Annotated in this window: 53 protein-coding genes and 1 tRNA gene (1 of these 54 only partly in view); 26 read left to right on the forward strand and 28 right to left on the reverse strand. The window is 56.5% G+C overall.

What is annotated here, in order from left to right; all coding sequences use genetic code 11:
* Positions 1 to 534, forward strand: partial view of a sulfate adenylyltransferase gene (gene sat, locus HUV30_RS13515; RefSeq protein WP_174405949.1) — the 3' portion only. Its footprint begins 744 nt before the window's first position; the window shows 534 of its 1,278 coding nt (coding positions 745-1,278); its start codon lies off the left edge, out of view; it ends in the stop codon at positions 532 to 534.
* Between the two features lie 119 nt (positions 535 to 653).
* Here sat and HUV30_RS13520 read toward each other — a convergent pair whose 3' ends face one another.
* Together HUV30_RS13520 and HUV30_RS13525 are read right to left on the reverse strand one after the other, a co-directional pair.
* Positions 654 to 2,267, reverse strand: coding sequence for a response regulator (locus HUV30_RS13520; protein WP_174405950.1), 1,614 nt, complete (start codon positions 2,265 to 2,267; stop codon positions 654 to 656).
* A 140-nt stretch (positions 2,268 to 2,407) separates the two neighbouring features.
* A complete protein-coding gene (locus HUV30_RS13525; protein WP_174405951.1) occupies positions 2,408 to 3,151 on the reverse strand; it encodes a M48 family metallopeptidase in 744 nt (247 codons plus the stop codon).
* Between the two features lie 138 nt (positions 3,152 to 3,289).
* Here HUV30_RS13525 and HUV30_RS13530 point away from each other — a divergent pair, with 138 nt between their 5' ends.
* The 7 genes from HUV30_RS13530 (at position 3,290) to dsrP (ending at position 10,115) form a co-directional block, all read left to right on the forward strand.
* Positions 3,290 to 4,267, forward strand: coding sequence for a hypothetical protein (locus HUV30_RS13530; protein ID WP_174405952.1), 978 nt, complete (start codon positions 3,290 to 3,292; stop codon positions 4,265 to 4,267).
* 323 nt (positions 4,268 to 4,590) lie between these two features.
* Complete coding sequence (locus HUV30_RS13535) at positions 4,591 to 5,130, forward strand: RsbRD N-terminal domain-containing protein (protein ID WP_174405953.1); 540 nt, start codon at positions 4,591 to 4,593, stop codon at positions 5,128 to 5,130.
* Positions 5,131 to 5,149: 19 nt separating this feature from the next.
* The gene (dsrM, locus tag HUV30_RS13540) at positions 5,150 to 6,154 is read left to right on the forward strand and encodes a sulfate reduction electron transfer complex DsrMKJOP subunit DsrM (protein ID WP_174405954.1); all 1,005 of its coding nucleotides are present in this window, start codon (positions 5,150 to 5,152) and stop codon (positions 6,152 to 6,154) included.
* A 12-nt stretch (positions 6,155 to 6,166) separates the two neighbouring features.
* On the forward strand, positions 6,167 to 7,774 hold the full coding sequence (gene dsrK / locus HUV30_RS13545; protein ID WP_174405955.1) for a sulfate reduction electron transfer complex DsrMKJOP subunit DsrK: 1,608 nt from the start codon (positions 6,167 to 6,169) through the stop codon (positions 7,772 to 7,774).
* Between the two features lie 2 nt (positions 7,775 to 7,776).
* Entirely contained in the window at positions 7,777 to 8,163 is a 387-nt protein-coding gene (gene dsrJ / locus HUV30_RS13550) for a sulfate reduction electron transfer complex DsrMKJOP subunit DsrJ (RefSeq protein WP_174405956.1), read from the forward strand.
* Positions 8,163 to 8,942: a sulfate reduction electron transfer complex DsrMKJOP subunit DsrO gene (gene dsrO, locus HUV30_RS13555; protein WP_174405957.1), complete on the forward strand. Its 780-nt coding sequence runs from the start codon at positions 8,163 to 8,165 to the stop codon at positions 8,940 to 8,942. Before dsrJ ends, dsrO begins: the two co-directional genes overlap by 1 nt.
* Before the next feature lie 9 nt (positions 8,943 to 8,951).
* Positions 8,952 to 10,115, forward strand: coding sequence for a sulfate reduction electron transfer complex DsrMKJOP subunit DsrP (gene dsrP / locus HUV30_RS13560; protein WP_174405958.1), 1,164 nt, complete (start codon positions 8,952 to 8,954; stop codon positions 10,113 to 10,115).
* 145 nt (positions 10,116 to 10,260) lie between these two features.
* Here dsrP and HUV30_RS13565 read toward each other — a convergent pair whose 3' ends face one another.
* Positions 10,261 to 10,653: a hypothetical protein gene (locus tag HUV30_RS13565; protein ID WP_205245221.1), complete on the reverse strand. Its 393-nt coding sequence runs from the start codon at positions 10,651 to 10,653 to the stop codon at positions 10,261 to 10,263.
* A gap of 321 nt (positions 10,654 to 10,974) precedes the next feature.
* Between HUV30_RS13565 and HUV30_RS13570 the strand changes: the two genes are divergently transcribed.
* The 10 genes from HUV30_RS13570 to htpX all read left to right on the forward strand — a co-directional run bounded on the left by HUV30_RS13570 (position 10,975) and on the right by htpX (position 21,461).
* Positions 10,975 to 11,784 carry a phosphate ABC transporter substrate-binding protein gene (locus tag HUV30_RS13570; protein WP_174405960.1) on the forward strand — a complete coding sequence of 270 codons (810 nt, stop codon included), beginning with the start codon at positions 10,975 to 10,977 and terminating at the stop codon, positions 11,782 to 11,784.
* A 121-nt stretch (positions 11,785 to 11,905) separates the two neighbouring features.
* Positions 11,906 to 12,799, forward strand: coding sequence for a phosphate ABC transporter permease subunit PstC (pstC, locus tag HUV30_RS13575; RefSeq protein ID WP_174405961.1), 894 nt, complete (start codon positions 11,906 to 11,908; stop codon positions 12,797 to 12,799).
* 93 nt (positions 12,800 to 12,892) lie between these two features.
* Positions 12,893 to 13,765: a phosphate ABC transporter permease PstA gene (pstA, locus tag HUV30_RS13580; protein WP_174406202.1), complete on the forward strand. Its 873-nt coding sequence runs from the start codon at positions 12,893 to 12,895 to the stop codon at positions 13,763 to 13,765.
* Between the two features lie 87 nt (positions 13,766 to 13,852).
* A complete protein-coding gene (locus HUV30_RS13585; RefSeq protein ID WP_174405962.1) occupies positions 13,853 to 15,043 on the forward strand; it encodes a PhoH family protein in 1,191 nt (396 codons plus the stop codon).
* 394 nt (positions 15,044 to 15,437) lie between these two features.
* Complete coding sequence (locus HUV30_RS13590; RefSeq protein ID WP_174405963.1) at positions 15,438 to 15,728, forward strand: late competence development ComFB family protein; 291 nt, start codon at positions 15,438 to 15,440, stop codon at positions 15,726 to 15,728.
* Positions 15,729 to 15,806: 78 nt separating this feature from the next.
* Positions 15,807 to 16,634, forward strand: coding sequence for a histidinol-phosphatase (locus HUV30_RS13595; protein WP_174405964.1), 828 nt, complete (start codon positions 15,807 to 15,809; stop codon positions 16,632 to 16,634).
* Positions 16,635 to 16,636: 2 nt separating this feature from the next.
* Positions 16,637 to 18,214 (forward strand): ABC transporter ATP-binding protein, encoded by a 1,578-nt coding sequence (locus HUV30_RS13600; RefSeq protein ID WP_174405965.1) that lies wholly within the window; start codon positions 16,637 to 16,639, stop codon positions 18,212 to 18,214.
* Positions 18,211 to 18,942 (forward strand): phosphoribosylanthranilate isomerase, encoded by a 732-nt coding sequence (locus HUV30_RS13605; RefSeq protein ID WP_243452177.1) that lies wholly within the window; start codon positions 18,211 to 18,213, stop codon positions 18,940 to 18,942. Before HUV30_RS13600 ends, HUV30_RS13605 begins: the two co-directional genes overlap by 4 nt.
* Positions 18,943 to 19,315: 373 nt before the next feature.
* The gene (locus HUV30_RS13610; protein WP_174405966.1) at positions 19,316 to 20,305 is read left to right on the forward strand and encodes a 4Fe-4S binding protein; all 990 of its coding nucleotides are present in this window, start codon (positions 19,316 to 19,318) and stop codon (positions 20,303 to 20,305) included.
* Between the two features lie 295 nt (positions 20,306 to 20,600).
* Positions 20,601 to 21,461 carry a zinc metalloprotease HtpX gene (gene htpX / locus HUV30_RS13615; RefSeq protein ID WP_174405967.1) on the forward strand — a complete coding sequence of 287 codons (861 nt, stop codon included), beginning with the start codon at positions 20,601 to 20,603 and terminating at the stop codon, positions 21,459 to 21,461.
* Between the two features lie 53 nt (positions 21,462 to 21,514).
* On the opposite strand, the gene HUV30_RS13620 is transcribed toward htpX, so the two are convergent.
* The 11 genes from HUV30_RS13620 to ispG form a co-directional block, all read right to left on the reverse strand.
* Positions 21,515 to 22,039, reverse strand: a complete 525-nt coding sequence (locus HUV30_RS13620) for a Spy/CpxP family protein refolding chaperone (protein ID WP_174405968.1) — start codon at positions 22,037 to 22,039, stop codon at positions 21,515 to 21,517.
* Positions 22,040 to 22,435: 396 nt separating this feature from the next.
* Positions 22,436 to 22,855, reverse strand: a complete 420-nt coding sequence (locus tag HUV30_RS18310) for a periplasmic heavy metal sensor (protein ID WP_205245222.1) — start codon at positions 22,853 to 22,855, stop codon at positions 22,436 to 22,438.
* A gap of 11 nt (positions 22,856 to 22,866) precedes the next feature.
* The gene (locus HUV30_RS13630; RefSeq protein WP_174405970.1) at positions 22,867 to 23,190 is read right to left on the reverse strand and encodes a hypothetical protein; all 324 of its coding nucleotides are present in this window, start codon (positions 23,188 to 23,190) and stop codon (positions 22,867 to 22,869) included.
* Position 23,191: 1 nt separating this feature from the next.
* Complete coding sequence (locus HUV30_RS13635; protein ID WP_243452178.1) at positions 23,192 to 23,770, reverse strand: RNA polymerase sigma factor; 579 nt, start codon at positions 23,768 to 23,770, stop codon at positions 23,192 to 23,194.
* Between the two features lie 317 nt (positions 23,771 to 24,087).
* Positions 24,088 to 25,992 carry a 1-deoxy-D-xylulose-5-phosphate synthase gene (gene dxs, locus HUV30_RS13640; protein ID WP_174405972.1) on the reverse strand — a complete coding sequence of 635 codons (1,905 nt, stop codon included), beginning with the start codon at positions 25,990 to 25,992 and terminating at the stop codon, positions 24,088 to 24,090.
* A gap of 97 nt (positions 25,993 to 26,089) precedes the next feature.
* A complete protein-coding gene (locus tag HUV30_RS13645; RefSeq protein WP_174405973.1) occupies positions 26,090 to 26,986 on the reverse strand; it encodes a polyprenyl synthetase family protein in 897 nt (298 codons plus the stop codon).
* Positions 26,967 to 27,212, reverse strand: a complete 246-nt coding sequence (locus HUV30_RS13650) for an exodeoxyribonuclease VII small subunit (RefSeq protein WP_174405974.1) — start codon at positions 27,210 to 27,212, stop codon at positions 26,967 to 26,969. Before HUV30_RS13650 ends, HUV30_RS13645 begins: the two co-directional genes overlap by 20 nt.
* A 121-nt stretch (positions 27,213 to 27,333) precedes the next feature.
* Positions 27,334 to 28,182 carry a M23 family metallopeptidase gene (locus HUV30_RS13655; RefSeq protein ID WP_243452179.1) on the reverse strand — a complete coding sequence of 283 codons (849 nt, stop codon included), beginning with the start codon at positions 28,180 to 28,182 and terminating at the stop codon, positions 27,334 to 27,336.
* A 74-nt stretch (positions 28,183 to 28,256) separates the two neighbouring features.
* The gene (gene xseA / locus HUV30_RS13660) at positions 28,257 to 29,660 is read right to left on the reverse strand and encodes an exodeoxyribonuclease VII large subunit (RefSeq protein WP_174405975.1); all 1,404 of its coding nucleotides are present in this window, start codon (positions 29,658 to 29,660) and stop codon (positions 28,257 to 28,259) included.
* A gap of 407 nt (positions 29,661 to 30,067) precedes the next feature.
* Complete coding sequence (locus HUV30_RS13665; protein WP_174405976.1) at positions 30,068 to 31,795, reverse strand: proline--tRNA ligase; 1,728 nt, start codon at positions 31,793 to 31,795, stop codon at positions 30,068 to 30,070.
* A 3-nt stretch (positions 31,796 to 31,798) separates the two neighbouring features.
* Positions 31,799 to 32,899 (reverse strand): flavodoxin-dependent (E)-4-hydroxy-3-methylbut-2-enyl-diphosphate synthase, encoded by a 1,101-nt coding sequence (gene ispG, locus HUV30_RS13670; protein WP_276512319.1) that lies wholly within the window; start codon positions 32,897 to 32,899, stop codon positions 31,799 to 31,801.
* A gap of 293 nt (positions 32,900 to 33,192) precedes the next feature.
* Between ispG and HUV30_RS13675 the strand changes: the two genes are divergently transcribed.
* From HUV30_RS13675 to HUV30_RS13690, 4 genes are all read left to right on the forward strand, one after another.
* Positions 33,193 to 34,167 (forward strand): metal ABC transporter solute-binding protein, Zn/Mn family, encoded by a 975-nt coding sequence (locus HUV30_RS13675; protein WP_174405978.1) that lies wholly within the window; start codon positions 33,193 to 33,195, stop codon positions 34,165 to 34,167.
* Positions 34,168 to 34,169: 2 nt separating this feature from the next.
* Entirely contained in the window at positions 34,170 to 35,069 is a 900-nt protein-coding gene (locus HUV30_RS13680; RefSeq protein ID WP_243452180.1) for a metal ABC transporter ATP-binding protein, read from the forward strand.
* The gene (locus HUV30_RS13685; protein ID WP_174405979.1) at positions 35,069 to 35,908 is read left to right on the forward strand and encodes a metal ABC transporter permease; all 840 of its coding nucleotides are present in this window, start codon (positions 35,069 to 35,071) and stop codon (positions 35,906 to 35,908) included. The genes HUV30_RS13680 and HUV30_RS13685 overlap by 1 nt, the downstream gene beginning before the upstream one ends.
* A gap of 222 nt (positions 35,909 to 36,130) precedes the next feature.
* Positions 36,131 to 36,478, forward strand: coding sequence for a hypothetical protein (locus tag HUV30_RS13690; RefSeq protein ID WP_174405980.1), 348 nt, complete (start codon positions 36,131 to 36,133; stop codon positions 36,476 to 36,478).
* An 86-nt stretch (positions 36,479 to 36,564) separates the two neighbouring features.
* On the opposite strand, the gene HUV30_RS13695 is transcribed toward HUV30_RS13690, so the two are convergent.
* Complete coding sequence (locus tag HUV30_RS13695; protein ID WP_174405981.1) at positions 36,565 to 37,563, reverse strand: YheT family hydrolase; 999 nt, start codon at positions 37,561 to 37,563, stop codon at positions 36,565 to 36,567.
* Between the two features lie 196 nt (positions 37,564 to 37,759).
* Here HUV30_RS13695 and HUV30_RS13700 point away from each other — a divergent pair, with 196 nt between their 5' ends.
* On the forward strand, positions 37,760 to 38,941 hold the full coding sequence (locus HUV30_RS13700; RefSeq protein ID WP_174405982.1) for a BaiN/RdsA family NAD(P)/FAD-dependent oxidoreductase: 1,182 nt from the start codon (positions 37,760 to 37,762) through the stop codon (positions 38,939 to 38,941).
* Positions 38,942 to 39,015: 74 nt separating this feature from the next.
* On the opposite strand, the gene HUV30_RS13705 is transcribed toward HUV30_RS13700, so the two are convergent.
* The 13 genes from HUV30_RS13705 to ftsH all read right to left on the reverse strand — a co-directional run bounded on the left by HUV30_RS13705 (position 39,016) and on the right by ftsH (position 54,103).
* The gene (locus tag HUV30_RS13705; RefSeq protein WP_174405983.1) at positions 39,016 to 39,999 is read right to left on the reverse strand and encodes a CobD/CbiB family cobalamin biosynthesis protein; all 984 of its coding nucleotides are present in this window, start codon (positions 39,997 to 39,999) and stop codon (positions 39,016 to 39,018) included.
* A 2-nt stretch (positions 40,000 to 40,001) separates the two neighbouring features.
* On the reverse strand, positions 40,002 to 40,460 hold the full coding sequence (locus HUV30_RS13710) for a tRNA (cytidine(34)-2'-O)-methyltransferase (protein ID WP_174405984.1): 459 nt from the start codon (positions 40,458 to 40,460) through the stop codon (positions 40,002 to 40,004).
* A 73-nt stretch (positions 40,461 to 40,533) separates the two neighbouring features.
* On the reverse strand, positions 40,534 to 41,784 hold the full coding sequence (locus HUV30_RS13715; RefSeq protein WP_174405985.1) for an OmpP1/FadL family transporter: 1,251 nt from the start codon (positions 41,782 to 41,784) through the stop codon (positions 40,534 to 40,536).
* Between the two features lie 318 nt (positions 41,785 to 42,102).
* On the reverse strand, positions 42,103 to 43,716 hold the full coding sequence (locus HUV30_RS13720; protein ID WP_174405986.1) for a response regulator: 1,614 nt from the start codon (positions 43,714 to 43,716) through the stop codon (positions 42,103 to 42,105).
* 4 nt (positions 43,717 to 43,720) lie between these two features.
* A complete protein-coding gene (locus tag HUV30_RS13725; protein ID WP_174405987.1) occupies positions 43,721 to 44,107 on the reverse strand; it encodes a response regulator in 387 nt (128 codons plus the stop codon).
* Between the two features lie 126 nt (positions 44,108 to 44,233).
* Entirely contained in the window at positions 44,234 to 44,620 is a 387-nt protein-coding gene (locus HUV30_RS13730; RefSeq protein WP_174405988.1) for a hypothetical protein, read from the reverse strand.
* A gap of 61 nt (positions 44,621 to 44,681) precedes the next feature.
* A complete protein-coding gene (gene priA, locus HUV30_RS13735; RefSeq protein WP_174405989.1) occupies positions 44,682 to 47,072 on the reverse strand; it encodes a replication restart helicase PriA in 2,391 nt (796 codons plus the stop codon).
* Between the two features lie 107 nt (positions 47,073 to 47,179).
* On the reverse strand, positions 47,180 to 48,052 hold the full coding sequence (gene galU, locus HUV30_RS13740; protein WP_174405990.1) for a UTP--glucose-1-phosphate uridylyltransferase GalU: 873 nt from the start codon (positions 48,050 to 48,052) through the stop codon (positions 47,180 to 47,182).
* Between the two features lie 40 nt (positions 48,053 to 48,092).
* Complete coding sequence (glmM, locus tag HUV30_RS13745; RefSeq protein ID WP_174405991.1) at positions 48,093 to 49,445, reverse strand: phosphoglucosamine mutase; 1,353 nt, start codon at positions 49,443 to 49,445, stop codon at positions 48,093 to 48,095.
* An 86-nt stretch (positions 49,446 to 49,531) separates the two neighbouring features.
* Complete coding sequence (locus tag HUV30_RS13750) at positions 49,532 to 50,434, reverse strand: CdaR family protein (RefSeq protein ID WP_174405992.1); 903 nt, start codon at positions 50,432 to 50,434, stop codon at positions 49,532 to 49,534.
* A gap of 2 nt (positions 50,435 to 50,436) precedes the next feature.
* Positions 50,437 to 51,186, reverse strand: coding sequence for a diadenylate cyclase CdaA (gene cdaA, locus HUV30_RS13755; protein ID WP_174405993.1), 750 nt, complete (start codon positions 51,184 to 51,186; stop codon positions 50,437 to 50,439).
* Positions 51,187 to 51,239: 53 nt separating this feature from the next.
* Positions 51,240 to 52,097: a dihydropteroate synthase gene (gene folP / locus HUV30_RS13760; RefSeq protein ID WP_174405994.1), complete on the reverse strand. Its 858-nt coding sequence runs from the start codon at positions 52,095 to 52,097 to the stop codon at positions 51,240 to 51,242.
* Entirely contained in the window at positions 52,097 to 54,103 is a 2,007-nt protein-coding gene (gene ftsH, locus HUV30_RS13765) for an ATP-dependent zinc metalloprotease FtsH (RefSeq protein WP_174405995.1), read from the reverse strand. Before ftsH ends, folP begins: the two co-directional genes overlap by 1 nt.
* 216 nt (positions 54,104 to 54,319) lie before the next feature.
* Here ftsH and HUV30_RS13770 point away from each other — a divergent pair.
* From HUV30_RS13770 to HUV30_RS13780, 3 genes are all read left to right on the forward strand, one after another.
* A tRNA-Sec gene (locus tag HUV30_RS13770) sits at positions 54,320 to 54,414 on the forward strand.
* Between the two features lie 518 nt (positions 54,415 to 54,932).
* Positions 54,933 to 56,276 (forward strand): sensor histidine kinase, encoded by a 1,344-nt coding sequence (locus tag HUV30_RS13775; RefSeq protein WP_174405996.1) that lies wholly within the window; start codon positions 54,933 to 54,935, stop codon positions 56,274 to 56,276.
* Positions 56,269 to 57,195 (forward strand): response regulator, encoded by a 927-nt coding sequence (locus HUV30_RS13780; RefSeq protein ID WP_174405997.1) that lies wholly within the window; start codon positions 56,269 to 56,271, stop codon positions 57,193 to 57,195. The genes HUV30_RS13775 and HUV30_RS13780 overlap by 8 nt, the downstream gene beginning before the upstream one ends.
* Positions 57,196 to 57,671 lie beyond the last annotated feature (476 nt).

Genomic DNA, 57,671 nt, shown 5'->3' on the forward strand with positions numbered 1-57,671 from the left:
ATTCCTGCCGACGTTCGCGTTAAGGCCATTGACTGCCTCGTAGAACACTACTTCGTGAAGGAAAACGTTATCCAGGCCGGTTACCCCCTCGACATGCGTTACGCTGGTCCCCGCGAAGGTCTGCTCCACGCTACCTTCCGCCAGAACTACGGCGTTAACAACATGCTGATCGGTCGTGACCACGCTGGTGTTGGCGACTTCTACGGCCTGTTCGAAGCTCAGACCATCTTCGACAAGATCCCCGCTCCTGCCGATTCCGGCAAGGCTCTGCTCTGCAAGCCCATGAAGATCGACTGGACCTTCTACTGCTACAAGTGCGACGGCATGGCTTCCCTGCGTACCTGCCCCCACTCCAAGGAAGATCGCGTAATCCTTTCCGGCACCAAGCTGCGTAAGGCCCTTTCCGAAGGTGCTGAAGTGGTTGACCACTTCGGTCGCGACGAAGTTCTCGTTATCCTTCGCGCTTACTACGAAGGTCTGACCGAAAAGGTTGCCGTTAAGATGCAGGGTGCCGCTTCCGGCGCCGCCATGTAATCTTTCGTCACCCAGATCGACCTATCTAATGATAAGGGGGAGATGCTTCGGCATCTCCCCCTTTCTTTTGCATAACTATATTGCAGTAAAACTCAGCTGCACTCAGGGCCGAATTTATATTACCGCCATCTACCGTGGTCTATACATTCGGCAAGTTCGTTTAGGGCCACCTGCAACCGGACGCAGGCTTCGGAAACCTCGGAGGAATCTTCAAACGCTGACCGTTCCAGCGCCTCGGCATAATGCTTCACCTTTATCGCTCCAATATTCCCGCCCTCTCCCTTTATCCTGTGCGCCAGTGTCTTCAGGCTCCCGCTATCTCCGCTGGCCTCAAGGGTACCAAGGTCACGCTGGTACGCGGAGATCAACTTCTTCATTTCTCCCAGTATGGCATCTAGTTGCTCCGCCCCTATCCCCATCTCCTGCAACGTGAACTGCACATCAAGAACCGGCAATGCAGACCCATCACTCTCTGCAAAAGCAGCCGTTTCTGCCTGAGGGGCTTCACCTGCTTTGGCCATTCCTATACCTTCTCCCGCGCCCGTTGAATCCGTATGGTCAAAAAACAAAACGGTCTCCGAACCTGCAATATCCACATTTTCAGTATTGCCCCGCATACGCTGCACCAGAGCTTCAACCAACGACAGACCAAGAGGCTTCTGCAACACCCCGGCCATACCTGCTGCATGGCATTTGTCAGCAACGGCAGACACATTGTCAGCGGTCAGTGCAAATAGCGGAACATGCCGGTATCGAGGAAATTTCTTCAGCCGCAGAGCAACCTCATATCCGTTCATACCGGGCATAGATATATCAATGAGCGCCATGCGGTACACCAAACGCTCGGCCATTTCCAGCGCAGTATATCCTGAATTTGCAACAGAAACTGACACGCCGGCACCCTGCAACAACTGCCGGCTCACTTCCGCACTCAAAGGACTGTCATCGACAAGCAGCACGGCTGCTTCCAGATCATTGCGCTGCCCCTCGTCTATATCATCAGAACGGGAAGCTGACGAATCCAACATGGAACTCTCTCCTTTGCTACCATTGTCCCTTCTCGACACCATCGTCCCTAGCAGCGATACTTCATAAAAAAACACGTCCGGCTGTCTCGCCAGACATCCTTCTTTAGTAATCACGCGCAAGGGACCAGCAACGTGTACGCGGAGGATGACAAACAGCATCACAAGTCCAGCCACGGCAAGTATGAGAACAGGAACCAGCACAGTATCACTACCTGCCAGCCTCTGAAACGTGCCTGTACCGGAATCCGGAGGCACCCGCAACGCTTCGGCCAGAAAGAGCATCCTTCCCCTGCACGAAACCCAGAGTCCATGCAGGTCGACATTTACGCCATCCTGCAGCGCCAACGTTTCCAGCAACCTTCCTGCTTCCTGAAGCAATGTATCCGCAGCCTGCAGATGGACACCATTGAACTCAGCGATATAGTGATTCACAAGGTGCAGATAAATCAATCGTTCCGTCCTGTCTGTCACAGCAACGAGATGATCCCCCGACAGCACGACAATATCGAGCAGGGCAGCGCATTTCATTCGGTCAATGCGGGACGTGTCTGCACCAGCGCCAAGTCTTCCGACTTGACGATCACCATTCCATGCCAGCAGCAACGCGCCGAAAAGCAAAAGAAAGACCAAACTAAATGCGATGTTCAGGAATGATCCGAGGGAAAACTGCGTAAAAGAAGTACGCCAGGGAATGAGTCTTTTCATATGGCCGCCTTGCAGAACAAGTTAGCATAACCATATGACATCTACCGTAAAAGAACCATGATTTGGTGAGATGACGGCTATTGAATTACGGATGACAGTGGAGAGCTTCGGACATATCAGGTATACGATCTGGCATGCGATCAGGCATACGCCCAGCCAGGGACGAACTGCCATGCTCCGGCCAGAGCTGCATCAACCCTGCGCGCATCCGGCATGAGTGAATCAAGGTGCAGCCAAAAATCCTTTGAGTGGTTGTGGTGCTTGCAGTGAGCCAGTTCATGAAGGCATACATACCGTGCCATGGGTTCAGGCAAAAGCATCAGCCTGGCATTAAGATTGATCGCATTCCCTACTGAACAACTCCCCCATCGACTTCGCTGCAAGCGTACCCGTACGGCGGAAAGGGTAACCCCCTGTTCTGCAGCCAGTTCGCGCATGAGAGGGACGAGGTAAGCCGAAGCTTGGCGTTTGAGCCATTCTCGCAGAAACTTTTGCACCTTTGCGGATTCATACCTGCCGGAAACAAGCAGAGAATCTCCGTTATCCCGAATGGAAAACGGACGCTGGGAAGGCGCATATTCGATAGATACCTTCCGTCCCGCGGCCCTGAGCATCACAACTTCCGGCAATTCCGGCTCGCAAGCATAGTGCTCGGCGCGATTACGAAACTGATCTGCAACCCGCGCGATCCATTCCCTTTTACGGCTGACTATATCCGGCACCCTCGATATATCGAAAGCTTGCGGAATAATGATAACAAGCCCCTCAAGAGCCGTATACCGCAGGGTAACGCGACGGGCGCGGCTGCTCCGCCTGACAGCATAGACGTAGTCCGGGGTCTGCTCCGCCGCATCCGAACCGGGCATTCCTTCATCTCTTGGCATGGCAACCCCTTTACCCTGAAACGGATACACAGTACAGTACCGCCGAACCCGCTTTTATCATGAGAAATTATGTCCTGAGACGCATCCACAGGCACTCGCCTGACGTGGATCCGCACAGATCAAACGGTGGAGTACTACATGTTCGAGCAGTCCCGGAAGAACAAGGCAGCTTGGGTCCCCGCCTTCATGGCCGTCGCCGGAGTTACGTTTTCCACTCTTCAGGCTTTGGGAAAGGCAGACGCTTTTTGCATCACCACAGGCTGCGAACTTTTCAAGACCATCTCGATACAGGGATACTCCCTGTGGTGGGCGGGAACGCTGTTCTTTTCCTTCATGCTGGTGCTCTGCCTGACCGGACGCCGCGCGCCCGCACTGGCCGTTGCCGGTCTCGCCCTATTCATAGATACTCTGCTCCTCATCTTCATGGCCTTCACGGCACCATGCTTTTCCTGCCTCGTTGTGGCCGTTCTCATAGCCCTTACGTTCATTGCACTCTACCGAGATAACGGCTCCCGCAACCGCAAGCCCAGCCTCCTTCTCATCATCTGGCTCTTCGCATTCTGCCCCAACCTTTTCGGAACAGTTAACGAAACCATGGGTACATGGGCCATAGCAGGCCCCGAACAACCGGACATGCAGGTATTCTTCTCGCCCAGCTGTCCGGTATGTCTGGCAACCATAGAACGGTTCGCCTCTAATCCGGACGCAAATATCGCCTTCTTCCCCGTTGCCGAGCAGGAGAGCGACGTCAACACCGTTGCCCGCATCAGCAATTACATGAACGAAGGCACCTCATTCTTCGTCGCATTCAAGCGTGCTGTGCGCGACACCTCTTCCGGCAATGCTTCCCCTTCCCTTTCCCTTCGCTGGGACCTCTTCCGCAACAAAGCGCGGCTCGGCACACTCGGAGTTACGAAAATTCCCGTACTCATTACGAACGGAGTTCCGCAATCCCTGCTTGCACCGGCGCAGCAGCCGGGCACAGCGTTTACTCCGGCACCCGACGCCCCCCGACAGTACCCCACAACACAGCCAACCATGCCGAATATTGATCAATTTTCAGGATGTGACGGAGAGGCAGCCGCCCCCTGCCCCGACCAGACGCCTGCCCATTAGTAGTTTTTCTTTTAAGATCAAGCAGATGGAATAGGTTGAGTGACCACTCAGAATAATCTGAATTTGTTGACCTTTTTCCTGATTCAGACTATGTGAAAAAAATCATTTTTGCGGACCCTGTCCTCGCGCTGTCAATGCGGTCTAAAAAGGTGTTCCCATTGGTGTTTTCATTTGGACAATGCACTGAAAACGCCGTATAGGGGGCCCGAGATTGAACGTTGCGGTGCCTTACGTTGCGCATTCAGTCACAATGGCAACGCCAACCGCAACGGAACTGATTCTCTGTTCTGAACCATTGAGCACCTCAACAATCGATTTCACTGATGAGCATATCGGCCAGTCTGCAGGAACATCGCGAAGCGATCATCAAGGAATGGATAGACGTCATATACGGCACCTATCCCTTTGACACTGTTGGTTTTCTGAGAAGTCAGTCCAACGCATTTTCCAACCCTGTCGGAGCAAAGACCAGAAAAGCTGCGGAGACCATTGTCACCGCACTGCTCTCGCCTGAGCTCGACTCCGCAGTTGTGGTTCCGGCTGTTGACGAACTCATTCGCGTCCGCGCCATTCAGAAGTTCGCACCCGACCAGGCGATGGCCGTCATATTTTTCCTCAAATCCATCATCCGTAAACACGTCAAGGCGGCACTGACTTCCACGGCAGCATACGAAGAGTTGCTGCGACTGGAAGCAGGAGTCGACTCAATCGCCTTGCAGGGATTTAACATCTACAGCGAATGCCGAGATAAAGTTCAGCAAATGCGCGTTGACGAATTCAAGCGTGTGCACTCACAGCTCCTACGCAGAGCTGAGCGTATATTGGAAAAACCGGTTGGGGAACCGGATAACGAAAACCGATAGCCTAGCAGCGAGGTACGGAATGATTATTTCACTTCTCGCGGTCACAGCATTGGGAGTCATGGCTTGGATGGGAGCCCAGATGGGTCTCCAGTACGTCTTTGCAGCATGCATTCCCTACACTGCTTTGATCGTCTTCCTGATCGGGTTTGCTTGGCGGATTATGGACTGGGCCCGTCGCCCTGTTCCGTTCCGCATCCCGACCACCGGAGGCCAGCAAAAGTCTCTGCCCTGGATCAAGCCCGCATCTCTGGACAACCCGTCTGACAAGACCGGCGTTGTCATCCGTATGATTCTTGAAGTGTTGCTGTTCAGATCCCTGTTCAGAAACACCAAAATGACCATTGAAAACGGTGACCGTGTTGTCTACTGGTCCAGCAAGTATCTGTGGTTGTTTGCACTTATTTTCCACTACTGTTTCCTGATCATTTTCATCCGCCACTTCCGTTTCTTCATGGAGCCTGTTCCGTTCCTGATCGGCGCCATAGAGACTCTGGACGGCATAATGCAGATTGGTGTTCCCCGCCTGTTCATGACGGACGCGCTTATCGTCCTGGCTCTCTGCTACCTGCTCGGTCGCAGACTTTTCGACCAGAAGGTGAAGTACATTTCGCTTATCAACGACTACTTCCCCCTCTGCCTCATCCTCGGCCTCGTGGGCAGCGGCATTTCCATGCGCTACTTCACCAAGGTTGACATCGCCTCCGTGAAGACCTTCACCATGAGCCTCGTCAGCCTCAGCCCCGATACCGCCGCACTGGCCAATATCGGAGCCCCCTTCCTGATTCATATGTTCTTCCTGTCGGTGCTTCTCATGTACTTCCCCTTCAGCAAACTCATGCACATGGGTGGCGTATTCCTGAGCCCGACCAGAAACCTTCCCAACGACTCCCGAGTAAAGCTCCACGTCAACCCGTGGAACCCTGCGAAGGAATACCGTACGTACGAAGAGTACGAAGACGAGTTCAGGGATGCTATGTATGAAGCGGGTCTCCCTGTTGTTAAACTGCCGGAAGACGCAGAGTAATAAGGAGCAGCCATGTCAATGCCTACCCCTGAAGAGTTGATTAAGATCAACTACAATACCCCGGCCGAGTCCTGGATGGACATCAAGCCGGAAATAGTTCCCGGTGCTGTTGCCTATCCTGCCAAGAAGGACACCATGGAAGGGCTGCATATGCCCAACCCCCATACATGGGACCCCTTCCAGGAAGACTGGAACCTGCCGGAAAACTGGGAAGAAATCATCTATAACGGCCTGAAGGAACGTCTTGAAAAGTACCGCTCCTTCAAGCTTTTCATGGACATCTGTGTCCGCTGTGGTGCCTGTGCCGACAAGTGTCACTACTACATCGGCTCCGGTGACCCCAAGAACATGCCCGTTCTGCGCGCTGAACTGCTGCGCTCCGTATACCGCAAGGACTTCACCACTGCAGGCAAGATTCTCGGCAAGCTCGCAGGTGCCCGCAAGCTGGACAAGGAAGTCATCAAGGAGTGGTTCTACTACTTCTACCAGTGTACTGAATGCCGCCGCTGTTCGCTGTTCTGCCCTTACGGCATCGACACCGCAGAAGTGACCATGATGGCGCGCGAGCTGCTGCACGAACTCGGCCTTGGTCTGCACTGGATCATGGACCCCGTCAGCAACTGTAACCGCACCGGTAACCACCTTGGCATCACCCCCCACGCCTTCAAGGAAATCGTGGAATTCCTGTGTGATGACATTGAAGACATAACCGGCGTACGCATCAACCCGCCCTTCAACGAGCCCGGCCACGAAGTGCTGTTCATCACCCCCTCCGGCGACGCTTTCGCCGATCCGGGTATCTACACCTTCATGGGCTACCTGATGCTCTTTGAAGAAATCGGGCTGGACTACACCCTGTCCACCTACGCATCAGAAGGCGGCAACTTCGGCCTCTTCACCTCCTCCAAGGTGATGAAGAAGCTGAACGCCAAGATGTATGCCGAAGCCGAACGCCTCGGTTCCAAGTGGATTCTGGGCGGCGAATGCGGCCACATGTGGCGCGTCATCAACCAGTACATGTCCACCATGAACGGTCCTGCTCCGTCCTGCATGGAAACCCCGGTCAGTCCCATCACGGGCACCGTGTTCCACAATGCAGCCGAAACCAAGATGGTGCACATCGCCGAGTTCACTGCTGACCTTATCAAGCATGACAAGCTGCGCCTTGATCCGTCCCGTAACGACCACCTGAACGTGACCTTCCACGACTCCTGCAACCCGGCCCGCGCCATGGGTCTGCTTGAAGAGCCGCGTGAAGTCCTCAAGGCGGTCTGTAACAACTTCTACGAAATGCCCGAGAACACCATTCGCGAGCAGACCTTCTGCTGCGGTGCCGGTTCCGGTCTTAACACCGACGAAATCATGGAAATCCGCATGCGCGGTGCTCTGCCCCGCGGCAACGCCCTGCGCTATGTGCAGGAAAAGCACGGTGTCAACACCATGGCCTGCATCTGCGCCATCGACCGCGCAACGCTGCCCCCGCTTGCCGACTACTGGGCACCCGGCGTCAGCATCTACGGTACCCATGAACTTGTCGCCAACGCCCTTGTCATGAAGGGTGAGAAGAAGCGTACCATGGACCTCAGGCAGAATGACCTGCCCGGGATGGAGGATGAATAACGATGTATAATACCAAGTACGTTCTCCCCGGTCTGCTGATCTTCCTGGCACTGTTCACCTCTCCCTTCTGGGCTGGCAAGGTTTTCGGCACCGCTTCTTATGAGCGTCCGAAACTGGCTCTGCCCGCTGGCGAAAAGGAGTGCATCGAGCCGGTGGAGTACATGCGCACCGAACATATGCAGATTCTGGACACATGGCGCGATCAGGCCCTGCGCGAAGGCAAGCGTACCTACGTTGCCTCCAACGGCAAGGTTTGGAACATCAGCCTGCAGAACACCTGTATGAAGTGCCATACCAACAAGGCTGAGTTCTGTGACAAGTGCCACACCTCCAATAGCGTGACCCCCTACTGTTGGGACTGTCATGTTGAGCCGAAGGGGAATCGATAATGAAACGTAGCAGAAGACAATTCCTCAAGGTTGCCAGCCTTTCTGTTCTGGGTCTGAGCACCCACCTTGCCACTGGCGGCATTGTCAATGCCGCGCAGCAGGGTGAGCAGTACCTGCCCAATGAGCACGGCCTGAAGGCCGGTCGCTGGGCAATGGTCATCGATACCCGTGCCTTTGAAACACCTGCGGACTTTGAAGCCTGCGTAACTGCATGCCACAAGGTTCACAACGTTCCTCATATTCCCAATCATCAGGATATCAAGTGGTTGTGGACCGACAAGTACGAACACGTTTTCCCCGAGCAGAGCAACAATCACATGTCTGAAGCTCTGGAAAAGCGCGACTTCCTCGTACTGTGCAACCACTGCGAGAATCCGCCCTGTGTCCGCGTATGCCCCACCAAGGCGACCTACAAGCGCCCTGACGGCATCGTTGCCATGGACTACCACCGCTGCATCGGCTGTCGCTTCTGCATGGCCGGCTGCCCCTACGGTGCGCGCTCCTTCAACTTCTCCGATCCCCGCAAGCATCTGGATATGGCAGAGGTCAATCCGGAGTTCCCGACCCGTATGATCGGCGTTGTTGAAAAGTGTAACTTCTGCGTGGAAAGGCTTGCTCAGGGACTTATGCCTGCCTGCGTCGAGGCTGCGGAAGGCAAAATCGTTTTCGGCGATCTCAACGACCCCGAGTCCGAGGTCCGCAAGGTTCTGGCCGAGAACTTCACCATCCGCCGCAAACCCGCTGTCGGTACACAGCCCGGCGTGTACTACATCATTTAGGAGGCGGACATGATTGAAAAAGTATTGAAAGGCTCTCCCAAGTTCTATGTTTGGCTCGTCTTCCTTGGCAGCCTCATAGGCCTCGGTGCCTTCACCTATCTGTTCCAGATGAAGTACGGCCTGTCCATCACCGGCATGAGCCGCGACGTATCGTGGGGCTTCTACATCGCCCAGTTCACCTATCTGGTCGGTGTGGCCGCATCCGCAGTTATGCTGGTGCTGCCCGCGTACTTCCACCACTACAAAAAGTTCAAGAAGATGATCATCTTCGGTGAATTCATGGCCATCGGCGCTGTTCTGATGTGCATGCTCTTCATCGTTGCCGACATGGGCCAGCCCCAGCGCATGCTCAACGTTATGCTCCACCCCACCCCGAACTCCGTCATGTTCTACGACATGATGGTTCTGATGGGCTACCTGGTGCTTAACGCCGTCATCGGCTGGACCACCCTTGAGTGTGAGCGCCATCAGGTTGAACCGCCGAAGTGGATCAAGCCCTTGATCTACCTGTCCATCTTCTGGGCATTCAGCATTCACACCGTTACGGCGTTCCTGTACTCCGGTCTGCCCGGCCGTCACTACTTCCTGACCGCCATCATGGCTGCCCGCTTCCTGAGCTCTGCATTCTGTGCCGGTCCTTCCATCCTGCTGCTGCTTCTCTTCGTGGTACGCAAGATGACCGGATTCAACCCCGGCAAGGAAGCTGTTCAGACCCTGACCAAGATCATCACCTACGCCATGGGCATCAACGTGTTCTTCTTCCTGCTGGAAGTGTTCACGGCCTTCTACAGCGGTGTTCCCGGTCACGCACACCCCATCGCCTACCTCTTCTCCGGTCATGGCGGTCATGTGGACTGGATTACCGGCTTTATGTGGGTAGGTGCCATTCTGGCCATTCTCAGCCTTGCGCTGCTCATTCCCCCGAGCCTGCGTGACAACGAGAAGCTGCTGCCCTGGTCTCTGGCCATCCTTGTTACCGCAACCTGGATTGACAAGGGCCTCGGTCTGATCATCGGCGGTTTCACACCGAACCCGTTCGAGAAGTACACGGTGTACACCCCCACCGTTCCCGAACTGCTGATCTCCCTCGGCATCTTCGCAACCGGTCTCTTCGTAGTATCCATACTCTGGAAGATCGCGCTGGATGTTAAGAAGGAAGCCGGCACCTTCTAAGCCGACGCTGCAACTCGCTGTATAGTATAACGGGGCCTGTCCATTTCGGACAGGCCCCGTTTCTTTATTGCCACCACACCGTGGTCCATAAAAAAAGCCCGCCTCCTGTTCGGAAACGGGCTGTGCATTCATCTATACGGCTGAGCTATACGGTCACCTGCAGCATGGGGTCCTGCCGTGTGTATGCGGCTTCTGTCTGCTGGTAGGCAGCGGCCCCCATACGGCGCATCCATTGCGATTCCGGAGCTCCTTCAAGCTGCGTGGAAGCGGATATCTGCCTGCGCAGACCGGTAGTTTCCAGATCAGGCACATAGGTATCACGCAAGGTGGACCGTGCTTGCGACATCACGTCGCCGGAACTGGCCTCCTCTTCCGTTTCATACCGTACGCCGAACTTGCCGAGCTTGAACCCTACTGAAGATTGGGAACGGGCCTGCTGCGCCGCAGCGACTGCTTCCAGCCGCTCGGTTGCCGCCGCCCGCGCATAGGCTTCAAAGCCCCGCGCGCTACTTACTCCGCCCACTTCCATCTTCAGCATCCTTGATTGCATTGCTCGCAGGAACAAAGGGGTCCACTCCTGCAGATACCCACAATACAACCGCGTATTTTCAAACGCAACCCTGTTATTTCAGCCGCCACACAAATTCTGTCATCCAAGGCGTACCATTCAGAAACAGCACATCAACTTACTATTTTAAATACAATCAATACAGCATGTTAATAAGAAACATCACACGTAACAAAGATGTATCTGCCGCGACACCTTTCTGTAACACGGCGCACTTAGTTTCCCCTCATCGCAAGACCACAACGGCCTGCGACTCAACCACTACGGTAAACAAATCTGGAGGATAACCAAATGCGTTTCAAGTCTCTCGCTATTGTGGCCGCTCTGGTTCTCGGTCTCGCCAGCTCTGCTTTTGCAGGCGAAAAAGTAACCATCAAGGGTTCCACCACCGTTCTGCCCATCATGCAGAGGGCTGTTGAAGCCTTCATGAAGAAGCACCCCGATGTAACAATCGAAGTTTCCGGTGGCGGTTCTTCCAACGGCATCAAAGCGCTGCTTGACGGTACTACCGACATCGCCATGGCCTCCCGCCAGATGAAGGACAAGGAAGTTGCCCTTGCTTCTGAAAAGGGTATCAAGGCCACCGAAATCGTCATCGCTTTTGACGCAGTTGTTCCGATCGTCAACCCCGCCAACCCCGTAGCCAACCTGACTGCCGACCAGCTCAAGGGCATCTACGAAGGCAAGATCACCAACTGGAAGGAAGTGGGCGGTAATGATGCCCCCATCGTAGTCATCTCCCGCGACACCTCTTCCGGCACCTACGAAACCTGGGAAGGCAAGATCATGAAGGGTGCACGCGTGTTCCCCGGCGCCCTGCTGCAGGCTTCTTCCGGCGCCGTTCTGCAGGCCGTTTCCAAGAACCCCAAGGCCATTGCCTATGACGGCCTCGGCTATGTGAACGACTCCGTACACGCCGTAAAGGTTGACGGCGTTGCCGGTTCCGCAGAATCCGCCAAGAGCAACACCTACAAGATTGCCCGCTCCCTGCAGATTTACGTAAACGGTGAACCCGCAGGCCCCACCAAGGCTCTGGTCGAGTTCATCCTTTCTCCCGAAGGTCAGAAGATCGTAGAAGAAACCGGCTTCATCAAGATGTAGTTCATCACGGCCCGTCCGTGCTGAATTCCGATAGATACAAGCACGCCTCCCTCCGGAATATCGGGGGGAGGCATATCGCATAGAACCGACCGACGCCAAAAGATTTTCCGGGGATCAACACATGCTCATTAGCCGCCGCACCAAAGACGACATCATCCATGGCACCTTCTTCGCCATTGCTGCCAGCTGCGTTCTGGTGCTGTTTCTCATCATGCTGTTCCTCTTCATTGAGGGGCTTCCCATATTCAAGGTCATATCCGTTTCGGACTTCGTGTTCGGCACGGCGTGGTACCCCACTGACGACCCTGCCGACTTCGGCATTCTGCCCATGATTGCGGCCTCGTTCTCCGTTACCCTGCTTTCGTCGCTGCTGGCCATTCCGCTCGGTATCATGACCGCCATATACCTTGCGGAAATCGCGTCTCCCAAAATGCGCAGCATCGTCAAACCGTTCGTGGAAATGCTGCAGGCGCTGCCCTCCGTTGTCATAGGCTTCTTCGGCATGGTTGTGGTCGCCCCTCTGCTGCAGGAATGGTTCGACCTGCCCACCGGTCTCAACATGTTCAACGCATCCATCATGCTCGCCTTCATGGCTGTGCCGACCATCACCTCCATATCCGAAGACGCCATCTACAGCGTGCCCAATGAAATGCGCGAAGCCTCGCTGGCTCTCGGCGCCACCAAGTGGCAGACCATTGCCAAAGTGGTGCTGCCTGCCTCGCTCACGGGCATAAGCACGGCAGTCATTCTGGGCATGGCCCGTTCCATAGGCGAAACCATGGTTGTTCTCATGGTAGCAGGCGGTGCCGCCATGATTCCCACCTCCATATTCAATCCGGTGCGCCCCATGCCTGCCTCCATTGCTGCAGAAATGGCCGAAGCGCCCTTCCAGAGCGACCATTACTACGCCCTGTTCGCCACCGGCATGGTGCTCTTTCTCTTCACTCTCATGTTCAACATCCTTGCCGCCTACTTTGCGGAAAAGAAGAAGCAGGTCGGCGTGGCCACCCTGTAGAGCAGGCCGCAGAAGACACTACGGAGAACAACCATGAGCCAGCTGGCACACCCCTTCACCGGAAGCACCCACATGGAAACCACATACAATTCAATGCCGCAGGATCAGGGCTACCTCAAACGCAGGCTGCCCATTCAGACAATCATGTTCACCCTGTTCAAGGGCAGCGTCGTCATCAACGCAATGGCACTGGCCATTATCTGCGGATTTGTGCTGTGGTACGGCCTGCCCGCCATATCATGGGAATTTCTGCTGGCACACCCGCGCGAGGCCATGACCGAGGGCGGCATATTCCCCTGCATCATCGGCACAATCGCCCTTTCATACGGGTCAATGCTCATTGCCCTGCCGTGGGGCGTGGCAACCGCCATCTACCTGAATGAATACGCCAAGCCAGGCCCGCTGGTGCACGCCATACGCCTTGCCATAAACAACCTTGCCGGTGTGCCTTCCGTGGTATTCGGCCTCTTCGGCCTGTCTTTCTTCGTCACGGTCATGGGCATGGGCGTTTCGCTGCTTGCGGGCATGTGCACCCTTGCCGCCCTTACCCTGCCCCTTATCATCGGTGCAACGGAAGAAGCCCTGCGCAGCGTATCCCCCACCTATCGCGAAGCATCTCTCGGCCTTGGTGCCACCAAGTGGCAGACCATCTCCAAGGTTGTGCTGCCTGCAGCAACCCCCGGCATTCTTACCGGTGCCATTCTCGCCATCGGCCGCGCTGCCGGAGAAACGGCAGCCATCATGTTTACCGCCGCCATGTTCTTTTCACCCAAACTTCCCTCTTCCGTATTCGACAGTGTCATGGCTTTGCCGTATCATATTTATGTACTGGCAACCGCAGGCACGGAGATTGAAAAGACCCGTCCTCTGCAATACGGAACAGCCCTTGTGCTCATTGCTCTTGTTCTGGGCATGAACCTCATGGCCATCATCATCCGGGCCCGTCTGCAAAGGAAACTCCGCTAGCCTGCGCCTGCGTTCCGAGGACTCTGCGGCGGTCCGGCGCACTGCGGGACCGCCGCATGCAATACACCTCAACCCCAAGGGGTTTGCATGGGCAGGAAAAACTTCGTACTCGACACCAACGTCCTCATCGAAAATCCAGACTGCATCCACAACCTGCGGAACGGTGAAGAGAACAACATCTTCATCCCCTACCATGTCCTCATCGAACTGAATTCCCTCAAAACCAACCCCCGGCTCCGCCACATTGTCTCCCGCGTGGTGGACACCCTTCTCGCCAACAAGGAAATCATCCAGTTCATCCGCAACGATTCCAGCATCTCCCGCTTCACCGAAGAAGTGGTGGACAACTTCATCCTGCGCGAAATCAATGCCGCGCACATCGATTCCCCCATCCTCGTCACCAATGACAAGATCCTCCGCCTGCAGGCCGGACTTTCCGGCATAGACAGCGAAGAACTGCGCGATTCGCGCCCCTTCGAATCCGACTCACAGCGATACACCGGCTTTCTTGAAGCCGCTGAACCACGCGTGGACAATTCCTTCACATGGCATGAAGGCAAACCCATGTTCCATGGTGCTGAAGGTGATGAGCTCATCACCTACCAGATGAATGTCTGGAACGTGAAACCGCGCAATGTGTACCAGAATCTGGCGCTCATGCTCATGCAGCGCGACGGCATTGACCTTGTCTCCATCCAGTCCGAGGCGGGCTACGGCAAAACCTATCTGGCACTTGCCTCGGCCCTGTATCTTGCGCTCGAACGCAAGCAGTATGAAAAAATCTATGTGGTGAAACCGCTCATAGAGCTCGGAACAAAGATGGGCTATCTGCCAGGCGACGTGCGGGAAAAGATGGAACCCTACGTCAAATACATTCAGGACCTGCTGGTTAAACTACATATAAGCCGCCCTGCAAACCGCATTTTCGCCAACCCGGGCGAAGAGATGCTGCGCTACAACCCCAAGCGGTTCGAAATTCTGCCTCTGGCCTACATACGGGGCATGAACATCGAAAACGCCATAGTGATCGTAGATGAAACGCAGAACCTGTCCAGAAACGAAATGCGCGCCCTGCTCACCCGCATGGGAGAAAACGTGAAGTGCTTCTGCCTCGGCGACACCCGACAAGTGGACAATCCATACCTCAACGACTCCAACAACGGACTCAACTGGATTGTCCGCAAGCTGAAGGGATTTTCCGGATACGCGCACATGGTGCTTAAGGGCGACCGTTCACGCGGCCCCATTACCGACATGGTTCTCCGCGCCAAACTGTAGCTGCTTTCCACACCAACAATAAAACCCTCCGGACCTGATCGGAGGGTTTTTTCTTGCCATATTATTAGATTTTGCTATATGCAATATACAAGAATTATATCGCGTTCACCACAGCGGATACTTCCCGTCGATTCACGGAGCAGCACAAGGCATGAAGAAACCTTCCCCCTTCGACCATGCACCTCCCGCCACGCCTCCCAGTGGTTCAGCTGCTCCCCGTCGGGATCATGAAGAGTGAAGCCCTGCCGCCCCCGCTATGGCAGGGCTTCACCTCCCTTCAATCATACAACAGGGCGTATCTGCTGCCATAACAGGTTATCATTCACCTCTTGCCCCTTCGCAGTAATGCTTGCTATAGCCAAGTACCGACTTACTACACGGCTACGGAGGGAGCATGTCTGAAAAAAAGGACAAGTACCACATCGGCACCATCAATGTTTCTGAAATCCGCAACCGCAATGAGGTTCGGGTCATCAAGATGATACAGAAGGTCATGTCCGAACCGCCCGGGTACCAGCCTGATGAACTGTCTCTACAGGACATTTATGCGCTGGCACTGAACTCGCTGCCCCCGCGTTACACGCAGGCGGGAACCATAGTTCTGCGCGACCCTGTGAAGGATGAAGACGTACTTGCGGCTGTCCGCAAGGCGTTTGCCATTGTCGTGCAGAACCCCAAATACTGATCAAGTCTTCCAATGCAGGCGTTTCGTTCATGCGGAACGCCTGTTCCCTTTGGCTCCTCCCCCATTTCAAGGAACATCATGATTACCGTCGATACGCACATTCACACGCTGTTTTCCCATGGCAAAGCCACCGTGCAGGAAATGTATGCAGCTGCCCGCGACAAAGGCATGACCGTTTTCGGCTTCTCCGAACACTCGCCGCGGCCCGAAGGGTTTGATTATCCCACAGATTACAAGGCCAAGCTCACCGCTGCATGGCCGGAGTACATCCGTCAGGTTTCCGATCTCAAGTCCAACAACGACGGCATCAAGGTGCTGCTCGGCATAGAAATGGACTGGACCACGGGGCAGGATGCCTACATCCGGCAAAAGCTGGCCGCAGACCCCTTTGATTATGTAATTGCGGGCATTCATTTTCTCGGTACGTGGGGCTTCGACTACAAGGCCGATGACTGGGCAGAATGGACCGAGGCCGAATGCCACGCCCGCTACGAGACCTTCTTTGAATCCATGATCGACGTTGCGAAGACCGGCCTTTTCAACATCATTGCCCATCCCGACATCATCAAGATTTTCTCGGTGGATGTCTTCCGCAGCTGGATAGGCACTTCCAAAGCGCAGGAAGCCGTCCGCACCGCGCTGTGTGCCGTGAAGGATGCCGGAATGGCCATGGAGGTTTCCTCCGCCGGCTTGCGCAAGATGTGCAAGGAAATCTATCCCGGTCCCTACCTCATGGAAACCGCGAAAGCGATCGGCCTGCCCCTCAGCTTCGGCTCGGATGCGCACTCCACGGCTTCCGTCGGATACGCTTTTGACCAGCTGACAGAGTACGCGCACGCCTACGGCTATACGCAGAGCGTCTATTTCGAGAACCGCACCATGCAGGTCAGGAGCTTTCTGCCGTAATCATGACTGCACATCCTCTTGTTGCCCTTGAACGCTGCACGGTCTCCTTTACCCGGCGCACTGCCGGTGGCACCGCCACTTCCAAGGCTGTAGACGATCTCAACTGGGCTCTGCACGCCGGAGAGCACTGGGCCATCATCGGCCCCAACGGAGCAGGCAAATCGACCCTGCTGCGCCTCATCCGCGGGGAACAGCGCCCCGACCAGCAGGCAGGCGGCTCGGTTACATGGTTCATGGACGGCACCGCGGAAACCACGCCCCTTGCTATCCGCAGGCACATAGCCATTGTCAGCTCGGAAATGCAGGAACATTACGTGCGGCAACAGTGGCAACTTTCCGGAGAAGAACTGCTGCTGACCGGCTGGTTCGACTCCCCCCTGCTCTATGAAAAACCGACGGACGAGCAACGCGAAGAAGCCCTGCAACTGGCCTGCACCCTTGGCGTGCAGCATCTGCTTGATATGCACCTGCCCGCCATGTCGCAAGGCCAGCTCAGAAAACTGCTCGTAGCCCGCGCGCTGGTCAACGGCCCCTGCATCCTCGTGCTCGATGAAGTCTGCGAAGGACTGGACACCGCCTCCCGCGCCGAAGTGCTCGAAATTGTGGACAGGGCCGCCGGTCTGGGAGCCTCTGTCCTTTTCGCCTCGCACCGGCTGCAGGAACTTCCTGCCTGCACCACGCATGCAATGCTTCTGCGGGCAGGCCACATAGCTGCACAGGGACCTGTTGCAGACGTTGCCGCCACGGCAGGCGAAGTTGCCCTGTTTGAAGATTCCGTTGATACGCATGCTCCCATGCCCCGCATTGCCGACAGGCAGTACGGCGCCACCCCCATTTTCGAACTCGACAAGGCCACGGTCTTCATCAACCGTGTGCCTGTTCTGCACGATATTTCATGGTGCGTCCGCCCCGGTGAAAACTGGGCGGTATGCGGCAGCAACGGCGCGGGTAAATCCACCCTGCTGCGCCTGCTCATGGGTGACGAGCGGCAGGCGTGGGGCGGTACAGTGCGCTGGTTTGGTGAAAGCCAGCCGGACATGAACGTCGTCCGCCGCCGTATAGGCTATGTCTCGGACCGCTTTCAGGCCACCTACGGACACGACGGCTACCACGGCACGCTGATGGATCTTTCCGGCGAAGAGCTTGTCTGGTCCGGCTTCTTTGCCAGCGTAGGCCTGTGGGACTGGCAGACGGTAACCGACGAGCACCGCCAGACAGCATCCGACTGGATGCGCTACATGGGACTTGCCGAGTATGCAGGTCAGCGCATCCGCGACATGTCTTACGGCCGCCTCAGACGCTTCATGCTCTGCCGCGCCATGGCACCGGCACCGGAGATACTGTTACTGGACGAACCCTGCTCCGGACTCGACCCCGCCTCCCGCGAGCACTTTCTCGCCACCCTGCGCAGGCTTGCCGGTAACGGCGTGCAGATGCTCTATGTCACGCATTACGCATCGGAGCTAATTCCCGAAATCACCCATATGCTCAGCCTTGAAAACGGCCATGTAAGCGCGTGCGGTCCCCGTGAACAGGCATCCACCCGAATGGCGGAACACAGCGGACAGGAGACATCGTGAGCAGGACAGTTGTTTCCCTTGTGCCTTCGCACCCCTTTCACGGCCTTGTGCAGATAGCCGGAGTGCAAGACCTGCAGGAAGCCGCCATGCTGGCGGAAGCAGGCGCGGACGCCATAGGCTTTCCTCTCCGCCTGCCGGTCAATGCGGAAGACTGCACCGAGGCTGAGGCCGCACACATGGCCTTGGCCATTGCCCCGCAGGCCACCCCTGTCTGCATCTGCTATCTGGATCGCGCAGAGGAGATACGGCAGTTCTGCGCCGCCCTGAACATGCGGCACGTGCAGTTGCACGGAGATATCGACACGGAGGAACTGAAGCGGCTGAAAAAGGCGGCACCGGAGCTGTTTGTCATCAAAAGCCTGGTTATCCGCTGTGATACGGACAATACGGCGGAACTTGAAGGCCTGATGCACCGTATGAGCGAATATGTGGATGCCTTTATCACGGATACACACAACCCTGCCACCGGAGCCGACGGGGCCACGGGCATGGTGCACGACTGGAGCATCTCGCGGCGGCTGGTGGAGCGTTCTTCCCGTCCCGTCATTCTGGCGGGAGGACTTACACCGGACAATGTGGCCGAGGCAATACACATAGTCCGGCCTGCGGGTGTGGATGCCCATACCGGTCTTGAAGATGCCGACGGACGCAAAGACCGCAACCTCTCCCTGCGCTTCATTCGCAATGCAAAGCAGGCACTTGCGAATTTTTCCGCAATCACACCGTGATTTTTGGCCTATAGACTTGTGCTTTGAGAAATTTTCCAGTAGGAATCTTTTTGTGGGCTTGAGAATTTTTTAACAAGTTGGCACACGTCAGGAGTTAAGACATGGATTTCGTAATGTTTTTCGTAGGACTTGCTGCAGTTCTTGCTGCGCTGTACTACATCAAGAAGACCAGCTAGCTTCGTGGTCTCAATTTCCCGGCCTTGGTGCCGAAAATTGAGCAGACCGGTCCCCCCGGTCTCAAGGACATGTGCTCGGGCAAGCCATGTCCTTTTTTTTGTGACGCGCTAACAGGCAAAAACAGGGCTGACATTCGCCGCTGTATGTGACATGTCTCCCTGTCGATCAAAACCAGCGCGATACAGACAGGTAGCCCATGCCTACTCTTTCTTTTCTCCGGCCCAGCGGAAGGCTGCGCCTTGCCATACAGGCCGCACTTACCATTTTCTGCCTCTATGCAGGCTATCTTTTCCACCGCCACGTGCTCTGGCTCGGTGGCGGAACTGAAATATTCACTCCCAAGCCCCCTTCGGTAGAAGCCTTTCTGCCCATCAGCGCGCTCATGGCCGCCAAGCGCTTCTTTCTGACCGGTCAATGGGATTCCGTCCATCCTGCAGGTCTTACGCTCTTTCTCGCGTTCCTCCTCATGGCGGTTGCCTTGCGCAAGGGATTCTGCGGATACATATGCCCCGTGGGATTCATATCCTCCATGGTGGAACGTCTGGGCCGCAAGCTCAAAACGGGCAGGGAAACCGGCCCCCTTGCCACCCGTCTTTTCACCATCCCCAAATACGTCATCCTCTGCGGTTTTCTGTGGTTTATCGTCATCGGCATGGATGTTCGCTCCATAGAGAGCTTTCTTTCCGCCCGCTACAATCTGGTTGCCGATGCCAGCATGCTGCATTTCTTCCTTTCTCCCTCACTCACCACCATACTTGTGGTTGCCGCATTGCTTGTGCTCTCCCTGTTCATCCGCAACGCGTGGTGCCGTTTTCTCTGCCCCTATGGCGCGCTGCTGGGACTTTTTGCCATCTTCAGCCCCATCGCCGTAAACAGGGAAAAGGATACCTGCATCGCCTGCGGCAAGTGCCGCAAGGCCTGCCCTGCGGGCATACGTGTTGATGAAAAGCAAAGGGTGAATTCGCCGGAATGCATAGGGTGCGCTGCCTGTCTGGAAGCCTGTCCCGTTGAAGGCTGCCTGACCATGCGTGCCGGCAACAAGGCTATTCCCTTCAAGGCTGTGGGGATAAGCTGCGTTGCCCTTCTGCTTGCGGTATATGCATGGGCGCTGGCTACGGGTCACTGGACCTCGGAGATACCCGCAGACATGCTCCGCCGCGTGTACATGATGCAATTCGGGCAGTAACCTCCCGTCCGCACGCTCTCATGTAGCCTCCCGTCTACCCGCTCTCATGTAGCCTCCCGTCTGCCCGCTCTCATACTGAGACACCATGAACCATCCGGAGACATCCTGTGTTTCCGGATGGTTTTCTCTGTTTCACCCCTTGCCAACGGCGCACAGCGTATTAACAATAGCTTCTGAACGGCAGAAAGAGCCGCGCTTTTTCCGCCGGCATGCGCGTCCGATGACCTCGACAGATCGAACGCGCCAACCATACACAGACGGGTTATATTCGATCCCCGCAAGGAGTTTTGAACCGATGACCAGCAATCTCAAGACCGTCATGCTTCTCGCCCTGCTTTCGGGCATCATCATCTTTCTTGGTGGTGCCATGGGGGGTAAAACCGGCCTTGTCTTTGCCTTTGGACTGGCGCTGATCATGAACGTCGGCAGCTACTGGTATTCCGACAAGATCGTGCTGCGCATGTACAATGCGCAGGAAGTGGACGCCACCGATGCCCCGGCGCTGCACAGAATGGTGGAGGAGCTTGCCCGCAACGCCGGTATTCCCAAGCCCCGTATCTGTGTCATTCCTGAGGACGCCCCCAATGCCTTTGCCACGGGCCGTAACCCGGAACATGGCGTGGTGGCCGTTACCAGCGGCATTATGCGCCTGCTGAGTCCCGAAGAACTCAAGGGCGTGCTGGCCCATGAGATAGGCCACATTGCCAACCGCGACATTCTGGTGCAGTCCGTTGCCGGGGTGCTTGCCTCTGCCATCGTCACCGTGGCCAACATGATGCAGTGGATGACCATTTTCGGCATGGGCGGCAGCAACAATGACGAAGAAGGCGGCAGCAATCCCTTTACTATCCTGCTGCTGGCCATATTGGCTCCTGTTGCGGCAAGCCTTATCCAGTTCGCCATTTCCCGTTCGCGTGAGTATCTGGCGGACGACACGGGCGCACGCCTTGCCGGTAATCCGCTCTACCTTGCCTCCGCACTGGAAAAGCTGGGCGCATATTCCCAGCAGGTTCCCATGCGGGCAGGCAACGAGGCCACAGCGCACATGTTCATCGTCAATCCCTTTGCCGGTGCCAACCTTGCGCGTCTTTTCAGCACCCACCCGCCCATTGAGGAACGTGTGCAGCGACTGAGAGAAATGGCCCGCGCACGCTAACGGCTCAATAACAGTGAGGCCCGCCATCTTCAGATGGCGGGCCTTTTTCTTTGCTAGCTGTTTTCGTCTATCCAGCGCTGCATGTCGCGCTTCATCTCTTCAGGGAACATACGGGGTGGACGCATATGCTCTGGTCCGCCGGGGCGGTGCGCAGGGCGCTCGGCACGCATGCCGCCAATGCCTTCAGGACCGTCACCTGCATCCTGCATACGCCTTTCAAACCGCAACGCAAGGCGGTCACGCAGGGCATCGAGCCGCTTCAGCTGTTCAGGAGTCAAAATTCCGCGCAGTTCGGCAACAAAGGTTGCCTGCTCCACGAGCCTGCGTGTCACTTCTTCTCCTTTGTGGCTGGCAAGCGAGCGAACAGCTTCCACATCGCCCTTTTCCATGGCGGTGCGCATCGCCTTTTGCGATTCCATGCGAAGATCGGGGGATTCAGCCTCGGCATTCTTGTCCATACGCTCTATCTGCTTCTTGAGCAGCGTAACCACCGCAGTCTTCTGGGAGGAAGTAAGGTCTACCAGATCAAGCATATCGAGCGGAGCGGGCCCCATGCAGGGCGTGGGGGGCATGGGCATTGAAAAACCTGCAGACGGCTCATGCATTTCAGGACCACGGGGTTGCGCAAATGCAACAACGGTCTGCATCAACATAAACGAAACAATCAACAACATTATTTTCTTCATACAATAGCTCCTTGCGTATGTATACTTCAGCAACTTTCATCATGAACAATTGCCTTCACTGTATGACGCACAGCTTGCTATGCATGGTTACATTAAGAATTGTAGCCCGACAGGGGATGCCGGGCTACATAACGGACAGACATGAAACTCCGGGGAGTGAGGGAAGTAAAAAGACCATAGGGGAGTATGGCGCTTTTTCTCTCAAGCTTCATTCTGCTTTACCGCTACAACACAAGACGCTTGAGAAAGAACAAAAGTTACAAAAAAACCGCCCGAAGGCGGTCTTTTCTATTGCAAGGGTGGTGGCGGCGGAGGAGTAGGAGGAGGGCCGAACTTGCCCCTGCGCTCCGACATCTTCTTATGGAATTCTTCAAGCAGCACTTTCTGTTCAGGCGAGAGATACCCGCGAATGCGCTCGTCCGTTTCATCAAACAAGGCCCGGAGCTTGGGTTCCATTTCCCTTCTGAGCACCTCTCCCTGTTCCCATGCCTCTTCGAACTCCGGCCGGATCACGCGTTCCTGCTCCGGAGTGAGCTGAATCTCACGCTTAAGGTGCATGAATATCCGTTCCCGCATCTCTTCGGGAGGTGGCGGAAAACCAGGAGCGTAGGTTATCGTCCAGACATACATGCCAGCAGCACCCGCAATGATACCCGAAAGCAAAAGGGCAACAGCTGCAATATTTCTCTTCATATGCGCAGATAGCATAATCAGACCTCTTAAAATTCCATGTAATAAAGCGTAAACAGGCCAGCCGGATCATACAGCAGCCCGTTGATTATTCTATCAATATAGGTGCTCTGCCCCAGAGCGCCCGAAACCATGAACAGTGCAAGGGCTGCAATGCACGCCATCGCTGAAAACGAATAGGCAGTTCTTGTGAACCCCCGCCAGCCGTCTTCCAGCGACAGAAAGAATATCTCGTCCATGACGGATGCCGTGAGCACCGCCCCCGCAGGACTGAACCTGTTATCGGCAGCTGCAGCTGAGGCTTTATGGGCCATGCTGAGAAAAATGACGAATCGTTCAATATAGTTACTCATGCTACACCTCCGAAATTCCGGCCTGAGCTAGAATATCCTTCAGTTTTCTACGTACGCGCAACGCCCGTACCTTCACATTCACCCTGCTCCAGCCCAGCAATTCCGCTGCTTCGGCTACACTCTTTTCTTCCAGTGCGGTCAGGGTGATAACCATTCTGTCTTCGGGTGAAAGCTGGCGCAGAGCCCACTCAAGGATGGTTTGCGCCTCTCTGCTTCTGGCCGCGTCCTGATAGGTCGTCATGGCCGTATCAGCCATGAGCCTTTCCAGACACTCGACAGAATCTTCCGGAAGCGAGAAGGCAATCTCCCTGTTCCGGCCATTTTCCCGCCAGAAGTCGTAGCAGCAGCGCACGGCAATACGTGAAAGCCAGTTGGGGAACTTTTCGCCCCCGCGGTACGACGACAACCCTTTATACGCATTGACGAATGTTTCATGCACGACTTCTTCTGCCCTGTCGTGCGGCACATGACCGACCACAATGCGAAAAACGCATTGCCGGTGCCGGTCAATCAGGGCGGCATAGGTATTGATATCCCCATGCAACACGCGCTGCACTATCTCGTCATCGCTTAACAACAAAGGCAATTCCTCAGGAGCATGAAGTCACCGGGGCGAAAGGGTTATTCGTCAGGGTACAGCCGGGGTACAGCCGGGGTACAACCGGGGTACAATCAGGATACGCTGCATCAACTACTCTAATGACTCTCAGAAGAACACGTCGGTTACAATCCTTCGGTCGGAAAAATAAAAAACCCGCAGGAAAAACCCGCGGGTCGGAATAGCAATACAATCACTGGTGCCAAACCAAGGCAGACCAAGTCCGAGAGCCAAACCAGCCAGACCGAGTCAGCCCTGGTCAGGCCTACTCAGGCCAGGTAAGACCAATCCGGTCCGGATCAGGCCAGCAGCTCAAGAAGAACCTTGCGGATACCTTCCTTGTCTATGCCGAGCATGGCGCGCAGTTCCTTCTGTTTGCCGTGCTCCACAAACGCATCAGGAATGCCAAGCCTGCGCACCCGCTTGCCGTCAAGGGCTTCATGATCCGAAAGGAACTCAAGCACACCGGACGAGAAGCCGCCCACCAGCGTGTTTTCTTCAATCAGCAGCAAGGTATCGTGGGTTGCGGCAAGCTCAAGCAACTGCTGCTCGGGCAGCGGCTTCACGCTGCGTGCGTTGAAAATGGTCGCCTGCCTGCCGGTGGCTTCCGCCACCTCGCGCGAGACTTCCAGCGCGGGCTGCACGCGGGACCCAACGGCGATAACAGCAACCTTTTCTCCCTGCTGCAACACCTCACCGGTGCCGATGGGGAACACTATGGGCTCGGGTCTGAGCGGCACACCATATCCGGCACCTCGCGGATACCGGATGGCCACAGGGCCGTCATGCGCCAGGGCCGTGGCCATGCAGTCCTGCAATTCAGCCTCGCTGCCGGGCACCAGCACCACCAGATTGGGAATATGGCGCAGGTAGCTCAGGTCAAATGCCCCGTGATGGGTGGGGCCATCTTCGCCCACCAGCCCGCCACGGTCGATACAGAACAGAACGGGCAGGTTCTGCAGGCAGACATCGTGCACGATCTGGTCATACGAGCGCTGCAGGAAGGTGGAATAGATGGCCACGACAGGACGAAGCCCCTGCGTTGCCAGACCGGCGGCAAACGTCACGGCGTGCTGCTCGCAGATGCCCACATCCACGAACCGGTCGGGGAACTGCTCGGCAAAGCAGGCTGTTCCCGTTCCTTCCGGCATGGCGGCGGTTATGGCTATTATGCGCGAGTCCTTGCGGGCCATGTTGCACAACGTGCTACCGAAAACATCCGTATAGCTCGGCAGGTTGCTCAGCGCGGCAAACTTTTTTGCCTGCCCTGTCTCCGGCTCAAAGCTGCCCACACCGTGGAAATGCGTGGGATTGGATTCCGCAGGCTCGTAGCCTTTGCCCTTCTTGGTCATCACATGCAGCAGCACGGGTTCATCAAGGTCTTTGCAGAGCTTGAAGGCTTTTTGCAGGTCCTTGATGCTGTGGCCGTTAACCGGCCCCATGTAGTTGAAGTGAAAAGCTTCAAACAGCATCCCGGGCGTGAAGAAACTCTTCAGGCTGTGCTCGCTGCGCTTGGCATAGTTGAGCATCTCCTCGCCTATGCCGGGAACCGAATTGAGGACTGTTTCCAGATCCTTCTTGAACCGGCGCACCCAGCGCGAGGAAAGGTTACGGGAAAGGAAATGTGACATGGCCCCCACATTGCGGGAGATGGACATTTCATTGTCGTTGAGGATAACCAGCAGCTTGCGGTCCATATGTCCGGCCTGATTCAGACCTTCAAAGGCCAGTCCGGCCGTCATGGAACCATCGCCGATAACCGCCATGACCTCATGCTTCTTTCCTGCCAGATCACGCGCCACGGCCAAGCCGAGCGCTGCGGAAATGGACGTGGAGGAATGCCCGACACCAAAATGGTCATAGGGGCTTTCCGCCATTTTGGGAAAACCGCTCACACCATCCTTGGTGCGCAGCGTATGAAAGGTATCGGCCCTGCCGGTAAGCAGCTTCCACGCGTAAGCCTGATGTCCCACGTCCCATACGACCTTGTCTTCCTCGAAATCAAAGGAAGAAAGCATGGCTATGGTCAGCTCCACAACTCCCAGCGAGGGGGCAAGATGGCCGCCATTCTGCGACACGGTGGAAATGATCGCCTGCCGCAGTTCAGCGGCCAGCTGTTCAAGTTGGGCGGCATCCATTTCCTGTACGTCGCGGGGGGTGCGAATTTTGCTCAATAGCCCGGTCGAAATACCTGCTGAGGTCATGTACAATCCTGGTTCGTTTAACAACTAAGCTTGCGAAGACAATTGGTTACACGATCAACAACCATCAATTCCTGTGTGCAGAAGGCACATTAACCTCTTACGACACCCTGTCAACAATGTATTGCGCAAGACAGCGCAGGAAGTCGGCATCCGGCCCTTCATAGGGACGCAGCTGCTCAATGGCCCTGTCCACATGCTGCTGGGCCAGTTCGCGGCTCCTGTCTATACCCATGAGGCTGGGGTACGTCGTTTTGCCCTGCTCTATATCGCTGCCCACAGGCTTGCCGAGCTGGGCTTCGTCGCCCACTTCATCAAGGATGTCGTCCACGATCTGGAAAGCTGCGCCTATGGCTTCGCCGTAAATTCTGATGCGCTGATTGTCCTCTTCAGAGGCACCGGCCAGAATGGCACCGGAAAGGCAGGAACAGCGGATAAGCGCGCCGGTCTTCATGGCGTGCATGCCGCGCAGTTCGTCATAGCTCACGCCATCGCGTCCGGTGTATTCCATATCAAGCTGCTGGCCGCCGACCATGCCCCCGGAACCGGCCGCAGTTGCCACTTCCACCATGGCACGCACCACGCGGTCTGCCGGAATATCGCCCGCAACAGAACCCATTACGGCAAAGGCCTCGGTCAGCAGGCCATCGCCCGCAAGAATGGCAGAAGCTTCGCCGAACATCTTGTGGTTGGAAGGCTTGCCGCGACGCAGATCATCGTTGTCCATGGCAGGCAGGTCATCGTGCACAAGCGAATAGGTGTGGATGAACTCGATGCTTGAGGCAAAAGGCAGCACGCGCGAAGGTTCAAGACCCATCATCTGTGCCACGGCAAGGCACAGAACGGGACGAAGCCGCTTGCCACCTGCCAGCAGACTGTATTCCATGGCCTTGAGCAACCCTTCAGGGATATTGCGCCCGTGCAGGCACTCCGCCAGATACGATTCCACCATGCGGGCACTTTCGCCCAGACGCGCCTTAAGCTCCTGCGGGGTCATCCACATTCTCCTCGGTCCCGTCAAAGGGCTGAACAGCCCCTTCACTGAACACGGTTATCTCGTTTCTCGCCTTCTCAAGCTGGCCGCGGCATGTTTTGGAAAGGGTCAGTCCTTCCTTATACAACTCCACGCTCTTTTCGAGCGGCAGTTCGCCGCGTTCAAGCTCTTCCACTATGGTCTGCAGCCGCTTGAGCTGCTCTTCAAACTGCATTTTCTTCTGTGCCATGTCGTTCTCCCGAGGCCATGCCCATGTTCATATTCGCTGAAATACCGCGCCCCGCTGTCACAGCGTTAACGCCGGCAATACCCAAATCATATCGGAACATGGCGCACGGACAGGCAATCCGTTAATTATCCGCCAGAAGCGGCACGGGGTCAACCAGTTCTCCCTGCACCGAAATGCCGAAATGCAGGTGCGGGCCGGTCACGCGTCCGGTACTGCCCACCTTGCCGACAACGCTGCCGCGCGAGACTTTCTGCCCCGTCTTCACGTCAATCTTCGACATATGAAAATACATGCTCACAACGCCCTGTCCGTGGTCGATGTAAACGGAATTACCCGCAAAAAAATGATTCTCGGCAAGCACCACCACGCCGTCTGCACAGGCGCGTATGGGGGTTCCTGCCGCGCCTCTCAGGTCCAGTCCCTTGTGCGGATTGCGCGGCTTGTCGTTGAAAAAGCGGGTCAGTCCGTATTCGCTGGACACGCCGCCGGGTACAGGACGCAGGAAAGGCAGCGTCCATTCCTGCTCGGGGTTTATGCGCGCAAGTGCAGCCACTATGCGCTCCCGTTCCTTCTTGTGTCTGTCCAGATTCTGCTTGGCCACCTCAACGTACTTGCGGTCCACCTTGAGATGCTGTTCGGGATACTGCTTGGCCACCAGCGGCACGGAGTAGTCCGTCGTGGCATATCCGGCACCGGAAACAGAGCTCAGGCGAAGCGAAACAGCCTTGCCCTTTTCCGCAAAGGGAACACCGAGCAGCACGGCACCCTGCCACGCTTTCTCGCTGGTCTGTTTAAAAGTCACAGGGACTGATTTACCATTCCACTCCACGAACACATCGCCCAACGGTGCATCGGAGAGAACTTTGGCCACGAACGGCTGGCCCGGAGAAACCTGTTCAGGCAGTGCAACCTGCACCTGTACTTGCGCAAAAGCACGCACGGGAACCAGTCCCGCGCAGCAAACCAGCATAAACAGCATCAAAACAACAGCCGCAGACCACACTCTCCCACGTTCCGGCCCATGAGGGCGCACAGACAACAACACTATGAATCTCCTGAAATATCCGGGGCAATGCCCGTCACTTCCGTTTGCACCACGCCGTCGCGCACGGTGACATGCAGCTTGCTGCCTATTCCGGCCTCGCGCACGCTGCGCAATATGGTTCCGTCATCACGACGGACAAGGCTGTAGCCCCGCTCAAGCGGACGCATGGGGTCCAGCATGGAAAGCTGGGCCGACAACCGTTCAAACACGACCTGCCTGCCGTGGAGCACCTTCTCTCCTGCCCAGTGCAGCCTGTCTTCCAGAGCACTCACGCGAAGTTCATGGCGGGCAACAGCCTCCGGCCCGAAGGCACGCACCAGCCGATCAGTGCAGCCCTGAACCGCCATTGCATCGCGGGATATCTTCCCGTCCAGCGCACGGTGCAACCGCAGGCCCAAATCTTCAAAGCGTTCATCAAGCCGCTGCAGCTGGCGTGCGGGAGAAAGCCACGCAAGGCCGCGGGTAAGGGCTGCGAGCAGGCTTTCACGCTCGCGCATGCCCGTATCCCAACGGCGTTGCAGGCGCATCTGGCATTCATCCACGGTCTGCATGAGTGTGGCCCGTTCCGGCCAGAGCAGCTGGGCCGCATGGCTCGGGGTTGCCGCGCGCATGTCTGCCACAAGGTCGGCGATGGTCACGTCCACCTCATGTCCCACACCGGAAACAACCGGAATGGCCGAGGCAAAAACGGCATCTGCCACCCGCACATCATTGAACGCCCACAAATCCTCTATGGAACCGCCACCGCGCACAAGGACAATGACATCGGCCCAGCCATGGGCATTGGCCGTTTCCAGCGCCTGTACTATCTGCGCGGGTGCGGCATCGCCCTGCACCAGCGAAGGATAGATGCGGATTTGCGCGCCCCAGCCCCGCTCGCCAGCAATGCGCAGAAAATCCCGAATGGCCGCGCCTGTGGTGGCGGTGACAACGGCAACACGCGCAGGATGATACGGCAACGCACGTTTGCGCTGCGTATCGAAATAGCCTTTGGCGGCCAGTGTGCGCTTCAGCTCCTCGAATTCAAGATACAGACGGCCAAGCCCTGCATCCTGCGCAATCTCGACAACCAGCTGATAGGCACCACGCGGGGGATACACGTTCAGCCGTCCCGCACACATGATCTCCATGCCCTCGCGCATTGTCTGCGCAAGACTCGGGCGCGGGCCATCCTCAAATACCTCGCCGGTCAGCGGATCAAAGCTCTCCTCGCCCCGCTGGGCAGTGCGGAACCACACGCAGTTCAGGGTGGCGTCCGCATCCTTGAGGGAAAAATACACATGGCCCGAAGCGGCCTTTGTCAGGTTGGAGACCTGCCCTTTTACCCACACGAACGGATAGACCCCCTCAAGCGTGCGCTTGACGGCCTCAGTCAGTTCTCGAACGGAAAATATGCGGCTCATGTGTGGTAATGCCTCCGGCGGACCGGGTTGCTGCCCTGCCCCCCGGTAAGGGGACTATTCTCTCTGGAACACCTGATACGGAACGGGGCAACGGATGGGAGTAACAATGCTATTTCCGGATAATGTCCGGGTTATGCCTGAGCCATACCCAAGCCTCGCCGGCCATACCCAAGCCTTTCCCTGACTCTGCCCAAGCGATATCAGCTGCCTGCAATATGAAAAAACTCCTGCCGCCCCCATATGGGCGGCAGGAGCAAACTAAACGCAAATCGTGTCCGGGAGCAATGCCTAACCCACGAAACGTGGGACCACCCCTTTCGCGGGGTGCAGGGGGATCATCCCCCTGCCGAGGGTTCCAAGGGGGCGCTCCCCCTTGGCCGCCGGAGGCAGCTCGTTAAAACAACCTGTTACTTGATTCCCCAACCGGCGTAGACGTCCTTCTTCCACGCGGCAAAGGCTTCAGCAAAGCCTTCCACCGGCAGTTCGGACTTCTCGCCGGTGCGGCGGTCCTTCACTTCAATGATACCACGGGCAAGGCCCTTGCCGCCCACAACGAGCTGCATGGGAATACCGATGAGGTCGGCATCCTTGAACTTGACGCCGGGACGTTCTTCGCGGTCATCCACCAGCACGTCCACGCCCTGCGACTTGAGCAGTTCATAGATTTCGTCAACCTTGGCGCACACATCATCGGTACGGATATCAAGGTTGAGCACCAGCGCCTCGAAGGGAGCGATAGGCGGGGGAAACTTGATGCCGTCCTTGTCGTGGTTCTGCTCAATGCAGGAAGCCACAACACGGGAAACGCCGATGCCGTAACAGCCCATGATCATGGTCTGTTCCTTGCCCTGCTCGTCCACGTACTTGCAGTTCATGGCTTCGGAATACTTGGTGCCGAGCTTGAACACGTGGCCCACTTCAATACCTCTGGTCAGGGAGATGGCGCCGCCGCACTTGGGGCAGACGTCCTCTTCCGTGATGAGGCGCAGGTCGGCAAAACCGGAAAGCTTCACATCGCGCTTCAGGGAAACGTGCCTGAGGTGCGTGTCGCCCTTGTTGGCACCCACAACCCAGTCGGTGGCAAGGCGCAGTTCGTTGTCTGCGTAAATGCGGGCAATCTTCAGGCCCACGGGACCGGCAAAGCCCACGGGGGCTTCGGTCCACTTCTGCACCTGTTCGGGGGTGGCCATTTCCAGCACGTCGGCGTGCAGCAGGTTCTTGAGCTTCACGTCGTTCAGTTCACGGTCGCCGCGCACCAGTGCAGCAACGGGTTCGCCGTCTGCCACGAAGATGAGCGTCTTGATGATGGCCGCCTGCGGCACATCAAGGAAGGCGGCAACGTCTTCAACCGTGCACTTGCCGGGGGTGGAGACTTCTTCCACGGGGGTGTCCAGACCGTCGCATTCGTCGCCGGTGCAGAGCACTTCCGCACGCTCGATGTTGGCGGCGTAGGAACATGCCTGACAGACGACCACAGTGTCTTCGCCGGTTTCGGCCAGCACCATGAACTCGTGGGAGAAGCTGCCGCCGATGGAGCCGCTGTCGGCTTCCACGGGGCGGAAATTGAGAGCCATGCGGGAAAAGATGGCCATATAGGCATCATACATCGCCTGATAGCTGGCATCGAGACCTGCCTGATCCTTGTCGAAGGAATAAGCGTCCTTCATGATGAATTCACGGCCACGCATAAGGCCGAAACGGGGGCGGATTTCATCACGGAACTTGGTCTGAATCTGATACAGATTCACAGGCAGCTGGCGGTAGGAACGCACTTCGCCGCGCACAACATCGGTAATCACTTCCTCGTGGGTGGGTCCGAGGCAGTAGTCGCGCTGGTGTCTGTCCTTGATACGAAGCAATTCCGGACCGTAGAAGTCCCAGCGGCCGGATTCCTGCCACAGGTCCGCGGGCTGCACCATGGGCATGCTCACTTCGTTGGCACCGGCCTTGTCCATTTCCTGGCGCACGATATTGGCGGCCTTGGAGATGGAACGCAGACCAAGCGGCATGTAGGTGTAAATGCCGGAGGTCAGCTTGCGCACCATGCCCGCACGGGTCAGCAGCTTGTGGCTGACAACTTCCGCATCACTGGGGGCTTCCTTGAGGGTCGGAATGTAAAAACGGCTCCAACGCATCGATTATCCTTTTTTTCGTTCAGCAAGGAACGAATCTAGTTCTTCCATGAAGGCTTCCAGCAGCTTGGCACCGCCTTTCACCGTTCTCACTATCTCTCCCTTGCGGAAGATAATGCCCTTGTCGCGTCCTCCGGCAACACCGATATCCGCTTCACGCGCTTCGCCCGGACCGTTTACCACACAGCCCATGACAGCGACCTTGAACGAGTCGGTCACGCCTTCGAGACGACGTTCCACTTCTTCCGCAAGATTGATGAGTCCGATTTCCGTCCTGCCGCAGGTGGGGCACGAGATGATTTCCGGCCCGCGGTAGCGCAGACCGAGCGCCCGCAGCAGCTCCCAGGCCACAGACATTTCCTTAACTGGATCGTCCGTCAGGGAGATACGCAAAGTATCACCAATGCCCTGCCAGAGCAATATGCCCAGCCCCACGGAAGACTTGACGGCACCACGCATGAGCGTGCCTGCCTCGGTCACGCCGATATGCAGCGGATAGTCGCAGCGTCCGGCAAGAAGGCAGTAGGCGTCTATGGTATGCAGCACCGAAGAGGACTTGAGGGAAATTTTGGTTTCGAAAAAGTTACGCTCTTCAAGCATGCGCACATGTCCGAGGGCACTTTCCACCATGGCTTCCGGCGTGGGACCGCCGAACTTGTCGAGCAATGCCTTTTCCACCGAGCCGCTGTTCACGCCCACACGGATGGAGGCGTTGTGAGCGCGGGCGGCGTCAACCACCGCATCCACATTCTTTCTGCCGCCGATGTTGCCGGGATTGATACGCAGGGCATCCGCCCCCGCCTCAAGCGACATCACCGCAAGACGATGATCAAAATGGATATCGGCAATGAGCGGAATGGAAACCTGCTGCCGTATCTGCCCTATGGCCCAGGCCGCGCCTTCGTTCAGCACCGCCACACGGGCAATCTCGCACCCTGCTTCCGCCAGCTGACGAATCTGCTCGACAGTGGCCTCCACATCACGCGTGTCCGTATTGGTCATACTTTGCACGACAACAGGGTTATCACCGCCGATGCGGACATCCCCCACCCGAATCTCGCGAGTCTTTCTGCGTTCTATAGGCATTCGTACGTCCTGCTGCTGTATATCCGGTTTCCCGCCACAGCCACACGAATCAACATATTCACGGCAGTCTGCGGGCGTTCCGTATCTTGTTGCGCCCAACCTTTACGCCATTTCATGCGGCAAGCCAAGGACCGGATGCGCAACACCCTCAAATTACGGCCCTGCAGCATGGCGCGGAGCAATACACACAGAATTCCGCCGGAGCACGGCCACTTTCCTGTCCGGCGCGTCCCTTTTGTTGACGGTCTTCACAATTCCTTGCATATACTATGCGTCTGCATCGACCACAGTCTCTTACCTTTCAAGGAGTTCGCATGCGTCGCCATTCATATTTCACCATCCCTGCCCTGCGCGCCGTTGCACTGGCCGCAGTGTTTGCACTTTCTGCCCTGCTTCCTCTCATGCCCGCAACAGCACAGGCTGCCAAGCTGCCCGTGGTGGTCAGCATAGTCCCGCTGCAGTATTTCGTGGAGCGTATCGGGGGCGAGTTTGTCGATGTCTCCGTCATGGTCCAGCCCGGAGCAAGCCCGGCGACATATGAACCCAAGCCCCGCCAGATGGCAGCCCTGTCCGACGCACAGCTGTATTTCGCCATAGGCGTGCCTTTTGAAGAAGCATGGATGCCCCGCATTCAGGCCGCCAACCCATCTATGAAGGTTGTGAACGTGGACAAAGGCATCCACAAGCTGCCCATGGCGGAGCACCACCATGAAGGTGAAGCCAAGCATGAAGACGCCCAAGGGCATGGTCAGGAAGCTCCCGGGCACGATATGCATGACGGGCATGACCACGGCGGCCTTGATCCCCACGTGTGGCTCTCACCCATGCTCATGAAGCATATGGCAGATACCGTGCGCAAGGAACTCGGCAGGGCCGATGCTGAACACGCCACCATCTTCCGCACGAACTATGCCGAGCTGGAAAAAGAAATCGATGCCCTCGACAGGGAACTGATGGATATTTTCGAAGCCATTCCACAGGAAAAGCGCGTGTTCATGGTCTTTCACCCCTCGTGGGGCTACTTTGCCATGAACTACAGCCTGAAGCAGGTTCCCATCGAGTATGAAGGCAAGGAACCCACTCCGCGCATTCTCAAGGAACTGATGGAAGAAGCCGCAGAGCTGAACATACGCACCATTTTCGTGCAGCCCCAGTTCGCCCGCAAGAGTGCAGAGGCCATTGCCACCCACATCAAGGGAACCGTGGTGGTTGCCGACCCGCTGGCCTATGACTGGTTTGCCAACCTGCGCGACGTGGCAAAGAATCTTGCCGCCTCGTTCAGCAAGTGATTTTGAAACGCACGGTATACATGCAGCTTATGTCCGAACAGATACTCTCCATATCCGGCCTCAATTTTGCCTACAACGGAAGCCCGGTGCTGGAAGACGTGAACCTTTCCGTCAACAGGGGTGACTATATTGCCGTTCTAGGTCCCAACGGCGGTGGCAAGACCACGCTCATCAAGTGCATTCTAGGCCTGCTCTCACCGCAGGCAGGCACGGTAAGCGTGTTCGGGCAGGCACCTGCCAGAGTGCGCCACCGCATAGGCTATGTTCCGCAATATACCACCACACAGGACAACTTTCCCATCACCGTGCTGGATGTTGTGCTGCTCGGCGCCATGAACGCCACGAGCAACATCTTTTCCGCACACTGGAAACGCTCGCGCGGCAATGTGGACAAGGCCCGCAATGCCCTGCACATGGTGGGACTGGACGGACGCGAACATTACAGACTGCATGATCTTTCCGGCGGGCAGCGACAGAGGGTGATCGTGGCACGCGCGCTGATGGGCGACCCCGACCTGCTCCTGCTGGACGAACCGACAGCCAACATAGACCCGCAGGGCAAATTCTGCTTTTACGAGTTTCTGGCATCGCTGCCCCGCGAAATCACCACCATCGTGGTCAGCCATGACCTGTCCATAGCGGCATCGCCCTTCACAGGCATGGCCGTGGTCAACCGCTCCCTGCACTATGCATCCGGCAATGCGCTGACACAGGACCTTCTCGCCATGCTCTACGGCACGCACGAACCCACCTGCCCCATGGGCTCCTTCATCAATTCCGTCTCGAACCTGTTCCCGGACGTGGGAACCATGGAACCGCCGCATCTTGATACCGAATCTGCGGACCACGGAACCACCGCCGTAACAGGCACTACCGAAGGTAATACCGGGAGGAACGCCTGATGTGGCAGATGCTCAGTTTCGATTTCATGCAATATGCCATCCTTGCAGGCATTCTTGCCTCCATAGCCTGCGGCATTGTGGGCAGCCTTGTTGTGGTCAACCGGATGGTCTTTCTGGCAGGAGGCGTGGCGCACGCTGCGTACGGCGGGGTAGGCCTTGCCTTCTTCTTCGGCCTGCCCGTTCTGCCGTGCACGGTCGGCTTCTCGCTCGGCGCCTCCATGCTCATGGCGGGCATATCCCTGCGTTACAAGGAAAAGGCAGACACGGCCATCGGCGTGCTCTGGGCTGCGGGCATGGCCTTCGGCATCATTCTTCTGGACCTTACCCCCGGCTACAACGTGGACCTGATGAGCTTTCTCTTCGGCTCCATCCTCGCTGTGCCGGTGCAGGACCTCTGGCTCATGGCGGCGCTGGATGTGCTTGTCATAGCCGTCACCTGCTACCTGTACCCCGGCCTGCTGCTGCTCTCCTTCGACCGCGAGTTCGCCCGCGTACGCGGACTTTCCGTCACGTTTCTGCACTGCCTGATGGTGGGCATGGCGGCTCTCACCGTGGTCATGATCATCCGCGTGGTGGGCCTTATTCTGGTCATCGCACTGCTTACCATTCCCCCCTTCATGGCGCAGCGCAATGCCCGCTCCCTCGCAGGCATGATGATACGCGCCATCGGCTGGAGCATTATGTTCTGCCTTGGCGGACTTGCCATCTCGTACCAGTTCGACATCACATCCGGTGCGTCCATCATTGCCGTGGCCGCTGTATGCTTCTTCATTGCCATGCTTGTTGATGCCGCGCGCCGCGCATTCCTTAACCGCAGAACGGCTGAAAAGACTGTCTAGCGTACCGATGCAGCCTACCGGATCAACAGGTCTGGCCAATGCACCGGGTGGTTGCTGCCAATATTCCGGCACAAACGGAACGGACTAAGTTTTTAACTCATAAAAACAGCACATTACAAACATGGCCTGATCGTTGCTTCATGTTCCCCACAAGGGTGTTTTACCGACACTCCACCGACACCAGACGGCTTGCCGCAATCCGGTCGCCGCAGAGGGGAAACCATGAAGTCAGAATCTTCCGGACTGCTGGAACAATTTGAAATGCTGGAACGCATGCGTCAGGAACTGGGCGAGGCCCGCATGCAGGAAGTAACGGATATGAATCTGCGGCATGCCATGATCGCAGAATACAAGCTTATCGCAGGTTCTTCTCTGCAACTGCTGAATATGCTGGAACGGTACGGCTTCATCTACAAGCTCACCGAAGAAGATCTGGATAGCTACCAGCGCATACTGATGCAGATTGCCCAGTCCGGCTGCCGCTGTCAGGAATTTGTCGAACAGTCTCATTCCATTGATCAGGAAGCCCTGCTTGCCTCCATCCCTGCCGAGGAATCACGCGCCAACTAGCTTCCACTACGCTCTCAAAAAAATCCCCCTGCCACTAATGGTCAGGGGGATTTCTTGTTTGCTCTCAAGAGTGAGCCACACCCGCTCTACAGGTACTGCCGCAGAAACTCCACAGCACGCAGATCGGACCAGTAATACCCGTCCTCATGTTGGCGTATGAACCCGACATGCCCGCCCGTTACCGGCATCTGCAGGTGCAGATAATCGCTCTGCCGTGCCATATGGATGGGGTAGCAGGAAGGGCTGAGAAAGGGATCATTCTTCGCATTCATCAGTAAGGCAGGAAGTCGCAGACCGGCAAGGTACTGGCCGCAACCGCTCCGCTGCCAGTAATCTTCGGCATCACGGAACCCGTTGATAGGAGCGGTGAACTGGTTGTCGAACTCGCCGAAGGTTGTCATGCCATCCAGTCCGTCGATATTCAGGTCAGGATACAGCGCCTTTTTCTGACGCATCTTCTCCTTCAGGGTCCGCATGAAATACCGCATGTAAATGGCATTGGAAGGCTTATCCAGCACCTTGGCCGCCCCCGTCAGATCGCAGGGAACCGAGAAGGTTGCGGCAGCCACCACAGCCGGATGCACGGCGGACGGATTCTCGCCAAGATATTTGAGAATCTGGTTGCCACCCATGCTGAAACCGGCAAGACCAATGCGTGAATAGCCACGTCCGGCACAGAACTCGATAACCGTATGCAGATCGTCCGTAACACCGCTGTGATACATGCGCAGAGTGCGGTTTGTTTCACCGCTGCATCCCCTGAAGTTCCATGCGCACACATCCCATCCGGCGGCGTTCATGCAGGCTGCCATACCGCGCACATACTTGCGGCGGGAATGTCCTTCCAACCCGTGGGAGACAACGACCAGAGGCCGTGCAGAAACGGCCTCAGCCCCGTCTGTATCCGGCGCTGAGGTGGCAGGCAGAAAATCCAGATCAAGAAAATCATCATCGGGCGTGGCTATGCGCACGCGCTCTGCCTCAACAATATCAACCTTACGGAACAGGGGCGGATACAGGGTCTGCACGTGCCCGTTGGTAAAGGGAAAATACATGGTGTAGGATGGTGCTGGTAGTAGTGGCATGGGAATCTCCGGTGTTGAATCTGAGCAGGAACTGGGCGTTGCGCATCCGGCTGCGCGTCAGGTTGTGAATAAGGCGTAGCACCCGACGCGTGCAAACGGCACGGCCCTGTTCGCGGCATGGACAATATGCAGGGGAAAGGGTACTCACCCGCCAGCGTTACGCCCGCAGTACTCTTTTTCAGATCGAAAGGACAGCATGAAAATATTCGACGCAGTCATTCTCGGTGCCGGAGCCTCCGGCATGTGGTGTGCCCATACAGCCGCATCACGCGGACTTTCCGTGTGCATTGTCGACCATGCAAAACGCCCCGGAAAGAAGATACGCATTGCCGGTGGCGGCAAGTGCAACTTCACCAATCTGGAAGTTACCCACGCGGACTACATCAGCCGCAACCCCCATTTCGTGAAGTCCGCCCTCGCCCGCTTTTCTCCGTGGCACATGGTGGAATTTCTCTCCGCACACGGCATAGACTGGGAAGAACGCGAACACAGCCAGCTGTTCTGCCTGCGCAGCGCAGATGAACTTGCGGCAGCCATAGAGGACGTCTGCTCCGCACATGGCGTGGAATGGCGACTGCGCCACACCATTGCATCGGTAACGCACGCGGACGGGCTGTTCACCGTTCATACGGATGACGCGCCCATACAATCCCGCAATCTTGTGGTCGCGCTGGGTGGCCCCGCATGGCCGCAGGCTGGTGCCACCGATCTGGGACACAGAATTGCGAAACAGTTCGGGCATACCATCATTGCGCCCTACCCTGCGCTTGTACCCTTTGCCATGCCCAAGGGCTGGGCGCTTGAGGGACTTTCCGGCATAGCGGTACCGGCCACCATCGAGTGTGCCGGCAAACGCTTCACGGAAAACCTGCTCTTCACTCACACGGGCATCAGTGGCCCAGTGGTTCTGCATGCGTCCTGTCATTGGCACAAGGACATGCCCATTGTCATCGACTTCCTGCCCGGCCATCAACTGGAACAGGAACTTGAACACGCAGGCGGTAAACCGCTCGTGCGCACCCTTCTGGGACGGCTGCTCCCCGGCCGACTGGCCGAAGCCTTGCTCCCCGAATCTTTGGCGGACAAGCAGATAGCACAGCTTTCACGGCAGGATACGGAACACCTGATACAACGTGTTCACGGCTTCACGGTCACGCCTGCGCGGACCGAAGGCATGAAGCGCGCCGAAGTCACCGGCGGTGGCGTGGACACGTCCGGAGTATCTTCAAAAACCATGGAAAGCAGTCGCATAAAGGGATTGTATTTCACGGGAGAGGTGCTGGATGTGACAGGCCAGCTCGGCGGGTTCAATCTGCACTGGGCATGGGCATCGGGACAGGCGGCAGGACGCGCGCTGGCGGATTCGATGCAGGAGTAGACGGGCCTGAAGCTATCTGGCCCGAATCTATCTGGCCGGAATCTATCTGGCCCGAAGCAGTCGAAATTAATCGGTTACAACAATACCACCAGCCAGAGAAGCACCCCGCCAAGCACGGCTGCAATACGCACATGCCGCAGCAGAGCTTCGATACCGGCAGCATCCCACGTTCTGGCTCCGGCTATGCCCGCATCACAGGGGCGCGGTCCAAGCACGGGCTTTTCCTTCAGTTGCCCGAAATACCATGTCGCCCCGCCCATGGTGCGCCTGTGTAGCCACGCTGCCATGGCCATGGGCCACCCTGCATTAGGGCTTTCCATCTGGCCTGCATCGCGCGCAACATTGTGCCAGAGGCCCCGCAACGGCATTCCCGAACCTACGCCCGCCAAGGGTGCGGATACGGCCAGCATACACGCAGAAAGACGGGCCGGAACATACGCCAGCACGTCATCCAGACGGGCACCGGCCCAGCCGAGAGAACGCCAGCGCTCAGTCTTGTAGCCCCACATGGAATCGGTGGTGGAAACCGCCTTGTACAGCCACAGACCGAGCGGCCCTCCCAGCACCAGCCAGAAAAACGGTGCCACGAAACCATCATTGAAATTTTCGGACAGTGTTTCGCCAAGAGCCCTGTACAGCTCGCCCTGATCAGCCTGCGAAAGGTCGCGGCTGACCAGCATGCTCACGGCAGCCCGTGCAGCTCCGATATCCTCGCCAGCAACGGCTGCGGCCGCCAGACGGCATTCGCGGAGCAGGCTGCCCAGTGCCAGTCCGGTCCACGCCAGATAAAGGGAAAACACGATCCCCACATAGGGAATCCCGATCAGGGTCCATACGGCAAGCCCGGTAATCGAAAGAAGCGCACCGAGACACAGGGCTCCGGTCAGCCTTGAAGCACCTGCCCTGCGGGCAAGCCGTTCAAGGCGGTCCAGCATCCAGCCCACGGCCTGCACGGGGTGCGGCAGAGTGCGGGGGTCGCCGAACGCAAGGTCGAGGCCAAGCGCAAGAACCGGCAGGCTCACTGCCCATGTGTCCGATACGAATGGCGCAAACGACATACTCAGCGACCGTCCAGCATGCCAAGAGAGGCATACGCCTGATAGAGCACAATGCCCGTGGCTGTGGACAGGTTGAGGCTGCGCACCTCTCCCCATATGGGAATGCGCAGATGGTCAGGATACCTTTCGAGCAAGGATTCCGGCAAGCCTCTGGTCTCCGGACCGAACACAAGAGCATCATCCGTAGTGAACGGGAAGGTATGCACGGCCCCGCCCCTGCGCGCGCTGGTGAGCACGTGCCGTTTACCTGCGCCGCCACCGGCAAGATACGCTTCCCAATCGGACCACACGCGAACCTGCACATGGGGCCAGTAATCCAGCCCTGCGCGCTTGAGGTAACGGTCGTCAAGACTGAACCCCAGAGGCTCGATGAGATGCAGGGGAGTCTGCGTGGCCGCGCACAGGCGGGCGACATTGCCGGTATTCGGCGGAATCTCGGGTTCGAAAAGCACTATCTGCATGATACTTCCTTACAATGAAAAAGCCGGTTCAGGAATGCACCTGAACCGGCCTGAAAAGCAAGAACAAATCAGCCTAGAACTTATAGCCGATGGTGATGCCGTAGATGTCGGTACGGGCATTCTTGGCATGAGAGTCAACAGTAACCTTGGAGGAGGCACTATCAATAACATCACCGTAGTCACGGCCCTTCATCCACAGGTAGGTGTAGGAAAGGTCAAGAGTCCAGTCCTTCCAGTTGAAGCCCAGACCGGCGCTGTAAAGCTGACGGTCGTTACCGGGAATGAGGTAGTCAAGGTGATTGGAATTGAGCGGAGACTCATCGTAGGTGTACCCGCAACGCAGGGTCAGCCAATCCAGAGCCTTGTATTCCACGCCGATGTTGTAGCGCCATACGTCCTTCCAGTCCTTGACGGAGGTGGAAGACAGGTTGCCACCAACCGGATCATCGAACTCAAAGCGCAGTTCGTTGTAGGTGGACCAACGAGTCAACGTGCCACCCACTTCGATGCTCAGGTCCTTGATCGGGTAGTAGGTCAGACCAAGATTAAGCATGTCAGGCAGAACAACGGAACCAGACACGTTGGTATCCGCAAAAGCGACACCAGGTGCGAGAGTAACATTGGGCGTAAAGGACTGATCACCGTGAGCATTGATTTCGGCCTGGCTATGGTAACCTGCACCAAACTTCCACTGGTCATTGATCTGATACAGCAGGCCAAGGGTCAGGGCATAACCGGCGCCTTCAGCCTTGGTCTGGCTGAGCATATCATCAAGGCCATAGGGAGAAAGGTTTGCCTTCTTCTGGATATCCAGCTTCACGTCAATGTATTCAACACCAACGGACAAGGAGAGCTTGTCAGTCACCTTGTAGGCAACGTTGGGGTTGATGGAATAAGACTGGATCAGGGCTTCGGTCACATTGTAACGGCCCGGCCAGTCAGCATCAAACTCGGTACCGAGACCGAAACGGCTGTAAATGCCTACGCCGAATGCCCACTTATCGTTGTACTTGTGAGTGAGATAAAAGTGCGGCGGAATCCACACGTTGTTCTGCCCATGCACCTGATTGCCGTTAAGAGAAACGTCCATGTTGGGCATGATGAAGGAGGCACCGGCTGCAACCTGCGTACCTTCCAGCTGGGTGATACCCGCGGGGTTGGTGGCAAGGGTGGCAGGATCATCTGCGCGGCCCACAACGGCACCGCCAAGGGCATTCCCTCGGGCGCTATACTCATACAAGGCAAAACCGGAAGCAGATGCGGAAGAAATTCCCGCGAGAACAAACATCAAGACAGCGGCAACAGAAATGAAATGTCGCTTCATGGGTACCCCTTAAGTTCTCGCCCGATGACGCATGGCATCGTTAGACCCGATAAATCGGGCCATCACCTGCCTTCCCCCGGCAAAACGCACTTCGCCGAATAACGCAGATCGCCAGCCGTCCCCTACAGCCATCAGGCAACATTACAGAGCCGCAGCACCATTTTCCCTCGCTTGCTGGCAACGCAGCGGGTGCGGGCGGCTTCCTCCTACAGACAAACTTTCGGGGTTATAATAGGAACACTCTCACTTAGGCAATACGCAAGAGGGCACTTTTACGGAAAAAATGAAGTAAGGTTCACAAAAAAGCAACAGTCACACTCATTGTTTCGCAAGCACACGCTCAACTAATGATACCAGCAACGTAAAATCAACAGGCTTCGATATGTATTCATCCATACCTGCGTCCAAAAAACGCTCGCGATCGCCCTTCATGGCGTGCGCGGTCATGGCGATAATGGGAATGCTCTTGTTGACATCGGGACTGTGCGATTCGCGGATAGCACGGGTGGCCTGAACACCATCCATATCGGGCATCTGAATGTCCATGAGAATGAGATCGAACTTCTCTTTCACCATGGCCTCCAGCACGGCCACACCGTTATTGACGCAGACCACTTCGTGGCCCTGCTTCTCGAAGAAATACAGAGCCAGCTTGCGGTTGATGATGTCATCCTCGGCCAGCAGAATGCGCAAGGGGCGCCCAAGACCGCGGATGACAGGCATACCTTCTATCTCACCGGCTTCATCGTCCTTGCCCGCCTTGCGGAAACTGGCGGTAAAGGAGAAGGAACTGCCCTGCCCCGGCACGCTCTCTACCTGAATATCTCCCCCCATCTTGCGCGCTATCTCTCGTGAGATGGACAGTCCCAGTCCGGCTCCGCCATACTTCTTGGTCATGAAGCTCTCGGCAAGCGAGAATGGTTCGAACACATATTCGAGCTTGTCTGCAGGAATTCCGACCCCCGTATCCCGAACCACGAATGCCAGTTTGTATTCGTTTCTGCGACTGCCGGTCATATGCACGTGCAGGGTTACCCCGCCCCGCTGGGTGTACTTGATCGCGTTGACCACAAGGTTGCTTATCACCTGCTTAAGGCGACCGGAGTCTCCGGTCACAACCTCGGGGACATTCTCATCCACGTATGATTCCAGACGCAGGTTCTTCCAGCGGGCCTGCACATCAAGAACCTTGAGAACATCGGAAAGGGTCTCGCGGACAGTGAAGGCGGATTCTCTGAGCACAAGGCGGCCAGCCTCTATGCTGGACATGTCGAGAAGATTGTTGACGATGGCAAGAAGCTCGCGCCCTGCCTGTTTGACCATCTGCAGATATTCGATCTGCTCTGTTGTTGCATCGCCACCAAGAAGAAGATCGGTAAGTCCGATAATGCCGTTCAACGGCGTGCGCAGTTCGTGGCTCATATTCGCAAGAAACTGCGACTTGGCTTTGCTGGCGGATTCAGCCTCGTCCCGGGCCTGTTCCAGCTCGGCCGTCCGTGCTGCTACTTCGCCTTCAAGATGGTTCTGGTAGTCCTTCTTCTCACGGCGTATACGCGCCTGATCCAAGAGCTTCTCAACAACATATTCAAGGAAACTGAGATCGTGAATGGGTTTGGTGATGTAGTCCCACGCCCCCCGGCGCAAAGCCTCGATGGCGTCTCTGATAACGCCTGTGCCGGACACCACGACGAGAGGCACATCCGGAGCACGCGAAGATAGCGTGCTCAGCACCTCCAGGCCGTCCATTCCGGGCATACGCAGGTCTATGAGCACCAGGTCCGGCGACTGCCGTTCAAATTCATCCAGCCCGTCGCGACCATTGGCTACCTGAATTACCCTGTAGCCGCTGTCCTCCAGAAAAGCCGCCAAACTCTGCCGCACGATGGTTTCATCATCAATAGCCAGAATGGTGCCTTTACAGGAACGCGCCACGGCATCACCTATTCATTCCGAGAATGCGATAAATACCCACCACAAGATCATCCATATTCTGCAACGGCTTGATGTATATTTCATCCCGCGTCACACCAATATGCATGAGCTCCAGAGGGAGCTTGTAGTTGGTTGATCCGGTGTGGATCAGATACTTGAGTTCCGGTTTGATCTCGTGCGCTTTGATTATGAAATCATTGCCGCTCATACCGGGCAGCCGCATATCGATAATCCCCACATGGGGGGTTATCCCGGCAAGTACCTCAAGCCCTTCTTCCCCGCTTCCCGCAGTGTGGACAACAAAGCCTTCATCTTCCAGATAGGCTTCCAGGTTCTCACGAACCATTTCCTCATCATCCACAACGAGGATTTCTATTGCTTCGTTGGCCATTGGTACTCCCAGAATCTCAACCGTCCGAAACGAGTCCCAAACTCATTTCGTACAACATTCCACTATTATATCGTCAACTATAACGCTTCAGTACAAAGTTAGCAACGCGGAAACCATTATATTTCATCATTTGGAACGACGACGCATAATCACGCCTTCCTTGCGCAATGCGCACCAGAAAGGACGCGGATCGTCCGTCATGATAGGACGGGCTCTGGGGTTGGCGACATTGCAACGCGGCTTATTCGTTTCAAAAAAGAAGGGACACCCTCCGCACTCATATACGAGCACATCGGAGCAGTTTTCGCAGACAACCTCTTCGGCGCTTCCTGCTTCCTGAACAACCATACCCGCGGGCTCAAGCGGACACCACTCGGGCCGCCCGGTCGCAGCCATTTCCTCAGAAACCAGCCGGTTTCGCTCTCCTCCACCCACAAATGAAGCACCACAGTGCCCTGCCTCATCGGACCAGAACATCGGGCATTCCTTACACTTTCCTATCATCCAGATCATATGGTCTCCTCCCGGACAATACCGCGCGCACGCGGCCATCCGAAATATTGTACTACACTATTTATAACATGTTCACAGGATCAATATCCAGCGCCAAACGTAGCTTACCGTCTCTGGGAGCAGCCACACGCATTTCATGAAACACGCTCCGTATGCTTGTCCAGTCCTGCCCCTTGAAGGCCCACTGAAACCGCTTGCGCCCTCTGAGCAAAGGCAGCGGAGACGGAGTATGCCCAAGCACGAGTACCCCGGAAGCCTTACCCTTTTCACGGGCAAGAAGCGTCAGACTGTCAAGCCATCCCGCTCCCGGCTCCCAGTCAATGGGGAAGCTTGCCCGTACAAGCGCCAGCTTCACGAAGGGCGGGTACCTGCGCCGCTCGCGTCTGCGAATTTCTTCGTCGAAAAATCCTTCGTAATCCGCGCTGCGGACGAATTCCCAGCAGTAATGGGCAGGGTCACGGGTCTGTATGAACACCCTTCCGGCTTTCTCGCCCCGCCCCGCACGCCCCGAAGCCTGCACAAGCAACTGGAACGTGCGCTCGGCAGCCCTGTAGTCGGGCAGATTCAGCCCCAGATCCCCATCAGCGATAATGGCAAGGGTGACGTTAGGAAAATGATGCCCTTTGGACAGCATCTGCGTGCCCACCAGAACCTGTGCCTCTCCCTTGCCGAAGGCTTCCAGAATAGCTTCCATCCGCCCCGGACGACGGGTTGAATCCCGGTCCAGCCGGAGCACCTTTGTGCCGGGCGGCAACGCATGCACCAGGCCCTCTTCCAGCTTCTCGGTTCCTTCGCCCATGGGCAGATAATGCAGCCCCTTGCACGAGGAACACGTAACCGGATAGGGAGTCGCGTATCCACAGTAGTGGCAGACTAGCCGCTCTCGTCCCTTATGGTAGGTCAGGCCTATCTCGCAATGCGGGCAGCGTGCAACGGTACCGCAGTCAAGGCAGTACATGAGTGGTGCATACCCGCGTCTGTTCAGCAGAATAACGGCCTGCTCACCTTTCGAAATCACGTCTTTCAGCGCGGCAAGGCTCTTTGGGGCCAGCAGACCATCTGAAGGGGAAAGCCCCTTTATGTCAACAAGTTCAACATCGGGAAGAGTGCCGCCCCCCACCCGCTCAGCAAGACGGGCAAGAGGAATAAGTCCCTGACGGGCAGCATGAAAGGTCTTGATATCCGGAGTGGCCGAACCGAGCACCAGCAAGCCCTTCACCTGCTGCATGCGGAAATGGGCAACTTCCTTGGCCTGATAGACAAGCCGCTCATCCTGCTTGAAGGAACCGTCGTGTTCCTCGTCCAGCACAAGAGCCCCAAGCTGCGGGACCGGCAGGAACAGGGCTGATCGGGTGCCTATGATAATGCAGGGAGCTTCACGCGACGCCAGCGCTCTGAACGTACGTTCTCTCTCGGCTGCGGATTGGTACCCATGGAACAAAAATACATCACTGCCGGCGAGGGCAGCGCGCACAGCCCGTTCAAGCTTGCAGGCCAGGGCAACTTCCGGTGCCAGCAGCAGGACGGATTTTCTTCTTTGCAAGGTTCTTGCGGCCAGTTCAAGGTATACGGCCGTCTTGCCGCTGCCTGTAATGCCGAACAGCAAACGGGTTTCAGGAAATTCCGAATCCAGCGCACCTGTAAACTCGTCAACCGCCTCCTGCTGCGCAGGGGTCAGCACGAATCCGGCATCGTGCATGGGGAGCAGTGCATCGGCATCTTCCTCAGTCTGCACCGGACACGAACAGGCAAGAGAAGAGAGCGACTCCAGCGGCCCCACAGCAACGAGACCTCTCTCGGCAAGTGCATTGAGTGCCTGCGAGGCCTGAGCACCGCATTGACCAAGCAGAATCTTGCGGGACACGGCTCCGTTGTCCCAGAGATACTCCAGCACCTCAATCTGCCGTTTGGCGGAAGGGCGCACGGGCCACGGCGGGTCCTGCGTCACCACGCATACTTCCTGTACCTCAGCGTCAAAGCCCGCATCGAGCACTTCCACGTTACCGGTAGCCCATGCCTCACCCAGATGCGTGCGTTCAGGAAGCGAGGCTTTGGCCACTTCCTTCAGGTACAGCGTTCTCGGCTTACCACTGCCCAGCACGCGCAGGCGTACCTGTGATGTGCGCAGACCGGCGGGCAGCAGACTGCCAAGCACTTCACCCGCAGACAACAGATGCCGCACGGCAAGCTGACGCACCATTTCGAGATATTCCGGCGTAAGAAGCGGCACCCTCTCAAGGGGCCACATGGCTTCCTTGATCTCGACGCCTTCCGGTGCCTGCGGCGCATCGGCATCCATGACGACCCCCACCCGCAATCCTCCGGATTTACCCAACGGCACGGCAACGCGCATGCCTGTCTGCCATAGCGAACCGGGCAACCAAGCCGGTCGGGCGTATGTCAGGTTAGTATAGGGGGGGCTGAGCAGAGCTATGGAAAGAAGCGTAGACATGCAGACTCACCGGAAAAAAGAAAAGAGGCAAAAAAAGACAGCAGACACAGAAAACGAATCCGCAGGCCGGAAAAAAAGCGGGCGGTCCTGACGGCCGCCCGCTTGCATCAACAATTCCAAGGCAGGAGCGGTTTAAGCTGTTTCACCAGATCATCCCGTATTTCTTCATCCTGCAGGGCGAAATAGATATTGGCCGTAAGGTACTCAGCCCAATCTCCCACGTCAAAACGCATGCCCCGGATCTTGACGGCAAGCAGTCCCCTGCCGTGGGCAAGTGTCTTCAGAGCATCGGTAAGCTGAATCTCGCCTCCGGCACCGGGAGGAGTATTTTCGAGAGCGGGGAAGATATCCTGCGTCAGGATGTAGCGTCCAACTATCGCCAGACGTGAAGGCGCCTTGTTGACTGCGGGCTTTTCAACGAGATCGGTAACACGGTACGTTCCCGGAGCGATTTCCTCTCCCGATACGATACCGTAGCGGCTGACCTTGTCCGGCTCAACCTCCATAACGCCAACCACGGGCAACCGTTCGGCAACGGCAACGTCCAGCAACTGCTTGAGTCCCGGTTCCATGCCGAACATGAGGTCATCACCCACCATGACGCCGAATGCCTCTTCGCTTATGACATGCTTTGCGCACAACACCGCATGCCCAAGTCCGAGCTGCTGCTTCTGACGGATGGAAATAATGTTCACCATGCTTGCCACTTCGCGGATGGTCTGCAACATGGCTGTTTTTCCTGCCCGCTCCAGCACCCCTTCAAGCTGCAGGTTGTGATCAAAATGATCCTCAATGATCTTCTTGTCACGGTTGGTGACAAAGACCGTATCACTCATACCGGAGCGGATAGCTTCTTCAACGACATACTGCACCGCAGGTTTGTTGTAGACGGGCAACATTTCCTTGGGGATATTCTTGGTGGCAGGAAGCGAACGGGTTCCCCAGCCTGCAACAGGAATCACGACTTTGCGAATATTCATTGAGAGCACTCCTTTGCGGAAAATCGGATGACGGTCGAAACTACTTCAAGTTCGCCTGTACAGCCTCTGCCAGATAGGAAGCAAGACGGCTAACCTGTTCAGGATGCTCGCCTTCCACCATGACGCGACACACTGCTTCTGTTCCGGAATATCTCAACAGCACACGTCCCCTGTCGCCCAGCTCCTTTTCCACCTTGGCTTTGGCAGCCATGAGTTCGGGACTCTGTTCAAAGGGAATTTTCCTGCGCACGTGCACGTTGATCAACTCCTGCGGGAACAGCTGCAGCAAGCCGGCAAGCTCGGAAAGAGGCTTTTCCCTTTCCTTCATGATACGCAAAAGCTGCAGAGCCGCAAGCAGGCCGTCGCCTGTGGTTCCATAATTCATGAAGATGAGGTGGCCGGACTGTTCGCCGCCCATGGCCGCACCTTCACGGCGCATAGCTTCCACCACGTACCGGTCACCCACCGAGGTACGCAGCAGGTTGCCGCCGCGTTCCTTCATGAAGACTTCAAGAGCCATGTTGCTCATGACTGTGGAAACCAGCGTGTTATTAGGCAGCACACCTCGCTCCATCATATCCTGCGCGCAGATGGCCATGATCTGGTCGCCATCAAGCACCTGGCCCTTTTCGTCCACCACAATGAGGCGGTCGGCATCGCCGTCCAGCGCAAGTCCGATGTCGGCCCGGTGTTCCACAACCTTCTCGGCGGCAACACCCGGATACAGCGAACCGCATTGCTGATTGATGTTCACGCCGTCAGGAGAAACACCTATCTTGATGACATCCGCGCCCAATTCTTCAAGGGCAAGAGGTGCCACACGGTAGTTTGCACCATGTGCACAGTCGAGCACGATACGCATACCGTCCAGCGTGAGATGGCTGGGGAAGCTGTTCTTCAGGTACACGATATAGCGGCCGGGGGCATCTTCGATACGATAGGCGCGCCCTACCCGCTCCGGTGCAGGATAATCCCACTGGTGATCCATGTTGAGGACCATATCGGTAATGGCGTCTTCCGACTCGTCGGGCAGTTTGAAGCCCTGCCTGTCGAAAAACTTTATACCGTTATCCATGAAGGGATTGTGCGATGCGGAAATGACAACGCCAAGGTCCGCCCGCATGTTGCGGGTAAGAAAGGCAATGGCGGGGGTGGGCAGCGGGCCCACGAGAAAAACATCCATACCTGCGGCGCAAAGACCGGAGGTGAGAGCCGTTTCAAAAATATATCCGGAAAGGCGGGTATCCTTGCCTATCACCACACGGTGACGCTTTTTTCCATTGCGAAAAAAGGTACCCGCAGCAAGGCCCAGACGCAGGGCGATATCGGGAACCATCGGATACACATTTACCTGACCGCGCAGTCCGTCAGTACCAAACAGCCGTTTTCCCATCAGTTCATATCCTCATTGAAAAATCTCGCAGCCGGACCACTTCCGGCTTCGGCGCGCAACAGACGCGCGGCAGCGGCAGCACTACGCTATCTGGTGCCAATTGTCACGGTAAGGGTGCTCGGCTCGGCAGACTTGAGCCAGACCCCTTCCGGCAGATACAGCCGATACGGAAGCGTGTGCGCCCCGGGTTCAAGCGATTCCGGAACGACCAATTCCACCCTCACCTCGTCAAACAAGCCTTCTTTACGGCTTTTGGATTCCGGCACTTCAAGGCGCAGATTGACCTTGCGCGACTTGACACTCACCTTCACCCAGTCCGGTGCATTGATTTCCACATTCCGGGTAACCGTCTTGGAAACTGTCTTGATGCCGAGCAGCATACCCACCTTGACCTGAGGAGGATTCGCCTCCAGTCCGTCCGGCGGGTCAACTACACCCGTCACTTCCACCACGCCTGCCTCGGTCACTTCCGGCACAGTGGCTATCACGTCCACCTGCTTCACCTTTGCCAGCAGCGTCGACGCGCCGCGAAGATTGACAGCTTCAGGTGATGCTGTGGACCGCGACACGCGGATATCCGGAGGGAGTGCGCCCGCAAGTTGAATGCGGACCGGAACCTCGCGCACCTCAATGGCATCCACGTTCAGCGCCAGCCTTGAAGGACGCATCTCGACCACCTCATAGGCGTTGCCGAGAGGCACATGCTCGGGAAGAATATTCATGACGTTCAGCCCCGGAGTCAGGGCAGAAAGATCGAGCGAATAAGCAAGGTTGCGTTCATTGAGCCCTCTCAGCAGGCCCTTGGGGGCACGCACGCGCACGTCAACAGTCGGCTCAAGGCCGTTCATGATGACCAGATTGGAGGGCATACCCTTCATCTCGATGCGCAAGGTGGCCCATGCTTCCACTTCTTCACGGCCGGAGACCATGTACCACAGGGTACATGACATAAGCAGAGCAAGCAGGAAATATTGCCAGTTTCCGCGCATGATCATCGCTCCAGAGCATTGCGCAGCACGCGCTTGAGTCTCGTGGCGTCCAGCGCCGTTGTCAGCTTGCCGCCGATGGACACGGTAACCGCCCCGCGCTCTTCCGATACCACAACAGCCACGGCATCACTCTCTTCGGTTATGCCCATGGCGGCACGGTGGCGCGTGCCGTATTCGGGACGGTCCTGCGGCGAAACGGCAAGGGGCAGAATGCACCCTGCCGCGGCAAGCCTGCCACCACGGACCACCACGGCTCCGTCATGCAGCGGAGTGGATGTCTGAAAAATGGAAATGAGCAGTTCCTTGGTCACCTTGGCTTCAAGCGGAATGCCCCGCTCAACGGTATCGCCAAGCGGCACGTTCCGCTCAAGAACCACCAGCGCGCCCACACGTCGCTGGGCCATGCTGAGCACCGCGCCGACAACCTCGTTGAGCAGGTCGTCTTCAACCACCTTCTTGCGCCAGAAACCGCGCGCCCCCATTTCGGTGAGCGCCCTGCGTATGTCGCGCTGAAAGAGCACAATGATGACGAGGAATATGGAACTGAGGAAGTTGGCGAGCAGCCAGTGCAGGGTATACAAACCCACTTCTTCGGAGACGAAATAGACCACAAGAACGAGCAGGAGCCCGTAAATGGCCGAGACGGCGCGCGTGCCTTTGACCATCAGAATTATCCGATAGAAAAGCAGGGTGACCAGCCCGATATCTACTATATCGCGCCAGCCTACACTTATATCGCCAATCTGCAGCATACCGCAGCCGCCCCTCGGGTATGTTAATCGTTATCCGTCGCCGGTAGCGTCCCTTACATTGCCAAAGCCTGCGCCACCTGCAGGGTCTGCACCGTCATAGCCACGTCGTGCACCCTGTGGGCAAACACGCCGCGAGCGGCCAGAATGGCTGTGGCAGCCTGAGTGGCATTCTGCCGTTGCCCCGCAGGAGCATTGCACAACATGCCAAACATGGATTTATTGGATATTCCTGCCATAAGAGGCAGACCGAGCGAAGCGAATCTGTCCATACCCCGCAAAATTGCGAGGTTGTGTTCCAGCGTCTTGCCGAACCCCACGCCGGGGTCAAGCATTATTCTGTCTTCCGGTACGCCCGCTGTGGTTAATTCTTTCAGTTTTTTCTCGAAAAAGTCCAGAATTTCCTCAACCACATTTCCATATTCAGGAGCCTTCTGCATCTCGGTGGGTCTGCCAAGGCTGTGCATGAGAATGTAACCGGGCTTGTATTGCGCAACCACGTCAAGCAGAGCCGGGTCAAAGGCAAATGCGGAAATATCGTTTATGATCTGTGCTCCGGCCTCAAGCACGGCGGCTGCAGTGCCAGCCTTGTAGGTGTCTACGGACAGCGCCCACGGCATACCGTTGACACAGTGCAGATCACGAAGCCCTTCAACGACCGGTACCACCCTCTCCTTCTCCTCTTCCAGAGACACAGGGGCAGCAAAAGGACGGGAGGACTCTCCGCCGATATCCAGAACATGCGCTCCGGCTTCCGCCTGCATCCGGCCATGGGCGAGAGCCTGATCGAGCTGCATGTACTGCCCCCCGTCATGAAAAGAGTCGGGGGTCACATTCACGATGCCGAATACGAGAAAGGGGGCAGGGCCTAACGACCTGCCCCCTCTGATTTTCCATTCTACCGGGGAGAGCATCAACGCTTTTCTCCGTCCTCGCTGTTGCCCTTGTCCTGCGGTGACTCTTCTTCAAGGGTGAAGTCGCCGCCGGAAGTCTTTTCACGTTCAGCCGCCGGAGAAGCAACAGGACGGGAACCGGAAGCCTGCGTCTCGCGGTATGTAGCGGCAGCCTTGGCTAAGCTGTCGCGTTCCGGCTCCGGAGCGACAGGAGCAGCTACCACCTCGGCAGGCGGAAGTTCCTTTCCGGCCATAAGCAGATCAATATCTGCACCGCTGATGGTTTCACGCTCAAGCAGGGCATCGGCAATCTTGTGCAGCGCATCGATGTTTTCTTCGAGCAGCTTGCGGGCATGCAGACGCGCATCTTCCATTATCCGCTTCACTTCAGCGTCCACCAGACGTGCGGTTTCCTCGCTGTAGTTGCGGGAATGCGCCCATTCGCGGCCGATGAATACTTCTTCGCCCTGTTCGCCGATGTTCATGGGACCGATGGCATCGGACATACCCCATTCACACACCATCTTGCGGGCCATCTTGGTGGCGCGCTCGATATCGTTGCCGGCACCGGTGGTGATTTCGTTGAAGATAAGTTCTTCAGCCACGCGACCACCGAGGAACACGATAAGGCTGTTTTCCAGATAGGTGCGGGAGTAGCCATGGCGGTCGCCTTCAGGCAGCTGCATGGTTACGCCGAGAGCACGACCTCTGGGAATGATGGATACCTTGTGCACGGGATCGGTTTCCGGAAGCAGAATGGCAGTAAGGGCATGACCGCCTTCATGATATGCGGTAACGCGCTTTTCGTGATCACTCATCACGAGGCTGCGGCGTTCCTTACCCATGAGGAGCTTGTCCTTGGCCATTTCAAAGTCATACATGTTGACCTGATCCTTGTTGTTCTTGGCGGCCTGCAGGGCAGCTTCGTTCACAAGGTTTTCAAGGTCGGCACCGGAGAAACCGGGGGTGCCCTTTGCCAGAACTTCCATGTTCACGTCCTTGGCAAGGGGGGTACGCTTGGCATGCACTTCCAGAATATGCTTGCGGCCCTTCAGGTCGGGGGTGGGAACCACCACCTGACGGTCAAAACGGCCGGGGCGCAGCAATGCAGGGTCCAGAACGTCGGGACGGTTGGTTGCGGCGATGAGAATGACGCCTTCGTTGGATTCGAAGCCGTCCATTTCCACCAGCAGCTGGTTCAGCGTCTGCTCACGTTCGTCATGACCACCGCCGAGACCGGCACCGCGCTGACGGCCCACGGCATCGATTTCGTCAATGAAGATAAGACAGGGAGCATTCTTCTTGCCCTGCACGAACAGGTCGCGCACTCGGGAGGCACCGACGCCGACAAACATTTCCACGAAGTCGGAACCGGAGATGGAGAAGAAAGGCACTCCGGCCTCACCCGCAACAGCGCGGGCCAGCAGAGTCTTGCCGGTACCGGGAGGTCCCACGAGCAGAACGCCCTTGGGAATGCGGCCGCCAAGACGGGTAAATTTTTTGGGATTGGAGAGGAAATCGACCACTTCGGTGAGTTCTTCCTTGGCTTCATCCACGCCTGCCACATCATCAAAGGTGACGCGGGTCTGCTCCTGCGAGATAAGACGCGCACGGGAACGACCGAAGGACATGGCCTTCCCGCCCCCGCCCTGCATCTGTCGCATGAAGAACACCCACACGCCGATAAGCAGCAGCATGGGGAACCACGATACGAGCAGGGTCATGTACCAGGGAGCATCTTCCTGCGGCTGGGCGTTCACGCGAACACCGTGCGAAAGAAGACGTTCGACCAGCTGAGGATCTTCGGGAGCAAATGTCACGATGGTGGAACCATCCTGCTGCTTGGCCGAAAGCTTCTGCCCCTGTATGTCAACCTCTGCCAGCTGACCGCCATCGACCATTTGCAGGAATTCGGAATAACTTACCTTACCCTGCGGGGTCTGCGGCTGACTGAAGAGATTGAACAGGACCACCATTAAGACGGAGATGACGGCCCACAATACCAAATTCCGTGAAAACTGATTCAAGAGTCTATGCCTCCGAGTTTCGTTTCGGACAATTTCTTAGCTTGGATTGTTACTATTAAGGCGTAGCGCGCCATTTGACAATGAGAAGAGTACCGAAAATTTATGAATTCTCAAACAGGTACACCTTCTCTGCGCAAATCGCGCAAGTTGCTTGCCGGTTATTATAAAACCTGCTAGACATTCCCGACCCTTGAGGATTTCCTCAATACACAGGAAGGAAGCGTTTCGTAACCGGTGTTGCGCCCGGTCTTCAAAACCGGTGGGGTGGCAGAGATGTCCCCGGTAGGTTCGACTCCTATACGCTTCCGCCACTGCACGCAAAGCCCCAGTTCATGGGGCTTTCTTCTTTTTCATACATGAAGGGGAAGCACTGGTTGCCAACAGCAGCCCCCCTTTGCTCAGTCCGCAAATCCAGCAGGCGATATCGCCTGCAATACATTCTGTGAGTAGTTGCTCTCACCTTTCCGACTTGCTATGTATTCCGCGGCGGCGTGGGGCACGGCGTGCATCCGGCATTTTCGAACCGCAGACGGAGCATCGTCGGCCTTGCCCCTAACCTGAAGACGCTGCCATATCTCTATCCAATACGCTAATCGATACATAATAGCACTGTGTCCGGCACACCTCAGCATCTTTTGCAGGAAGAATATATGGGTTGTGGCTCGCAGTGCCTGCACCCTGCACGCAAAAAACAGCAGTTCCGGACGCACCATTCAGGCTGCCGCGGCAGCACGACAGGCTGGACAATGCCCGTCTGCCCGAGGCAATACTGTTAATAAGCACCCCGAACATGCATTTCGGGCAATGATCCATACACAGGAGCACAGCGTTGGCTGACGAAGACATCAAGTCCAAAGACAGGGAAGAGAGTCTCATAGAGATCATACTGGGCTCTTCTCACGAATTTTCTCTGCCCAGCCAGATCTTCAATGCCATCACCTTTTCCGGCATTCTCACTTCGCTCCTGATCTTCTGCGCAGATACCTTTCTCGGGCAGGCAAGGCGTGAAAACAATTTTGCCTTCGGCCTTTCTGTCACGGTTGCCTATTTCTGGCTTTACGGAAAATCACGGGAAACCGGGGACTACAGGGACTATACCATTTATTATGTCCTGCTGGAACTGGCCATTCTGCTGCAGTCATGGTTCATGTATTGCGGCGTGGCCGGAGTGGCTCCCCTTATTGCGCTGCATTTCATAGTCACCGTATCGCTGATTCTCGAAGGGTGGCGCAAATACTCCCTCATGGCCTTCATCATACTGGTCGTCACTGGCCTCTTCTGCACAGAGCTCGCCCTGCCCGACATTGCGCGCCATTATGCCGATCCCAGAAACCACCTCATCAACATCTTCATCTACTTCATCCTCATCGGCTGCGGCATTGTTGTCTGCGTCATGCTCGTCATGCAGAACCACAAAATGCAATATGAAAGGATCAACCAGTTCAACCAGTCCCTTGACCAGTCAAAACAAGACCTCGAAATGGTTATTCTGGAGCAGAAAGAAGATCGCAGGACAATTCAGAAAACTCTTGAAGAAAAAGAGCTGCTGCTCAGAGAAATTCACCACAGGGTCAAAAACAACCTGCAGGTTATCTCCAGCATGCTGCTTTTGCAGCAGAACAAGCTGCAGAATCAGGAAACTCTGGAGGCTTTCAATACCGCAGGCAGCAGGGTGCAATCCATTGCGCTGGTTCACGAGCTGCTCTACCAGTCGGATACCATTGCCCACATCGACTTTCAGACCTATGCGGAAAAGCTGGTGCAATATCTTTCCGACATGTACCGCCGCGACCAGAGGGTGAAAATCGAGATAAAGGCGGACAATGTCGTCCTTTCAGTGGAAGACGCCATCGCGTGCGGCCTTGTCGTAACAGAACTGGTATCGAACAGCCTGAAATACGCTTTTCCAGGCCGCTCGTCCGGCACGGTCGGCATACATCTCAAAGATGTTGACGGCCAACGGTACGAACTGTGGATTTATGATAACGGCGTCGGTTTCAAGGGCGAGGTGGATTGGGACAAATCCGCCACACTGGGACTTCTCTTAGTGCGCGAGCTCGTAGAAGGACAACTTGAAGGCAATATACAATTAGAAAGAAAAGCCGGAGCGTTCTGGAAAATCACCTGGAGCACACCGGAATGCGAAAGCCAGAGAGAACAGGACGATGAGTAATTGCAACATACTGATTGTTGAAGACGAACGACTGGTGGCACTTTCCATACGGGAAATTCTCCAGTCTGAAGGCTATACGGTATGCGGAATTGCCCGCTCCACAAAAAACGCCATGGAGGTGCTTGCCGGATGCTCGCCGGATCTGGCCCTGATGGACATCAAGATCAAGGGCAACCCGGACGGCATTGACCTTGCCATCAAACTCCGAACCGAGTTCGGAATTCCTTCCGTCTTCCTGACCGCCTATTCCGATAATTCCCTGCTTGACCGGGCCAAGTCGGCCGAGCCGCTCGGCTACATACTCAAGCCGTTCAAACAGAGCGACATCCTTTCCGCCGTCAAGATAGCGCTGCACAAATCGGCGGAAGAGAAAAAGCGCGATCAGAAAAGCCGTGAGATGGAAAAGACGGTGGAGGCACACACCGAGAAACTCGGGAAGGAAGTGGCCACCCGTGAAATGGCGGAAAGAGAGCTGCAGCAGAAATCAGACCACCTGCAGGATGCCAACAAGGCCCTGACTAGCCTGCTTGAAGCCAGAGATGCGGAAAAGCGTGCTCTTGAAGAATCCATCCTCGTGAACATCAAGAAGTACGTTGTCCCGTATGTGGAAATGATAAAAAGCCAGACATCCGATACTGGTGTGCTGGAAACGGTCAACTTTCTGGAAGATGCTCTGCAGAAGGCGGTTTCTCCCGCCTCTAAAACCCTGTTTGCCAAGTATCTGGACCTTACCCCGCAGGAGTCGCGCATTGCCGACCTCATACGGCAGGGCAAGAAGACCAAAGACATAGCCGACATTCTGAACCTTGCCCCGAGCTCTATCTCCACCCACCGCTACAGCATCCGGCGTAAGCTCGGACTGCTGAATTCCAGCACCAATCTGGAAACATTTCTCAACGCCGATAATGGCGAATCCTAAAAGTATCCCCCGACAGCCACCTGTTATGAAAGGTGGCTGTCATTTATTCCATCGCCCCTCTTCTTCCCCGATATGTGAAATGCGTAACATGATGTAAGCTTTGCGCAACAACAGCAAACAACACCTTCCCGCCACAGCGCTTTTGTCGCACGTAACTCGCTGATACCATATCGATTGCAATAGTTCAGGCAGCAACGTCCTCATCGCCAAACGATACGCATCCAACCCTGTTCGCCCGCTTATTCTCTCCCCCTGTCTGATTCATCTGCTTGATCACTTTATCCGCTTCCCACGGACCATCCCTGACACGCAAAGGCTGCAGGGATCACCGCCGTATTATCCGTCGGCATCCGACCCCGCTCCGGCTCGTCACCTGATGGGCAGTCATAAACGCCCCCTTCTTCCCTATCCTCCGCCCCCCCACCTCCATAATCTCATCTCTGCAAGTTCATATTGGAACAAGCACCAGCCTTTTC

This window comes from Desulfovibrio subterraneus, from assembly GCF_013340285.1.
Classification (GTDB): Bacteria; Desulfobacterota; Desulfovibrionia; order Desulfovibrionales; family Desulfovibrionaceae; genus Halodesulfovibrio; species Halodesulfovibrio subterraneus.

Excerpts from the sequence above, each read along its gene's own strand:
- HUV30_RS13520 (WP_174405950.1), bottom strand. The coding sequence starts at position 2,267 with ATGAAAAGACTCATTCCCTGGCGTACTTCTTTTACGCAGTTTTCCCTC.
- HUV30_RS13525 (WP_174405951.1), bottom strand. The coding sequence starts at position 3,151 with ATGCCAAGAGATGAAGGAATGCCCGGTTCGGATGCGGCGGAGCAGACC.
- HUV30_RS13530 (WP_174405952.1), top strand. The coding sequence starts at position 3,290 with ATGTTCGAGCAGTCCCGGAAGAACAAGGCAGCTTGGGTCCCCGCCTTC.
- HUV30_RS13535 (WP_174405953.1), top strand. The coding sequence starts at position 4,591 with ATGAGCATATCGGCCAGTCTGCAGGAACATCGCGAAGCGATCATCAAG.
- dsrM (WP_174405954.1), top strand. The coding sequence starts at position 5,150 with ATGATTATTTCACTTCTCGCGGTCACAGCATTGGGAGTCATGGCTTGG.
- dsrK (WP_174405955.1), top strand. The coding sequence starts at position 6,167 with ATGTCAATGCCTACCCCTGAAGAGTTGATTAAGATCAACTACAATACC.
- dsrJ (WP_174405956.1), top strand. The coding sequence starts at position 7,777 with ATGTATAATACCAAGTACGTTCTCCCCGGTCTGCTGATCTTCCTGGCA.
- dsrO (WP_174405957.1), top strand. The coding sequence starts at position 8,163 with ATGAAACGTAGCAGAAGACAATTCCTCAAGGTTGCCAGCCTTTCTGTT.
- dsrP (WP_174405958.1), top strand. The coding sequence starts at position 8,952 with ATGATTGAAAAAGTATTGAAAGGCTCTCCCAAGTTCTATGTTTGGCTC.
- HUV30_RS13565 (WP_205245221.1), bottom strand. The coding sequence starts at position 10,653 with ATGCTGAAGATGGAAGTGGGCGGAGTAAGTAGCGCGCGGGGCTTTGAA.
- HUV30_RS13570 (WP_174405960.1), top strand. The coding sequence starts at position 10,975 with ATGCGTTTCAAGTCTCTCGCTATTGTGGCCGCTCTGGTTCTCGGTCTC.
- pstC (WP_174405961.1), top strand. The coding sequence starts at position 11,906 with ATGCTCATTAGCCGCCGCACCAAAGACGACATCATCCATGGCACCTTC.
- pstA (WP_174406202.1), top strand. The coding sequence starts at position 12,893 with ATGCCGCAGGATCAGGGCTACCTCAAACGCAGGCTGCCCATTCAGACA.
- HUV30_RS13585 (WP_174405962.1), top strand. The coding sequence starts at position 13,853 with ATGGGCAGGAAAAACTTCGTACTCGACACCAACGTCCTCATCGAAAAT.
- HUV30_RS13590 (WP_174405963.1), top strand. The coding sequence starts at position 15,438 with ATGTCTGAAAAAAAGGACAAGTACCACATCGGCACCATCAATGTTTCT.
- HUV30_RS13595 (WP_174405964.1), top strand. The coding sequence starts at position 15,807 with ATGATTACCGTCGATACGCACATTCACACGCTGTTTTCCCATGGCAAA.
- HUV30_RS13600 (WP_174405965.1), top strand. The coding sequence starts at position 16,637 with ATGACTGCACATCCTCTTGTTGCCCTTGAACGCTGCACGGTCTCCTTT.
- HUV30_RS13610 (WP_174405966.1), top strand. The coding sequence starts at position 19,316 with ATGCCTACTCTTTCTTTTCTCCGGCCCAGCGGAAGGCTGCGCCTTGCC.
- htpX (WP_174405967.1), top strand. The coding sequence starts at position 20,601 with ATGACCAGCAATCTCAAGACCGTCATGCTTCTCGCCCTGCTTTCGGGC.
- HUV30_RS13620 (WP_174405968.1), bottom strand. The coding sequence starts at position 22,039 with ATGCCCATGCCCCCCACGCCCTGCATGGGGCCCGCTCCGCTCGATATG.
- HUV30_RS18310 (WP_205245222.1), bottom strand. The coding sequence starts at position 22,855 with ATGCTATCTGCGCATATGAAGAGAAATATTGCAGCTGTTGCCCTTTTG.
- HUV30_RS13630 (WP_174405970.1), bottom strand. The coding sequence starts at position 23,190 with ATGAGTAACTATATTGAACGATTCGTCATTTTTCTCAGCATGGCCCAT.
- dxs (WP_174405972.1), bottom strand. The coding sequence starts at position 25,992 with ATGACCTCAGCAGGTATTTCGACCGGGCTATTGAGCAAAATTCGCACC.
- HUV30_RS13645 (WP_174405973.1), bottom strand. The coding sequence starts at position 26,986 with ATGACCCCGCAGGAGCTTAAGGCGCGTCTGGGCGAAAGTGCCCGCATG.
- HUV30_RS13650 (WP_174405974.1), bottom strand. The coding sequence starts at position 27,212 with ATGGCACAGAAGAAAATGCAGTTTGAAGAGCAGCTCAAGCGGCTGCAG.
- HUV30_RS13655 (WP_243452179.1), bottom strand. The coding sequence starts at position 28,182 with ATGCTGGTTTGCTGCGCGGGACTGGTTCCCGTGCGTGCTTTTGCGCAA.
- xseA (WP_174405975.1), bottom strand. The coding sequence starts at position 29,660 with ATGAGCCGCATATTTTCCGTTCGAGAACTGACTGAGGCCGTCAAGCGC.
- HUV30_RS13665 (WP_174405976.1), bottom strand. The coding sequence starts at position 31,795 with ATGCGTTGGAGCCGTTTTTACATTCCGACCCTCAAGGAAGCCCCCAGT.
- HUV30_RS13675 (WP_174405978.1), top strand. The coding sequence starts at position 33,193 with ATGCGTCGCCATTCATATTTCACCATCCCTGCCCTGCGCGCCGTTGCA.
- HUV30_RS13685 (WP_174405979.1), top strand. The coding sequence starts at position 35,069 with ATGTGGCAGATGCTCAGTTTCGATTTCATGCAATATGCCATCCTTGCA.
- HUV30_RS13690 (WP_174405980.1), top strand. The coding sequence starts at position 36,131 with ATGAAGTCAGAATCTTCCGGACTGCTGGAACAATTTGAAATGCTGGAA.
- HUV30_RS13695 (WP_174405981.1), bottom strand. The coding sequence starts at position 37,563 with ATGCCACTACTACCAGCACCATCCTACACCATGTATTTTCCCTTTACC.
- HUV30_RS13700 (WP_174405982.1), top strand. The coding sequence starts at position 37,760 with ATGAAAATATTCGACGCAGTCATTCTCGGTGCCGGAGCCTCCGGCATG.
- HUV30_RS13705 (WP_174405983.1), bottom strand. The coding sequence starts at position 39,999 with ATGTCGTTTGCGCCATTCGTATCGGACACATGGGCAGTGAGCCTGCCG.
- HUV30_RS13710 (WP_174405984.1), bottom strand. The coding sequence starts at position 40,460 with ATGCAGATAGTGCTTTTCGAACCCGAGATTCCGCCGAATACCGGCAAT.
- HUV30_RS13715 (WP_174405985.1), bottom strand. The coding sequence starts at position 41,784 with ATGAAGCGACATTTCATTTCTGTTGCCGCTGTCTTGATGTTTGTTCTC.
- HUV30_RS13725 (WP_174405987.1), bottom strand. The coding sequence starts at position 44,107 with ATGGCCAACGAAGCAATAGAAATCCTCGTTGTGGATGATGAGGAAATG.
- HUV30_RS13730 (WP_174405988.1), bottom strand. The coding sequence starts at position 44,620 with ATGATCTGGATGATAGGAAAGTGTAAGGAATGCCCGATGTTCTGGTCC.
- priA (WP_174405989.1), bottom strand. The coding sequence starts at position 47,072 with ATGTCTACGCTTCTTTCCATAGCTCTGCTCAGCCCCCCCTATACTAAC.
- galU (WP_174405990.1), bottom strand. The coding sequence starts at position 48,052 with ATGAATATTCGCAAAGTCGTGATTCCTGTTGCAGGCTGGGGAACCCGT.
- glmM (WP_174405991.1), bottom strand. The coding sequence starts at position 49,445 with ATGGGAAAACGGCTGTTTGGTACTGACGGACTGCGCGGTCAGGTAAAT.
- HUV30_RS13750 (WP_174405992.1), bottom strand. The coding sequence starts at position 50,434 with ATGCGCGGAAACTGGCAATATTTCCTGCTTGCTCTGCTTATGTCATGT.
- cdaA (WP_174405993.1), bottom strand. The coding sequence starts at position 51,186 with ATGCTGCAGATTGGCGATATAAGTGTAGGCTGGCGCGATATAGTAGAT.
- folP (WP_174405994.1), bottom strand. The coding sequence starts at position 52,097 with ATGCTCTCCCCGGTAGAATGGAAAATCAGAGGGGGCAGGTCGTTAGGC.
- HUV30_RS13780 (WP_174405997.1), top strand. The coding sequence starts at position 56,269 with ATGAGTAATTGCAACATACTGATTGTTGAAGACGAACGACTGGTGGCA.